General features: G+C 53.8%; 58 protein-coding genes, 1 rRNA gene and 1 riboswitch (1 of these 60 running past the window's edge). Of the genes, 2 read left to right on the top strand and 57 right to left on the bottom strand.

Annotation, left to right across the window (positions count from 1 at the left end; genetic code table 11):
- The 45 genes from folK to AC27KL_RS26965 form a co-directional block, all read right to left on the bottom strand.
- Positions 1–66, bottom strand: the 5' end (the start) of a protein-coding gene (folK, locus tag AC27KL_RS27185) for a 2-amino-4-hydroxy-6-hydroxymethyldihydropteridine diphosphokinase (RefSeq protein WP_036712785.1). Its footprint begins 483 nt before the window's first position; the window shows 66 of its 549 coding nt (coding positions 1–66); the start codon lies at positions 64–66; the stop codon falls past the left edge of the window.
- A 64-nt stretch (positions 67–130) separates the two neighbouring features.
- Positions 131–493, bottom strand: a complete 363-nt coding sequence (gene folB, locus AC27KL_RS27180) for a dihydroneopterin aldolase (RefSeq protein WP_212952169.1) — start codon at positions 491–493, stop codon at positions 131–133.
- Between the two features lie 7 nt (positions 494–500).
- On the bottom strand, positions 501–1,379 hold the full coding sequence (folP, locus tag AC27KL_RS27175) for a dihydropteroate synthase (protein ID WP_212952168.1): 879 nt from the start codon (positions 1,377–1,379) through the stop codon (positions 501–503).
- On the bottom strand, positions 1,360–2,268 hold the full coding sequence (locus AC27KL_RS27170; protein ID WP_487171717.1) for an aminotransferase class IV: 909 nt from the start codon (positions 2,266–2,268) through the stop codon (positions 1,360–1,362). The genes folP and AC27KL_RS27170 overlap by 20 nt, the downstream gene beginning before the upstream one ends.
- Positions 2,265–2,846: an aminodeoxychorismate/anthranilate synthase component II gene (pabA, locus tag AC27KL_RS27165; protein WP_339322877.1), complete on the bottom strand. Its 582-nt coding sequence runs from the start codon at positions 2,844–2,846 to the stop codon at positions 2,265–2,267. Before pabA ends, AC27KL_RS27170 begins: the two co-directional genes overlap by 4 nt.
- A complete protein-coding gene (locus AC27KL_RS27160; protein WP_487171716.1) occupies positions 2,843–4,447 on the bottom strand; it encodes an anthranilate synthase component I family protein in 1,605 nt (534 codons plus the stop codon). Before AC27KL_RS27160 ends, pabA begins: the two co-directional genes overlap by 4 nt.
- A 161-nt stretch (positions 4,448–4,608) precedes the next feature.
- Positions 4,609–5,547 carry a cysteine synthase A gene (gene cysK, locus AC27KL_RS27155; protein ID WP_036712783.1) on the bottom strand — a complete coding sequence of 313 codons (939 nt, stop codon included), beginning with the start codon at positions 5,545–5,547 and terminating at the stop codon, positions 4,609–4,611.
- A 276-nt stretch (positions 5,548–5,823) separates the two neighbouring features.
- Positions 5,824–6,783, bottom strand: a complete 960-nt coding sequence (locus tag AC27KL_RS27150; protein ID WP_487171715.1) for a peptidyl-prolyl cis-trans isomerase — start codon at positions 6,781–6,783, stop codon at positions 5,824–5,826.
- 19 nt (positions 6,784–6,802) lie between these two features.
- The gene (gene hslO / locus AC27KL_RS27145; RefSeq protein ID WP_036712801.1) at positions 6,803–7,684 is read right to left on the bottom strand and encodes an Hsp33 family molecular chaperone HslO; all 882 of its coding nucleotides are present in this window, start codon (positions 7,682–7,684) and stop codon (positions 6,803–6,805) included.
- Positions 7,685–7,837: 153 nt separating this feature from the next.
- Positions 7,838–8,605 carry a type III pantothenate kinase gene (locus AC27KL_RS27140; protein WP_339322874.1) on the bottom strand — a complete coding sequence of 256 codons (768 nt, stop codon included), beginning with the start codon at positions 8,603–8,605 and terminating at the stop codon, positions 7,838–7,840.
- Positions 8,606–8,621: 16 nt separating this feature from the next.
- Positions 8,622–9,482 carry a carboxylating nicotinate-nucleotide diphosphorylase gene (gene nadC / locus AC27KL_RS27135; protein ID WP_487171714.1) on the bottom strand — a complete coding sequence of 287 codons (861 nt, stop codon included), beginning with the start codon at positions 9,480–9,482 and terminating at the stop codon, positions 8,622–8,624.
- Positions 9,472–11,088 carry an L-aspartate oxidase gene (gene nadB, locus AC27KL_RS27130; RefSeq protein WP_487171713.1) on the bottom strand — a complete coding sequence of 539 codons (1,617 nt, stop codon included), beginning with the start codon at positions 11,086–11,088 and terminating at the stop codon, positions 9,472–9,474. Before nadB ends, nadC begins: the two co-directional genes overlap by 11 nt.
- Positions 11,089–11,125: 37 nt before the next feature.
- Positions 11,126–12,064, bottom strand: coding sequence for a quinolinate synthase NadA (nadA, locus tag AC27KL_RS27125; protein ID WP_212952160.1), 939 nt, complete (start codon positions 12,062–12,064; stop codon positions 11,126–11,128).
- 411 nt (positions 12,065–12,475) lie between these two features.
- The gene (gene ftsH / locus AC27KL_RS27120) at positions 12,476–14,548 is read right to left on the bottom strand and encodes an ATP-dependent zinc metalloprotease FtsH (RefSeq protein ID WP_212952159.1); all 2,073 of its coding nucleotides are present in this window, start codon (positions 14,546–14,548) and stop codon (positions 12,476–12,478) included.
- A gap of 116 nt (positions 14,549–14,664) precedes the next feature.
- Positions 14,665–15,204, bottom strand: coding sequence for a hypoxanthine phosphoribosyltransferase (gene hpt / locus AC27KL_RS27115; RefSeq protein WP_339322871.1), 540 nt, complete (start codon positions 15,202–15,204; stop codon positions 14,665–14,667).
- 47 nt (positions 15,205–15,251) lie between these two features.
- Positions 15,252–16,703: a tRNA lysidine(34) synthetase TilS gene (gene tilS, locus AC27KL_RS27110; protein ID WP_487171712.1), complete on the bottom strand. Its 1,452-nt coding sequence runs from the start codon at positions 16,701–16,703 to the stop codon at positions 15,252–15,254.
- A 42-nt stretch (positions 16,704–16,745) separates the two neighbouring features.
- Positions 16,746–17,693 (bottom strand): serine/threonine protein kinase, encoded by a 948-nt coding sequence (locus AC27KL_RS27105; protein ID WP_487171711.1) that lies wholly within the window; start codon positions 17,691–17,693, stop codon positions 16,746–16,748.
- Positions 17,677–18,417: a vWA domain-containing protein gene (locus AC27KL_RS27100; RefSeq protein WP_487171710.1), complete on the bottom strand. Its 741-nt coding sequence runs from the start codon at positions 18,415–18,417 to the stop codon at positions 17,677–17,679. Before AC27KL_RS27100 ends, AC27KL_RS27105 begins: the two co-directional genes overlap by 17 nt.
- A gap of 112 nt (positions 18,418–18,529) precedes the next feature.
- Positions 18,530–20,959, bottom strand: a complete 2,430-nt coding sequence (gene spoIIE, locus AC27KL_RS27095; RefSeq protein ID WP_487171724.1) for a stage II sporulation protein E — start codon at positions 20,957–20,959, stop codon at positions 18,530–18,532.
- 496 nt (positions 20,960–21,455) lie between these two features.
- Positions 21,456–21,941, bottom strand: coding sequence for a S1 domain-containing RNA-binding protein (locus AC27KL_RS27090; RefSeq protein WP_036712758.1), 486 nt, complete (start codon positions 21,939–21,941; stop codon positions 21,456–21,458).
- 126 nt (positions 21,942–22,067) lie between these two features.
- A complete protein-coding gene (locus AC27KL_RS27085) occupies positions 22,068–22,430 on the bottom strand; it encodes an FtsB family cell division protein (protein ID WP_036712756.1) in 363 nt (120 codons plus the stop codon).
- A gap of 57 nt (positions 22,431–22,487) precedes the next feature.
- Positions 22,488–23,069, bottom strand: a complete 582-nt coding sequence (gene yabQ, locus AC27KL_RS27080; RefSeq protein WP_487171709.1) for a spore cortex biosynthesis protein YabQ — start codon at positions 23,067–23,069, stop codon at positions 22,488–22,490.
- A complete protein-coding gene (yabP, locus tag AC27KL_RS27075; RefSeq protein ID WP_036712753.1) occupies positions 23,066–23,347 on the bottom strand; it encodes a sporulation protein YabP in 282 nt (93 codons plus the stop codon). The genes yabQ and yabP overlap by 4 nt, the downstream gene beginning before the upstream one ends.
- A gap of 166 nt (positions 23,348–23,513) precedes the next feature.
- Entirely contained in the window at positions 23,514–23,792 is a 279-nt protein-coding gene (locus tag AC27KL_RS27070; protein ID WP_036712748.1) for an RNA-binding S4 domain-containing protein, read from the bottom strand.
- 1 nt (position 23,793) lies between these two features.
- Positions 23,794–24,066 carry an HU family DNA-binding protein gene (locus AC27KL_RS27065; RefSeq protein WP_036712746.1) on the bottom strand — a complete coding sequence of 91 codons (273 nt, stop codon included), beginning with the start codon at positions 24,064–24,066 and terminating at the stop codon, positions 23,794–23,796.
- Between the two features lie 280 nt (positions 24,067–24,346).
- Positions 24,347–25,837, bottom strand: coding sequence for a bifunctional methyltransferase/pyrophosphohydrolase YabN (gene yabN, locus AC27KL_RS27060; protein ID WP_487171708.1), 1,491 nt, complete (start codon positions 25,835–25,837; stop codon positions 24,347–24,349).
- 105 nt (positions 25,838–25,942) lie between these two features.
- Positions 25,943–27,589, bottom strand: a complete 1,647-nt coding sequence (locus tag AC27KL_RS27055; protein WP_487171723.1) for a putative polysaccharide biosynthesis protein — start codon at positions 27,587–27,589, stop codon at positions 25,943–25,945.
- Between the two features lie 143 nt (positions 27,590–27,732).
- A complete protein-coding gene (gene spoVT, locus AC27KL_RS27050) occupies positions 27,733–28,275 on the bottom strand; it encodes a stage V sporulation protein T (protein ID WP_339322865.1) in 543 nt (180 codons plus the stop codon).
- A 236-nt stretch (positions 28,276–28,511) separates the two neighbouring features.
- Positions 28,512–29,612: a peptidylprolyl isomerase gene (locus tag AC27KL_RS27045; RefSeq protein WP_487171707.1), complete on the bottom strand. Its 1,101-nt coding sequence runs from the start codon at positions 29,610–29,612 to the stop codon at positions 28,512–28,514.
- Positions 29,599–33,123 carry a transcription-repair coupling factor gene (gene mfd, locus AC27KL_RS27040; protein ID WP_487171706.1) on the bottom strand — a complete coding sequence of 1,175 codons (3,525 nt, stop codon included), beginning with the start codon at positions 33,121–33,123 and terminating at the stop codon, positions 29,599–29,601. Before mfd ends, AC27KL_RS27045 begins: the two co-directional genes overlap by 14 nt.
- A gap of 171 nt (positions 33,124–33,294) precedes the next feature.
- Positions 33,295–33,525, bottom strand: a complete 231-nt coding sequence (gene fin / locus AC27KL_RS27035; protein WP_036712738.1) for an anti-sigma-F factor Fin — start codon at positions 33,523–33,525, stop codon at positions 33,295–33,297.
- A gap of 88 nt (positions 33,526–33,613) precedes the next feature.
- Entirely contained in the window at positions 33,614–34,174 is a 561-nt protein-coding gene (gene pth / locus AC27KL_RS27030) for an aminoacyl-tRNA hydrolase (RefSeq protein ID WP_036712735.1), read from the bottom strand.
- An 89-nt stretch (positions 34,175–34,263) separates the two neighbouring features.
- The gene (locus tag AC27KL_RS27025; protein ID WP_036712732.1) at positions 34,264–35,217 is read right to left on the bottom strand and encodes a ribose-phosphate diphosphokinase; all 954 of its coding nucleotides are present in this window, start codon (positions 35,215–35,217) and stop codon (positions 34,264–34,266) included.
- 128 nt (positions 35,218–35,345) lie between these two features.
- On the bottom strand, positions 35,346–36,728 hold the full coding sequence (gene glmU / locus AC27KL_RS27020) for a bifunctional UDP-N-acetylglucosamine diphosphorylase/glucosamine-1-phosphate N-acetyltransferase GlmU (RefSeq protein ID WP_487171722.1): 1,383 nt from the start codon (positions 36,726–36,728) through the stop codon (positions 35,346–35,348).
- 120 nt (positions 36,729–36,848) lie between these two features.
- A complete protein-coding gene (spoVG, locus tag AC27KL_RS27015; RefSeq protein WP_036712730.1) occupies positions 36,849–37,133 on the bottom strand; it encodes a septation regulator SpoVG in 285 nt (94 codons plus the stop codon).
- 192 nt (positions 37,134–37,325) lie between these two features.
- On the bottom strand, positions 37,326–38,156 hold the full coding sequence (gene purR / locus AC27KL_RS27010; RefSeq protein WP_212952149.1) for a pur operon repressor: 831 nt from the start codon (positions 38,154–38,156) through the stop codon (positions 37,326–37,328).
- Positions 38,157–38,362: 206 nt separating this feature from the next.
- Complete coding sequence (gene ispE / locus AC27KL_RS27005; protein ID WP_487171705.1) at positions 38,363–39,217, bottom strand: 4-(cytidine 5'-diphospho)-2-C-methyl-D-erythritol kinase; 855 nt, start codon at positions 39,215–39,217, stop codon at positions 38,363–38,365.
- Positions 39,218–39,371: 154 nt separating this feature from the next.
- Entirely contained in the window at positions 39,372–39,551 is a 180-nt protein-coding gene (locus AC27KL_RS27000; protein ID WP_036712728.1) for a small, acid-soluble spore protein, alpha/beta type, read from the bottom strand.
- Positions 39,552–39,750: 199 nt separating this feature from the next.
- Complete coding sequence (gene veg, locus AC27KL_RS26995; protein WP_036712726.1) at positions 39,751–40,011, bottom strand: biofilm formation stimulator Veg; 261 nt, start codon at positions 40,009–40,011, stop codon at positions 39,751–39,753.
- Between the two features lie 228 nt (positions 40,012–40,239).
- Positions 40,240–41,136, bottom strand: a complete 897-nt coding sequence (gene yabG / locus AC27KL_RS26990; protein ID WP_036712723.1) for a sporulation peptidase YabG — start codon at positions 41,134–41,136, stop codon at positions 40,240–40,242.
- Positions 41,137–41,267: 131 nt separating this feature from the next.
- Positions 41,268–42,152, bottom strand: a complete 885-nt coding sequence (gene rsmA / locus AC27KL_RS26985; RefSeq protein ID WP_487171704.1) for a 16S rRNA (adenine(1518)-N(6)/adenine(1519)-N(6))-dimethyltransferase RsmA — start codon at positions 42,150–42,152, stop codon at positions 41,268–41,270.
- A 1-nt stretch (position 42,153) separates the two neighbouring features.
- A complete protein-coding gene (gene rnmV, locus AC27KL_RS26980) occupies positions 42,154–42,702 on the bottom strand; it encodes a ribonuclease M5 (protein WP_487171703.1) in 549 nt (182 codons plus the stop codon).
- 153 nt (positions 42,703–42,855) lie between these two features.
- Complete coding sequence (locus AC27KL_RS26975) at positions 42,856–44,034, bottom strand: resuscitation-promoting factor (protein ID WP_487171702.1); 1,179 nt, start codon at positions 44,032–44,034, stop codon at positions 42,856–42,858.
- Between the two features lie 270 nt (positions 44,035–44,304).
- A riboswitch (cyclic di-AMP (ydaO/yuaA leader) is annotated at positions 44,305–44,528 on the bottom strand.
- Positions 44,529–44,742: 214 nt separating this feature from the next.
- The gene (locus AC27KL_RS26970; RefSeq protein WP_036712719.1) at positions 44,743–45,513 is read right to left on the bottom strand and encodes a TatD family hydrolase; all 771 of its coding nucleotides are present in this window, start codon (positions 45,511–45,513) and stop codon (positions 44,743–44,745) included.
- Positions 45,514–45,580: 67 nt separating this feature from the next.
- Positions 45,581–46,861, bottom strand: coding sequence for an HD domain-containing protein (locus AC27KL_RS26965; protein ID WP_487171701.1), 1,281 nt, complete (start codon positions 46,859–46,861; stop codon positions 45,581–45,583).
- A gap of 311 nt (positions 46,862–47,172) precedes the next feature.
- Between AC27KL_RS26965 and AC27KL_RS26960 the strand changes: the two genes are divergently transcribed.
- Complete coding sequence (locus tag AC27KL_RS26960; RefSeq protein WP_036712714.1) at positions 47,173–47,427, top strand: AbrB/MazE/SpoVT family DNA-binding domain-containing protein; 255 nt, start codon at positions 47,173–47,175, stop codon at positions 47,425–47,427.
- A gap of 210 nt (positions 47,428–47,637) precedes the next feature.
- Here the strand turns inward: AC27KL_RS26960 and rsmI are convergent, their stop codons facing one another.
- From rsmI to AC27KL_RS26910, 10 genes are all read right to left on the bottom strand, one after another.
- A complete protein-coding gene (gene rsmI, locus AC27KL_RS26955; protein ID WP_487171700.1) occupies positions 47,638–48,522 on the bottom strand; it encodes a 16S rRNA (cytidine(1402)-2'-O)-methyltransferase in 885 nt (294 codons plus the stop codon).
- Positions 48,519–49,280: a tRNA1(Val) (adenine(37)-N6)-methyltransferase gene (locus AC27KL_RS26950; RefSeq protein ID WP_487171699.1), complete on the bottom strand. Its 762-nt coding sequence runs from the start codon at positions 49,278–49,280 to the stop codon at positions 48,519–48,521. Before AC27KL_RS26950 ends, rsmI begins: the two co-directional genes overlap by 4 nt.
- A gap of 117 nt (positions 49,281–49,397) precedes the next feature.
- Entirely contained in the window at positions 49,398–49,760 is a 363-nt protein-coding gene (yabA, locus tag AC27KL_RS26945) for a DNA replication initiation control protein YabA (RefSeq protein WP_487171698.1), read from the bottom strand.
- Positions 49,761–49,788: 28 nt separating this feature from the next.
- Positions 49,789–50,589, bottom strand: a complete 801-nt coding sequence (locus tag AC27KL_RS26940) for a PSP1 domain-containing protein (protein ID WP_036712696.1) — start codon at positions 50,587–50,589, stop codon at positions 49,789–49,791.
- Between the two features lie 47 nt (positions 50,590–50,636).
- A complete protein-coding gene (holB, locus tag AC27KL_RS26935) occupies positions 50,637–51,611 on the bottom strand; it encodes a DNA polymerase III subunit delta' (protein ID WP_339322853.1) in 975 nt (324 codons plus the stop codon).
- A 210-nt stretch (positions 51,612–51,821) separates the two neighbouring features.
- Positions 51,822–52,265: a YaaR family protein gene (locus AC27KL_RS26930; protein ID WP_036712693.1), complete on the bottom strand. Its 444-nt coding sequence runs from the start codon at positions 52,263–52,265 to the stop codon at positions 51,822–51,824.
- A gap of 338 nt (positions 52,266–52,603) precedes the next feature.
- Positions 52,604–52,933, bottom strand: coding sequence for a cyclic-di-AMP receptor (locus tag AC27KL_RS26925; protein WP_036712689.1), 330 nt, complete (start codon positions 52,931–52,933; stop codon positions 52,604–52,606).
- Between the two features lie 66 nt (positions 52,934–52,999).
- A complete protein-coding gene (gene tmk / locus AC27KL_RS26920; protein WP_487171697.1) occupies positions 53,000–53,644 on the bottom strand; it encodes a dTMP kinase in 645 nt (214 codons plus the stop codon).
- 214 nt (positions 53,645–53,858) lie between these two features.
- Positions 53,859–55,460 carry an aminotransferase class I/II-fold pyridoxal phosphate-dependent enzyme gene (locus tag AC27KL_RS26915; protein ID WP_487171696.1) on the bottom strand — a complete coding sequence of 534 codons (1,602 nt, stop codon included), beginning with the start codon at positions 55,458–55,460 and terminating at the stop codon, positions 53,859–53,861.
- Positions 55,461–55,779: 319 nt separating this feature from the next.
- The gene (locus AC27KL_RS26910) at positions 55,780–55,968 is read right to left on the bottom strand and encodes a sigma factor G inhibitor Gin (RefSeq protein WP_036712682.1); all 189 of its coding nucleotides are present in this window, start codon (positions 55,966–55,968) and stop codon (positions 55,780–55,782) included.
- Positions 55,969–56,180: 212 nt separating this feature from the next.
- On the opposite strand from AC27KL_RS26910, the gene AC27KL_RS26905 reads away from it, so the two are divergent.
- Complete coding sequence (locus tag AC27KL_RS26905; RefSeq protein ID WP_487171695.1) at positions 56,181–56,705, top strand: hypothetical protein; 525 nt, start codon at positions 56,181–56,183, stop codon at positions 56,703–56,705.
- Between the two features lie 64 nt (positions 56,706–56,769).
- On the opposite strand, the gene AC27KL_RS26900 is transcribed toward AC27KL_RS26905, so the two are convergent.
- Positions 56,770–57,189: a hypothetical protein gene (locus tag AC27KL_RS26900; RefSeq protein ID WP_212953316.1), complete on the bottom strand. Its 420-nt coding sequence runs from the start codon at positions 57,187–57,189 to the stop codon at positions 56,770–56,772.
- Positions 57,190–57,548: 359 nt separating this feature from the next.
- Positions 57,549–57,665 (bottom strand): 5S ribosomal RNA (rrf, locus tag AC27KL_RS26895).
- Positions 57,666–57,671 lie beyond the last annotated feature (6 nt).

Genomic DNA, 57,671 nt, shown 5'->3' with positions numbered 1-57,671 from the left:
GTCGCCCAAATTGGCCCCTAAAGCAATATAAGCCTCTGATGACTCAGAGGTGGATTGTGCATTCATGGCAGATTCTCGCTTTCTTGTTCTCGGGACTAGCAAAAAGGCTTCGTCAGCCGCTCATTCTTTGCTAACTCCTCGTTCTGTGAAGCTCCACGGTGACCCCCTGAAAATGGATGTCAAAGGGAGGGTGCGGTTTGGTCACTTTGACCGTCAATGCATCGATACTAGTATAAGTGTCCAGTAACAAGGATGCAACACGTTCGCCGAGCGCCTCGATGAGGCGGAAAGACTCGGTTTCAACGACTTTTTTCACGAGCTCGTGCACTTCGGCATAATTTACCGTTTTGCTCAAATCGTCATTTCGGCCGGCTTCCCGCAAATCGAGCTCCAGCTCCAAATCGATATAGAAACGTTGGCCCAGCTTGCGTTCCTCTTCAAACACACCGTGGTACCCGTAATATTCCATCCGATGCAGCTTCATTTTATCCATGGATCCGTCATCCCTCCGTAATATGTTCGCGTACCCTTCTCGTATCCGGCGAGGCATACAGCATCGCGTCGCACATATCCACGGTCCGCTTGATTTGTTTCACGTCATGAACGCGCACGATTTGGCAGCCTTGGGCAATGCCGAACGCGACCGTGGCCGCCGTTCCTTCGACGACGTCCCCAACCGGAAGATCCAGCACGGTACGGATAAACTTTTTGCGGGAGGTCGCGAGCAGCACCGGATAACCGATCCCGACGAGCCGGTCAAGCTGCGTCATGATCTGCAGGTTTTCCGGCAAATTTTTCGCAAAACCGACGCCCGGATCCAAAATGATCCGTTCACCGGCAACGCCGGCCTTCAGCGCCAATTCGACGCTTTCCTGCAGGTCCCGCACGACGTCGGCCGTAAAATCGCCGTAGTTCATATCTTTCCTGTTGTGCATCAAAATAATCGGGCAGCCGAGTTCGGCGGCCGCTTTGAGCATATCCGGGTCCTTTTTGCCTCCCCAAATATCGTTCATGATATGGGCTCCCGCCCGGATCGCTTCCCGCGCTACCTCCGCTTTATACGTATCCACCGAGATCGGGATATGGGGGGCGGCCCGGTGCAGCGCTTCAATGACCGGAATAATCCGGCGCAGCTCCTCTTCCGCGGACACCGGCTCGTAACCCGGCCGCGTCGATTCGCCTCCGATGTCGATCAAGTCCGCCCCGTCCTCCACCATTTGCAAGGCATGCCGAACCGCTTGATCCGGGTCGACGTACCGGCCTCCATCCGAAAATGAGTCGGGGGTTACGTTCAAAATACCCATAATTTTGGTGGATGCACCAAGCTCAAGCACCGCTTCGCCCATCCGGTATGTCCGTTCATAGATTGTCGTTTTCATGATAGCCTCCCGTTTGCCGGCGGTACAACCGCAGCAGTATATCCGTTAACGGTCCGATTCGCCCTTCGCCGATGATCGAAACCGTGCCGTCCGGGTCGATCAACGAGGTGACGGGCACCAATTCCTGAATGGAAGTGGTCAGCCAGATTTCATCCGCTTCCCGCAAGTCTTCCCAAGTGTAAAACCCTTCCTCGCAGCGTATTCCCGCCTCCGAGGCCAGCTCCAAAACCAACCCGCGCGTAATGCCGGGCAGCAGGCCGCAAGCCGTATCCGGCGTACAGACCTTTCCGTTTTTCGCGAAAAAGACGTTGCTCACGATCCCCTCCGACACATGCCCGTCCGCATTCAGCATCAAGCCTTCGGCATGAAGCCGCACCGCTTCGGGATCGGAGGAAAGCTCCCTCTTCGCCAAAATGTTGTTCATGTAATGGAGCGACTTCAAACGGACGGGGCCTTCCGGCGAATTTCGCCGGGTGCCCAGCAGTTTAAGAGGTTTGCCGTGGGTATACAGCGTCGGCGCCGGCTCGGGCAGCGGTTTCGCCATCAGCACCGAAGCGGGACGGCTATACATTCCCGCGGGCAATCCGAGCGTATCCTCCCCCGCGCTGACCGTGTAACGGACATACGCTTCCACCAGCCCGTTAGCCTCCATCAGCTCGGCAATCCATTCCCCCAGCTGCAGGGCATCCGGAAGCGCGGAAACGTCGATGCCCAGCGTTTTGCAGCCCGCCGTCAGTCGAGCCAAGTGCCGCTCCAGCAAAAACGGCTTCCCGCCATAGGTCCGGAGCGTTTCGAACAAACCCATGCCGTATAAAAAGCCGTGATCCATTACGGAGACCACGGCAGCAGAAGCATCCATACATTGACCGTTTATCAGAATCCGATTCATGCGCCCGTCGTCGCCGTCCGCTTCAGGAAATTGCGCAGCATCTGGTGTCCATGGTCGGTAATAATCGACTCCGGATGGAATTGAACGCCCTCGATCGGGTACTCCTTGTGGCGAAGTCCCATAATTTCGCCCTCTTCCGTTTCTGCGGTAACTTCGAGGCAATCGGGCAGCGTGCTGCGCTCCACCAGCAGGGAATGGTACCGCGTCGCCGTAAACGGCGACGGCAATCCCTCGAATACCGACGTTCCTTGATGCAAAATCGGCGACGTTTTGCCGTGCATCAGCCGCTCGGCCCGAACGACCTTGCCGCCGAATGCCTGTCCGATGGCCTGGTGCCCAAGGCATACGCCAAAAATCGGAACCTTGCCTTTAAAATGCTCAATGGTCTCGAGGCTGATTCCAGCTTCATTCGGAGTGCACGGCCCTGGCGAAATCAGAATATGATCGGGAGCCAGCGCTTCGATTCCTTGGATGTCGATTTCGTCATTGCGGAATACTTTGACCTCTTCCCCCAGTTCCCCGAGATATTGAACCAGGTTATACGTAAAAGAGTCGTAATTGTCGATCACCAGAATCATGCTCTCATCTCCTCTTCACGCCGCTGCGACCGGGCAGCCGCTTCCTTTTCGCTCAAAAGGACTGCCTTGACGACGGCTTTGGCTTTATTATGGCATTCGCGGTATTCGCGGTATGGCTCGGAGTCGATCACGACGCCCGCGCCGGTCTGAATCATGCCGATCCCGTCCAAAACGACCAGCGTTCTTATGATAATATTTAATTCCAAATTTCCATTGTAGTCAATCCAGCCCATGGAGCCCGTATACGGGCCGCGTCTGACCGGTTCCAGCTCTTCGATGATCTCCATCGTGCGCACCTTCGGCGCTCCCGTGATCGTGCCCCCCGGGAAGAGGGCGGCAATCACGTCAAACGCGTCTTTGCCCGGTGCGAGCCGTCCCTCCACCTGGGAAACCAGATGCATGACATGGGAGTACTGCTCGACGGTCATCAGCTCCGGTACCCTGACCGTCCCGTAGGCGGCCACTTTGCCGATGTCGTTGCGCTCAAGATCCACCAGCATGACATGTTCCGCGCGTTCCTTTTCGCTGCCCAACAGCTCGGCGGCCATCGCCTCGTCCTCCGCCTTCGTATGCCCGCGGCGCCGCGTGCCGGCGATCGGACGGGCTCCGATCAGGTCCCCTTGCCGCTTGACCAGCAGCTCGGGAGATGCGCTCACAAGGCTGAAGCCCGGAGAACGAAGCATTCCCATATACGGCGACGGATTCAATACTCTCAGCCATTCATAAATCCGTTCCGGTTCGGATTGCAGCTTCCGTTCCTGCCTGAGCGACAAATTGACCTGAAATACGTCTCCCTGCCGGATATAATCCTGGATCGCCGTGACCGCCCGTTCAAAAGCCTCGCGCGTAAAGGCGCTTTCCATGCCGGGCCATTCGCCCGAATCCAGCTCCGTTTGCCCGTCCTCCACGTGTTTTTGCCGATGCAGCCGTTCCTCTTCGATCTCGTCTCGCGCTTGTACCGTAAACCGGGACCATCGGTCACACATCGTTTGGGCCCTTTCCCGGGCGGCATCGTAAGCCCCGCCCAGGTCAGTATCTGCCTTTACGTTCGCATGGACCGCACAAAAGAGTTTTTGCCTAGCATGGTCATAGATCCAAATCTCGTCGAATAACATCCAAAGGTAATCCGGGACATCCGGATGGTCGGCAGCGGTAGCCGGAAGCTCTTCGAGGAACCGGACGACATCGTAACCCAGGAAACCGACGCATCCCCCAAGAAACGGCGGCAGGTCGGCCGCCAAATCGGCCCGGTCCTCCGGCGCAGGCCCAGTGTAAGGCGCCATCCATTGTTTTATAGCCTTAAGCGGAGATGCTGCCGAACATGCCGTGCTGCCTTCCTGAAGGCAGGTTACGCGCGCTTCTTCTCCCTTCCCCCGCAATACCGATGCAGGTTCCAGCCCCAAATAGGTGTAACGTCCATCCTTGCCGCTCTCGAGGACAAAGGAATGCGGAGACGCCTGTTTCCAGGCATGCGACCAAGACGCGGGCAGACCGCTGCTTTTCCCCCGGCAATCCGCCTCGAGTACAAAAGGCAGCATCGTATATCCTTTCTCGGCCCACCTTTTCCAATGCTTCAACGTAATGACGCTTTCCCCGTTCATTTCTTCATTCCTTTCGCTGCAAAAGCTTCTCTATTGGTTGTCAGTATACTTGCCCGCTCCCCTTTTGAAAAGGCCCTTTCCCGGTTTTTTGCCGAAAACGCCCGATTCCCCAAAAAAACCCTGCCGCCGTAAAAACGGAAGCAGGGCTAATAATGTTCGAATTAACCTTCGAAGTTATAGAGCGGCGTGCTGAGATAACGTTCGCCGTTGCTCGGGATGATCGCGACGACGCGTTTTCCTTTTCCGAGTTCCTTGGCCACCTTGAGCGCGGCATATACCGCTGCGCCGGAAGAAATGCCGGCAAGGACGCCTTCTTCTTTCGCTACGCGGCGCGCCGTTTCAAAAGCTTCTTCGTTCTCGACATGAATGATTTCGTCATAGATTTCGCGGTTCAAAATGTCGGGAATGAAGTTCGCGCCAAGACCCTGGATCTTGTGAGGACCCGGCTTGCCGCCGGCCAAAATCGGGGAAGCCGCTGGTTCGACCGCAACGATTTTGATATCAGGGAAACGGTTTTTCAGCACTTCGCCCGCGCCGGAGATCGTGCCGCCCGTACCGATGCCCGCTACGAACGCATCCAGCGTGCCGCCGATGGACTCGATCGCTTCAACGATTTCCGGACCCGTCGTTTCGCGGTGGATTTTTACGTTGGCCGGATTTTTGAACTGCTCAGCCATGAAATAACCCGGGTTCTCCCGTACGATTTCCTCGGCTTTTTTAACGGCTCCGTTCATGCCCTCCGCTCCCGGAGTCAGCACCAGCTCAGCTCCATAGGCGCGAAGCAGGTTGCGGCGCTCCAAGCTCATCGTTTCCGGCATGACGATCACCGCTTTGTATCCTTTCGCCGCAGCGACCATCGCCAGGCCGATCCCCGTGTTGCCGCTTGTTGCTTCCACGATCGTGCCGCCGGGTTTCAGCGTGCCGTCCTTTTCAGCTTCCTCCACGATGCTGATGGCGATCCGGTCTTTAACGCTTGCTCCCGGGTTTTGGTATTCGAGCTTGAGGTAAATTTCCGCGCTGTCTTCCGGAACCAGACGGTTCAAACGAACAAGCGGGGTGCTGCCGATCAATTCAGTAACATTATTCACGACTTTAGCCATAGTAAAAATCCTCCCTTTTGAACGGTAAAATTCGTTTTAAGATGTATGCGGATTCAGTTCGTGCGTCTGGCTGTAAAAACCGATTTTATATCCGAGTAAATAAGTAGGTATTTAGTACCTTTATCTTAACAACCTTCCCTCCGAATGTCAATACGAACCCTGCATGAGCAGCGCTTCATTTCCGCATCCGGCCTAAGGCACCCCGGCCTGACTCCAAAAAAACAACCCTCGCTTCATGGATCCGCAGATCCACTCGGCAAAGGTTTGAAAAAGGCATTATCTCGCCCCCTGCCCGGGCGGGGTTTCGGCTATGATTTTAGCGCCGTATTTATCCCGAAGCTGCGCCTCAAGCTCCGTTAACGGGACGGCTTCGTTCAAAGCGAGCTGTTTGCGGATGCCCTCCCGGATGTCCTCGCTGCTTGGTTTCTCCGTTTCTTGGATATCGATGACCTGCATCACCGCGTATCCGTCGTCCTGAAGCTGGATCGGACCCGCAATGTCCCCCGTCTGCAGCTCCTTGGCCGCGTCGAGCAGCTCCGCCGGAACGAACGGATCGTCTTCTTCAATCCAACCGAGGCGGCCACCTTGCAGGCGGGTATATTCGTCGAGGGACAGCTCTTCGGCCAGCTTGCCGAAATCCTCTCCCCGTTCAAGGCGGTCCAGCGCCTCATTGGCGGCTTTACGGCTTTTGAGCTTGATCCACGCCAGCTCGTATTGCTTTTTCGGCTCGAATTCCTCTCGATGCTCCTCCAGGTACCTGTCCACGTCCGCATCGCTAATATCAATATGGAGGGTAGCGATTTTTTCGAGCGTCAATTGGTAAGCTGCTTCCGCCCGAATATCCGCGGGGGAAAGGCCCAATTGGGCGTACATCGATTGAAAATAAGCTTCCTCCGACTCGTATCCGGCGGCATCGGCTTTGACCTTCTCCGCGATTTCCTCCGGCGTTACCCGGATTTGCAGCGCTTTGGCTTCGGCATCCACCGCCTTCTGGTTCAGCATCTGCAAAAGCATGTTCTTCCCATGCGTCCGCTTCAACTCTTCGACCCACTCGTCCTCCGTGATGATCTGACCGTCGAAAGCAGCGACGGCTTTCAGGCCGCCCTGCTCTTCATCCGGTTCATGCACGGTCCCGGCGGGCTTTAGCCCCCGGATGACGATGAGGCTCCCCATAAACAACACGCCCGCTGCCAAAATGATGACTGCGGCCCATAATGCCTTTTCTTGTCTGGTCATCATCCTGTCATCCCGTGCCTTAACGAATTGCTCTGTCCAGAATCTGCTGCAATTCTTCTTTATTAAAGCTGTAAGCTTCGTTGCAGAAATGGCACACGACTTCGGCATGGCCGTCTTCCTTGATCAGCTGCTCCAGCTCATCCTTCCCGAGGCTGACCAGCGTCTGTTCCACCCGTTCCCGCGAGCATTTGCACTGGAAACGGATATCCATATGCTCAAGGACTTCCACGTCAGGCAAAAGCCACCGCAGCATTTCATCCAGTTCCAGCCCCTGATCGAGCAGCGACGTCACCGGCGGCATGGCTCCGACGGCCCGCTCGATCACGGTGATTTCCTCATCGCTGAGTCCCGGCAGCAGCTGCACGATAAAACCGCCGGCCACGATGACGGAATTGTCGGGTGCTACCAGGACGCCCAACCCTACCGCCGATGGCGTCTGTTCGGAGGCGGCAAAATAGTACGTGAAATCTTCGCCCAGCTCCCCGGAAATGATCGGAACGCTGCCGCGGTACGGCTCCTTCAGGCCCAAGTCCTTGGTCACGTGCAAAAAGCCCTGGCCGACCGCGCCGGCGACGTCCAGCTTACCTTGGCTGTTGCTCGGCAAATGGGTATGCGGTTCGTCCACATAACCTCTAACTTCGCCTTTGGCGTTGGCATCGACGACAATTTGGCCGATCGGGCCGTCGCCTTTTACCTGAATCGTCAATTTCTCCTCGCCTTTGAGCATGGCCCCCATCATGGCGCCTGCCGTCAGCGTCCGCCCCATGGCGGCCGTAGCAGTAGGCCACGTATCATGTCTTCGCCGCAATTCCTCGACGAGCGCCGTCGTCCTTACGGCGAAAGCCCGGACGCGCCCGCCCATGGCGGTGCCTCGAATGAGGCCGTCTTGTTTATTTTCCATGTCCATCTTAGACTCCTTGCTTTGAATTTGAAGATATTGTAGTCCGCTTTCATTTACGATATGTTCGATGACACCCCTTATGAGGGCGCAAAACGGCTTTCCCTTCGCTTATCGTTCCCCAAAAACGAAGGTCAGGTTCAAACCGGACGTTTGCTATTTGTTGCGCTCATATATAATCCGCAGCCCTTCGAGCGTCAGCATCGGGTTGACCTCATCGATCGCTTCCGATTCGCTGGCGATCAGCTCCGCCAGCCCGCCGGTGGCTACGACCTTCAGCGAAGGGGAACGCATTTCCTCCTTCATCCGCTTGACGATGCCGTCCACCTGACCGGCATACCCGTAAATGATCCCGGCCTGCATGGCATGCACCGTGTTGCGGCCAATCACCTTTTTCGGCTTTTCGAGCTCGATGCGCGGAAGCTTGGACGCCCGTTCGACCAAAGCCTCCGTCGAAATGCCGATGCCCGGCACGATGGCGCCTCCGAGATAATCCCCTTTTTCGTCGACGCAGTCAAACGTCGTTGCCGTCCCAAAGTCGACCACGACCAGCGGCCCTTTGTACAGCTCGACCGCGGCCACCGCATTCACGATCCGGTCCGCGCCGACCTCGCGCGGGTTTTCGTTGCGCAAATTCAAGCCTGTTTTAATGCCCGGTCCGACCATAAGCGGGTGTTTGCGAATATATTTACGGCATGTCTGGTCGATCACATGAACCATCGGCGGAACGACGGAGGACATGATGACGCCCTCAATGTCCGAAACGTTAATCCCTGACATATGGAACAAATTGTGAAACCATACGCCGTATTCATCCGATGTCGATTGACGGATGGTGCTTAGACGAAAGTGGTGAAGAAGCTCTCGCCCTCTATAGATGCCCAGTACAATGTTGGTATTCCCGATGTCGATGACAAGGATCATGGGGACGATCCCTCCTTTATTTTACAGCATTGAGATCCAGACTGATGTCAAGACTCTCAAAAGAATAGGTTAACCGCCCCACGGATATGACGTCAACCCCGCACTCGGCAATTTCTTTGACCGTTTGCAGCGAAACGTTGCCGGAAGCCTCGACGCGGACATGCGGCGCCTTCGTTTTGATCCGTCTGACCGCCTCTCTCATCATCGCTTTGTCCATGTTGTCCAGCATGATGATGTCCGCCCCGGCCTCCAAAGCCTCCTCTACCTGCTCCAGCGACTCCGTTTCCACCTCAATGGTCATTGTGTGGGGAATATGGGCGCGAGCCCGTTCAACCGCCAGGCGAATTCCGCCCGCTCCTTTAATATGGTTGTCCTTAATCATGACGGCGTCATACAGCCCAAAACGGTGATTGGCACCGCCCCCGACCCGCACGGCATATTTCTCCAGCATGCGGTGACCCGGCGTCGTTTTGCGCGTGTCGACGAGCCGGGCAGGCAAACCTTCAAGCTTATCCACGAACATGCGGGTCCGGGTGGCAATGCCGGAGAGGCGCTGCAAAAGATTCAGCGCAAGCCGTTCCCCCGTCAAAATATGGTGCGTGCTCCCTTCGACGACAGCCAGCACGGTCCCCTTCGTAACGCGGTCTCCGTCCTTTACGCAAGGCGTAAACGACAGTCCGGGATCCACCACTTGAAACACCAGCTCCGCAACCGGAATGCCGGCCACGACGCCGTCCTCCTTGGCATGAATGATGCCCTTGGACTCGTGGCCCGGGGGAATGGTGGCCATCGTCGTCACATCGCCGGATCCGACGTCCTCCTTCAACCATAAACGGATGGATTCCACCAAACCTTCGTTATATCCGTTAAACATCATCGCTGAATTCCTCCATCATTTCATCTTCGCGCCGCTGCAGCAGATGTTTGCGCCACACGGCGTCGTCTCTTTGAGGGTAATCTTCCCTGTAATGGGCGCCCCGGCTTTCCGTTCGTTCGAGCGCGGCCCGGGTTACCAGCATGCTGCTGGTCAGCATGTTGGCGAATTCGAACTCCTCTTTCTTCGTGAGCTCCGACTGGAAAATCGGCAGCTGCCGCTGCAGCTCCTCCATCCCTTTGCGGAGCATCGTTCCGGTGCGCCGCAGTCCGGCATACCGCACCATCACCTTCTGCAGCTTGAGCCGCCGTTCGATGACCGCCTGCTTGGGAGCGCCGGTCCGGCCCTCCAGCTGATGGGACAAGTCGATTGAACCGACCACGGGGGCCAAAGCGCGAATCCGGTTTACGATCCGTCTGCCGAACACGATCGCTTCGGAGAGCGAGTTGCTCGCCAATCGATTGGCCCCATGCACGCCGGTCGAAGAGACTTCCCCGCAGGCGAACAACCTGGCTACGCTGCTTTCCCCGTTCAGGTCCGTTTTAACGCCGCCCATCATATAATGCGCAGCCGGAGCGACGGGAATCCAATCCGTTGCCATATCCAGGCCATAGTTCATGCAGGTTTCGTAAATGGTCGGAAAACGGCGCTTGATAACGTCCTGCGGTTCGTGCGTAATATCCAAATACACGAAGGTCGCCTTCGTTTCCTCCATCTCGCTGAGGATGGCCCGGGCCACGATGTCCCGCGGCGCCAGCTCAAGCAGCTCGTGGTATTTTTCCATGAAGCGTTCGCCCTTAATGTTGCGCAGCACGGCCCCTTCCCCCCGCACCGCCTCGGAAATAAGGAAACGCGGGGCACCGGGGTAACAAAGCGCGGTCGGATGAAACTGGAGAAATTCCATGTCGCGGATTTGCGCGCCCGCCCGGTAAGCGATGGCAATTCCGTCCGCGGTAGCCACCTCCGGATTCGTCGTATAGCGATAAAGCTGTCCGGCCCCACCCGTGCACAGAATGGTAGCCGCCGCCTTGACATACACTCTCTGGCCGTCGGGACGCTGTACGAGCGCCCCGACGCATTCGTTTCCGGTCGTTATGACGTCGATCACAAAATGATGCTCCCATACTTGGACGCGTTCATGGCCCCGTACCTGCGCCGCCAGCGCCCTAACGATCTCAAAACCCGTCGCGTCGCCGTTGGCATGCAAAATCCGGCGGCGGCTGTGGGCGCCCTCCTGCGTCAACGCAAGCTCCCCGTCGATCTCGTCGAAGGCCGTGCCCAGCCGGATTAGCTCTTTGACGCCTTCAGGCCCCTCATTCACGAGAATATCGACCGCAGCCGACGAGCATAACCCCGCGCCTGCCATCAGCGTATCCTCACGATGGTATGCCGGAGAGTCGTCTTCCGAAGTCACGGCGGCGATTCCGCCTTGCGCATAGCGGGTATTGCTCTCCAGAAGGGCGTTTTTCGTAATCATAAGCACGTTCAGGTCTTTCCCCGCCTCAATGGCCGTATACAAGCCCGCAATGCCGGAGCCGACCACGATGACATCGGTTTCCACGCAAGGCAAGGACTGCAGGTCAAAATCAACCAAATACTGAGGAATCATGCATCATTCACCTGTCTTAGAGAAAGAGTAGCGCATGCTACTGTACTTGTAACATGCGCTCTAAAGAAATCCGGGCCTTGTCTGCGACGGCCGGCGGTACGTAAATTTGCGGCTTCATCGTTTCAAGGCACTTCACCAATTTTTTAAGATTGTTTACCTTCATGTTCGGACATACCAAATATTTGGTCGCAAAGTGGAAGGTCTTGTGCGGACTGTCCATGCGAAGCTGGTAGCCCGTGCCGTCTTCGGTTCCGACGATAAACTCCTGGCAATCCGACTTTTTGCAGTAATCGATGATCGCCGTCGTGCTGCCTACGAAATCTCCCATCGCAACCACTTCAGGACGGCATTCCGGATGCACGACGAACTGGGCGTTCGGATGTTTGGCTTTCATTTCCACAACGTCTTTTACGGTCAGCATGTCATGCGTATTGCAGTAACCTTCCCAAATGATCATTTTTTTGTCGGTATGCTGCTGTACGTAATGGCCGAGGTTTTTGTCCGGCACCCAAATGATCTCGTCGCAATCCAGCGATTGGATCACCTTCACCGCATTGGAAGAGGTGCAGCAAATGTCCGTTTCCGCTTTCACGTCGGCGGAGGAGTTGATATATGTAACGACTTTGGCGTTCGGATGTTGGGCTTTCAGCTTGCGGAGCCCATCCACGTTCACCATGTCGGCCATCGGGCAGCCTGCGCGTTCGTCCGGAATCAAAACCGTCTTGTTCGGAGCCAAAATTTTGGCGCTTTCCCCCATGAAATGCACGCCGCAAAAAACGATCGTCTCCGCATCCGTTTGCGCGGCTTTCTGCGCAAGCAAAAAGGAATCACCGCGGAAATCGGCAACCTCCTGAATTTCGTCCCGTTGATAATAGTGAGCCAAAATAATTGCGTTTCTTTCTTTTTTGAGCTGCATCAGCTTCTCGGTCAATTCCCGTTTTTGCTCCTCTTTATGCTGCAGCGCCAGAGCTTCCACCAGAAACCCACTCCTTTAATAAGGTCATCACATGATCCATGATATTGTGAAAATTCTCTCAAAGTTAGGTGTCTAAGCCTCGAGGTTTTTCAGTTATCAACTAATGTACACAAGGTTTCACGGGCTGTCAATTGGGCGGGAAGTTCGGCATAAACAGGTCCATCCTGCCAAAAAATCCTTATAGGGCGCATGTTTCGTGCATCCCTTCAGAGCAAAAAAGCTTGATTGAAAAAATAAAAATTTTTCATGATGCTTGGCTCAGGCTCCTTCATGCAAAATGAAAACAATCACATGCTCAGGACATACGCTGTGATCGACGGTTCCGTACTCATTGGGGTAAAGCTGCTAAAAAACAAAAAAACCCGGAAGACGATTGCCGTCGTCTTCCGGGTTTTGTATGTCCTGCTGGGTTTACGCTTTCGTACCTGGAGGCGTGCCTCCGTTATTCGGATCGTCTGCCGGCGGGTTCGTCGGATCGTTCGGAATGTCCGAAGAGCTCTTCGGAGCATCGTTCGGAATCTCATTCGTCGGCAAGTCGGCATTGTCCTCTTTGCCTTGAATGCGAACGCGAACGTCGCCGATCTCGTCGATTACGGGCGCGCCGCTTTCGGAGGAACCTCCGTTTTCACCGTCGCGCGGTCCGTCTTCCGACAGGTATCCTTGTTCGATCAGCTCTTTGATTTGCTCCAGCTCCAGAGTTTCTTTCTCAAGCAGCGTATTCGCGATGAGATGAACCTCTTTGGCGTGTTTGGTCAACAAATCTTTACAACGCTGATAACATTCGTTGGTCATGCGCTGCATTTCCTGATCGATTTCATAAGCGATGGAATCACTGTAATTTTGCTCGTGTCCAAGATCGCGGCCAAGGAATACTTGGCCTTGGGACGAACCGAATTGCAGCGGTCCAAGCTTCTCGCTCATGCCGTATTCCATGATCATGCTGCGGACGATGTTGGTCGCCTGCTGGAAGTCGCTGTAAGCGCCCGTTCCGATTTCCCCGATAAAGAGTTCCTCGGATACGCGGCCGCCGAGAAGGCCTGTCACTTTATCCAGCAATTCCTGCTTCGTGACGAGCATGCGGTCTTCCTTCGGCATCATGATGACGTATCCGCCGGCACGGCCGCGAGGAATGATCGTTACTTTATGCACCATATCGGCGTTTTCCAGGAAGTAGCCGACAATGGTATGGCCCGCTTCGTGATAAGCGACGATCCGCTTCTCGCGTTCGCTGATCACGCGGCTGCGTTTTTCCGTACCGACAATGACGCGGTCGATCGCTTCGTCGACCTCGCGCATGGAAATATCCTTCCGGTTGCGGCGTGCCGCAAGCAGGGCAGCCTCGTTCATCAGGTTTTCCAGCTCGGCGCCGGTAAAGCCGGTCGTGCGTTTCGCTACCACGTCAAGCTTAACGTCTTTCGTGAGCGGCTTATTGCGTGCATGGACTTTCAGCACCGCTTCGCGGCCCTTCACGTCCGGACGGTCGACCGTGATTTGACGGTCAAAACGTCCCGGACGCAAGAGCGCAGGGTCGAGAATATCCGCACGGTTCGTCGCCGCAACGATGATGATGCCTTCGTTGCCGCCGAAACCGTCCATCTCTACGAGCAATTGGTTCAGCGTTTGTTCGCGCTCGTCATGGCCGCCGCCAAGACCGGCGCCGCGCTGACGGCCAACCGCATCGATTTCGTCGATAAATATAATACATGGCGCATTTTTCTTGGCGTTCTCGAACAAATCGCGAACGCGGGAAGCACCGACACCTACGAACATTTCCACGAAGTCGGAACCGGAAATGCTGAAGAACGGAACGCCGGCTTCCCCGGCTACCGCGCGGGCAAGGAGCGTTTTACCCGTACCCGGAGGGCCTACGAGCAGCACCCCTTTCGGAATGCGGGCGCCGACTGCGGCGAATTTCCGCGGATCCTTAAGGAATTCCACGACTTCGACAAGTTCCTGTTTCTCTTCATCGGCCCCGGCCACATCTTCGAATGTGACCCTCTTCTTCTCTTCATTATATAAGCGCGCACGGCTTTTGCCGAAGTTCATCACTTTGCCGCCGCCGCCCTGTGCCTGATTGAACAGGAAGAAGAAAAGAATGAACATGATAACCAAAGGAATCATGGAGGAGAGCAGCGTCAGCCAAATGCTTTCGCCTTCCATTTTCTTCTGGGTATAGCTCATGCCGGTCTTGTCGCTGGCGTCAACCAGCTCTTGGATCGCGGCATCCGTAGCCGGAATGTAGGTTGAGAAGCTGTCGGATTTAGCCCCTTCCGGTTTTTGATTATATTTACCGGTTACGAGATAGGCGTAACCGTCAAATTGAACCGTGATATCCTTCACATTGCCAGCCTTAATCTCTTGCCGAAATTCATCATATCTAGGATTGTGAGCAGATTCACCGCTGCTGCTTACGAACTGGACAATGCCCACCACAACTAAAAAAAGAATCAAATAAAAACCAGAATTCCGGATGAACCGATTCATCCCCTACCTCCTCTCAAAACACTTTAATTATTTTACCATAGCCTGTCTGACCATCTCAACAGAGGTGGTATTAGCATGAACCGTCAGCAAAACGTCCATGGGCTGGAGTATCACCATTAGTGGGAATAAACTTCCGGTTTCAAGATCCCGATGTAGGGCAGGTTCCGGTAACGTTCGGCGTAATCCAAACCGTATCCGACAACAAAGGCGTCTGGCAAGGAGAAGCCTGTATAATCTGCTTCCAGATCAACGGTACGGCGAGCCGGTTTGTCAAACAACGTGACGACGCACGTCGACTTGGCGTTGCGGCTCTTCAGAAGCTCGATCAGATGGCTGAGCGTGAGACCGCTGTCGATAATATCTTCGACGATCAGGACGTCGCGTCCTTCCACCGACGCATCCAAATCTTTGATGATTTTGACGACGCCGGATGATTTGGTCTGTGCGCCGTAGCTGGATACAGCCATGAAGTCGAGCTCGAGAGGTACTGTCATATTTTTAACCAAATCGGCCATGAAAATAAACGCGCCTTTGAGTACGCAAATGACCAAAGGATTGCGCCCTTCATAAACCTTGCTGAGCTGTGCTCCAAGTTCCTTGATTTTTTTCTGGATTTCCTCTTCGGTGATCAGGATTTCTTGAATATCGTTTTGCAACTGAGCGAACCTCCTACGTTTATACTATGAAAGTCTTACTATGACCATTACAGTTGCTCCACTGCCTCTGCATCCTCCAGACACATATGAAGAACGGATAACGTTCGTGCCCCGACCGCCGCATGCGCGGACCGCCGGACTCCCGGTATCCAGATGATGTTGCCTGAACCATCGACTAACACAGGAATGCGGGAGCGAGCGGATGGAGGTATCTTCGCGTCAATGAAAATATCTTTTACCTTTTTGCTTCCGTTTAATCCCATGACCTTCATGGTATCTCCAGGCAGTCTTGAGCGGAGTGTTAATGGAAACTTCAATTGGTCGGCATCGAACACTGCTTCGGCGCAAGCCTCGCCCTTGGCCTGAAAAAAAGGGTCATCCGGCGACTGCGCCTTCATCGTCATCCTCTTGCCGATTTCAGGAATAAAAAGTTCCGGAACAGCAGCTTGAAGCTCGTATGTATAGCTCTTGGACTGCTCTTGCGGCTTGTGCATAAACCATATCTTATCGTATTCGCGTATGCAGGCCAAGCCTCCTCCAATGTCAAGGCTCCAGGTCGTGCTTTTATTCTGAATCAAGGTTTGGCGAATCCATTCGATTTTGTGGAAATCAGTGATTTCGGAGCCTGCCGACAGATAATTTAATATTAGTTTAATCAACCTTCGTTGTAAAGCGACATGTAAGGCCAAAAAGGAAGGCGCTTCAAAATAGAGCCTTCCATTCTTATGCTGCACCGTTTCGCGATATGCAAAATCGGCAGCCCGCTCCATGAAATCGTCTTCCCCGCCCGCGATCTCGGCAAGCTGAACCAGCGATTGCCTGATCTGACCATTATATTGCCCCAAAAACGGCAGCACATCCAGCCGGATCGCATTTCGCCGGTACTTGGTGGAGAAGTTGGAGCTGTCGACCGCGTACTCGTAACCTTGCTGCTTACATACGCTGACGAGGTCCGTTTTGTATATACGTAAAAAAGGACGGATGAGTTCCACATTTTTTTCGCTTCTTTTTATTTTCATTCCTTTGAGCCCCGCAAGCCCGCTCCCCCGTAGCAGATGCAGCAGCACCGTCTCGGCCTGGTCGTCGGCGTGATGCGCCAGCGCGATGGTTGCCGCGCCCCGGCGGACGGCGGTTTCATGCAAAAAGGCATACCTTTTTTCGCGCGCCGCCTCTTCGAATCCCTTCCCGCTTTCTTCCATATAAGAAGGAACATCGATTCTCGCCAGCTCGAACGGGATGCCCAAGCCTTCGGCCAATCGGCGGACGAGCTTCTCCTCGTCGTCGGATTCGGCCCGGAGCCCGTGATGGACATGCGCGCAGATCAGGTTAAGCGGGACATGCAGCTTCGAAATTCGGTGCAGGACATGCAAAAGAGCCACAGAGTCCGGCCCGCCGGATACTGCGACTATGATCGTGTCATGGGGCTGCCATAATCCATGCTCGCCGGCCGTACGGAGAACATGTTCCGTCAACGTATTCAAATCGGTCCTGCTTTCCATTCAGAATCCCCTTTTCTACAGCAAGCCTTATGTAAAAAAGCCTCAGGACAAAAATGCCCATAAACAGGCCAAGCACGCCACCATAAAGGATAGAGCGAATGCATTGATCAGCCAGCGCGGGGTCTTACCCGGCAGCTTGCCGGCAAAGGCGGGCGCATAGATCGTCTCCTTCCACAGCTTCAGCGCTTCGCGCGAACCGGAGAATTCCCCCCGGATCGCCCGTCCCAGCCATTCGGCGTACACTTTCAGCTTCGGGCTCCGCTGCACGATCGACAACAGTTGACCCGCGCTTCGGGTTTGCGGCAAATGCCGGGTGGCGGCGGCTTTGAGCTCCTCTTCGTTCAACATCTGAATCACCAACACGGCAAAGGCAAACAAGTCGTAACCCTCGTCGCTCGTCCGCGAACCGGCATTCCAGTATCCCCGGTCGTACCACTCCGTGAACTGCTTGACGCTCCTTCCGATGGAGCTTACCCCGCCGTAATCGATCAGTTCCACGCGGCCGACATCGGACACCATGACGTTCTCCGGCTTTAAATCCCCGAAAATGAAGCCGAAGCGGTGCAGCCCGTTGAGCTTTTCGAGCAGGCGGAGCCCCGTTAGGCCGATCCAATCGTGACCGCGTTTGCGGATGAAATGATGCAAAGAGGTCCCCCGGATATAACGCATGACGTAAAACGGAATATCCCCGTCCGGGCCCTTAAAATCGTCCACTTCGAGCAAATAGGGCATGCGCGGGCCGCCTTTCGGCGATTCCGACGCTTTGCGTTTCGACTGCAGGGACATCAGCACGTTGATCTCGGATTGCAGGTCCAGCGTGTCGAAGCCCATTTTGAGGGCATACGGATCGCGGGAGCCTTCCTTTTGCACCAGGTAAACGACTCCGTTGGCCCCTTTTCCCAGCACGCGGCGGACGATAAAGCGGCTTTTGCGCCATTTCCCCGTTATGACCGTTCCGGCCGGATACGCCGGATTAGACGACGTAGTCACCGAGCATCCCTTCTCCTTCATCGGCATGTTCTCGCCATGTTTCGTGTCCATTTAGTGTACCATAACGGAAGAAATCAATCACCTTCATGATCGCGGGCCCCGTCGGCGTCGCCCCCCTCATCTGAATGCGCTGGAAAAGGGATCTCAACGCCCCCGCATCTTTCGTCCAGCCGCTGTCCATCACCGCATCCTCGCCGCTCCGCCGTCCCGGGAAGTGGAATACCGCAAGTTCGCTCATTCCTTCGCGCGCTTGAAGGCTGAGCATCAGATCGCGGATGGCATCCTCGACCGCCCCGAGCTTGGGTTTCATGCTGGCGCTGGCATCAATCAATAATGCCACTTGGAGCGGCGTCGTTTCCGTCATCTCGTCGACCACCTGAACGACCTGCGAGCGCTGCGACGGCGGCAGATCCTCAAGCGTCGCATCCCCCAGAATGTGCTTGAGCTCTTTGTTCACCGCTTGCTGAATAGTCTGAACCACCGTTTTGCGCGTCATCATCTGCATCGTCTGAGCAAGCTGCCTCGTGCCTACGATCCGGCTGACACCTCCTCCCGCTTTGGCAATTTCGGCAATCTCCAAGCTTCCAAGCTCGCCAATCGTACCGTAATCCACCACCCCCGCAACGTTCACCGTAATTCCTTCCTGGAAAGCATGGGCTGCCGCCAGCACCGGGCTTGTTCCTACATTCGAGCATCCGTCCGTTATCAAAAGAATCTGTTTCACGATCGATCTTCCTCCCAAAAATGGATTCTATTTGCCTCTAGCATTTCCATTTTTGAGAGATTTCAAACGCTAAAAACTCCCCCTTTCCCATTTCCCGGGCAATGCGGACGCTTTAGCTCACCGTGCGCGGCCGCTCCATCCGCGCAAGCCCCGGCACATGCAGCGTCGCCCACTCCGGCTGGTAATGCTCCACTTTGCCCACGACGACCGTCATGTCGTCATGGATGACGTTTTGCTGGTACCGGATCACTTTTTCGAGCAAAATGTCCGCGATTTGCTGCGGATCCTCGCTGTCGATCTCCTGGATCATCCGTTTCATCCACAGCTCCTTGTTCACCGCATGCCCCGGCGCATCGTAAATGCCGTCCGTCATCATGATGACGATGTCCCCCGCCTGCAATTTCAAAGTGACCAGGTCTACCTCGATGTCCTGTATGATGCCGATCGGCAGGTTGCTGGCGGATACCGGTATGACTTCGAGCCCGCGCTTGATAAAGCTTGGCGTCGATGCAATTTTCATGAAGGTCGTCTCGGCGGAATATTGGTCGATGAGGGCCATGTCGACGGTCGCGTACACTTCATCCGGCGAACGAAGCATCAAAATCGAGTTGACGGATTTGATCGCCAGCTTCTCGTCCATCCCGCTCTGCAGCAGCTGCTGCAGAATCGACAGGGCGGTGCTGCTTTCCTGCTTGGCCCGTTCGCCGTTGCCCATCCCGTCGCTGAGCGCGACCGCAAACGTGCCGTTGCCGAGCTCCATCATGCTGAAGCTGTCTCCCGACAGCAAATCCCCGCCTTTGGCCGCCCCGGCCACACCCGTCGTAATCTCGAACGTTTTGGCCGAACCGAACAGCACCGTGGCGAGCCCGTCTTTGGGCGACACCGACGATTCGTGCAGCACCGCGATGTGCTCGTCCAAAATGTCCGACAGCAGCGGCGCGATAATTTTGCGGCATTCATCGTAACCGCGCGTAAACGCATGCACGATTTCGATCTCCACATGCCCGGAGTCCAGGCTGATGATTTCGATGCCCTGAATGGAAAGCCCCAGCTGCTCGAGCGCCTCGCGAATTTGCTCCTCCTGCCGGTACATGGCTTGTCCTTCCCGCTGAATTTCGCGCGCGAGGTCCTCCATCACCTGGGACACGCCGGACAATTGCTCGGCAACGAGTTGACGGCTGTCGTATATTTGCCGTTTCCACTGCATATCATGCTGGTAAAGGCCGTACTGCTGCTTCATCTCCTGAAGCACGTCGCCCGTTTTGCCGCACATGCGCATCCATTCCTTCGGAATATGCTGTTCGGTCATTTCCGGGTTCTCTTCCACGGCGGACATCACGTCCGTCATATATTTATAGGTTTGATAAAATTTCGCGTCCCAGCAGTGGCTTCGCTTGATGCAGGAGGAGCAGACCCCTTCCGCGACCGCGTTCATGAAATGGTCCACCTCGCCCGAACGCTTGCTGATCTCCTCCGTGCCGGCCACCTGCCCGAAGCTTTGGGAGAGCTGCCGGAATACGCGGGAAAATTGGGTGACCCTCTCGGCCGTCAGATCGCGCACCCTTTTCGCATATTCATGCTGGGACTTGCTGTGATCGTTCGTGCCGGGCACATATTTCGATATCAACGAAATCACCGACCTCGGCGTCAGCAAAAACAGCGCAATCGCCGCGCAGGATTCCCAGGTGGAGGTCATGACGTCGCCCGGACCGCTGAAATAAATCGATAAAATGGACGAGCCGAGCAGCATGCCGAGCATGACCGCGCCTTTTTTGCCTTCCCGCAGCATGCCGGCAAGCATGCCCGAAAAAGCGAGCAGGCTCATCTGATAAATGGCGGAGATGTCGGCCAGGCTCAGGATCAAGCCGGTGACGACGCCGACCGAAGCCCCCAGCGGCGCTCCGCCGACCAAAGCGAACACCAGGATCAAATAGCGGGACAGCACATGCTCGACCGACAAGGAATAAATCGTCCACCCGACCGCCCCGGTCATGACGGAGGCCAGCAGGATGATGAGGCACAATATTTCCTCCGACCGCAGCTGATAATTCTTTTTTCGGTATGTGAATATCGGAATTGCCTGAATGAATACGAGGGTGAGCACGAAGCTGAGGACCGCATCCAGCGAGCTCATCATAAAAGCGTACCAAGTGAAGGACGAGCCCATGACGATCGCAAACAATTTGACGACGAACGAAGACACGAACACCATGAGAGGCGCGTAGGACACTTCGGCATGGTCGAAGGCGTTCAGGCCCCGATGGATCAAATAAAAGATAAGCAGTTCAGCGGCAATCATTAGCGATGCCGGGAAAGGAGCAAAGAGGCTGCCTGCAACAAGCGCCACGCTAACCGGAAGCAAATAATCTCGGCGCAAGAACAAAATGACGGCGAAATAAGCGATTGCAAATGGCGATAGCTCGTCCAGAATCATGGCTTTCCCCAGCAAAAACGCCATCAGCGTCAGCAAGATCATCCACTTTTTGGCTGCCAGCAGCTGAAGCGGACGCTGCACCGCAGGCATATTCCGCATGCGGCCCATCAAGCCGTTGCCTTCCAAGGAAGCCTCTTTCCGCAGCGTTTTAAAACCGGGTATGTTCACGTTCAACTTTTCCATGTACTTAAGCACCACCATTTCCTAGATTTGATGGTACCCATTATAAAAGCCCTCGAACAGGAAAGTTTGTCATAACAGCGGACAAGCCGAAAAGAAATTTCCGACAAAAAGGAACGCCGTGCGAAACGTCGGGAATGGCCCGCGGTTTCCCTCGCGCCAACCGTTTGCGGCCGTTCGGAACCCGCCCGGATGACGACGGCCCGCGGAAGCGTCGCCAATAATCCGCTATCGATTGCTATAGACAGAGCCGGAAATCAGTTGGATGCTGTCGTTAACTTTTTTTGGAAGCGACAAAAAAACCGCGGCAGGCTCGAACCTGCTGCGGTTTATTGTTTTTCCCGGTATTTCGCAAAGGAAATGAAAGCCGCGTCATTCGCGGTTTCTCATGTATAAAATTTCGCCAAAACAGGCGTTTCGTTCGTTACATGCGTTTTGCGCCGCGTCCTCCGCGCTTGGATTCCGTATGTTTCTTGATCGAAGAAATGCGTTCTTCGCTATCCTTCAGGAAACGTGACATTTTATCCTCAAACGAAGTTTTGCTGGCCGCAGGCTTAAATGGGCGCCCGCCACGTTCACGATTAAAGCCTCCACCGCCGCCAAAACGATCTCCATTTCCGCCGCCGGTGCGCTCCGGTCTTGGTCCTCTTGGAGGACGAGCTTCCGAGGCTGGCTTATCAACAGCTTGTTTGATGGAAAGCCCGATTTTGCCGTCCTTGTCGACATTGATCACCTTAACGGTAACAACATCGTTGATTTTCAGGTGATCGTTGACATCCTTGACGTAATTATCGGCGATTTCCGAGATGTGAACGAGACCCGTGACACCTCCTGACAGATCCACAAATGCTCCAAAATGCGTTATGCCTGTCACCTTGCCTTCTAACTTGGTGCCCACTTCGATTGCCATAGAATAAAATGATCCTCCCTTAAAAATATACAACAAGATTTGAGTCAAACCTTCGCTGTGGTGATTTGATTATACATAAAGCGCAAACTGAGGTCAACTGAGTAATAACCCAGTTCAGCGCCTATATTACGGGCCTGTTTCCTCGGCATGGATGGGTGTTTCTCCGGGTTTGTACATTCCGAAGTTCTTGCGGGCGAGCTGCCCAATGTACTCCGGATCGTTCAGCCTTTTGACATCGGTCATCAGCTGCTCCTTGGTCTTCTCCACGCTTAATTGTTCCTGCTTTTTCTTCGCAAGATCGGCACTCTTGTCCGCAATTTGCGATTGCTGGGAAATCATGGTGAAGCATGCCCATCCCAAAAACACGACCATAAAAGAAGCCCAGATCAATATCCGCCTCCGCGCGCCGGCGTTCTGGACGGTCCCTGCTTCCTGTTTCGATTTGGCCGTTTGCGTGCGAGCTTGTTCCCTGGCAGCATATTTTCCCATGGGCTCCTCCTTTGCATGCGTATTAGCATATATTTCTATATACGTTCGTCATTACCTCTATTCCTTCTTCGGAAACCATTTTTTCCATAGAAGAATGAGCCGGTTCAGGAGCTTGTCAAGCCAAACGGGCATCCGCAGGCGCGACGTGATCGGCCTGAGCATCCATTTCGCCAGCTTCCAGAACGGCAGCAGCAGCTTCAGCACGACGCGCAAAACGAACATCGCAAGCGCGCCCAGCATGACGGCCAGTCCCTTCAGCAGCTTCAGCAGCATCCGGATCGGCGCCCATACCAGCAGCCTGAAAAGCCGTTTCAGCACATCGATGATGTAACGCGCTGTCTTTATTAACATTACCACAAAACGCTGAGTTGTAACACTTAAGAATAAAAAATATAGCCATACCCCCAAAAAGAGTCCGACAAACACATAGAACCTGAGCTGCCCGTAGTTGCTTATATAAAGCATTCTGAACACGAATAAAGCGGCGCCGCACCAATAGAGGAGGTCCAGAACATGAAGGGTCCATCTCGGAAAATGCAGCTGGCCCGACAGCACCCGGTAGCTGTCGTAGGCCAGTCCCATCGCTGCTCCCGAAAACAGCATCCAGAGCAGGGTGATCCATTGAATATGCGGACTCATTTAAACAGCTTGCCGAGCATTCCCTTATTTTTGCCGTGGGAACCGGGATCCAGGTAAATGAGGGAATGGACCATGCCTTCAATGGAGAGCAGGCCTTCCTCGAGGCTCAAATTTTTGATATGTAAATTCTGCCCTTTAATGGTCAGGTGCCCAAGTTCGGTGTGCAGCAGAAATTCTTCGCTGTCGAAGCTCTCCACGTTATGGACTCCCGTCAAATTCAACTGCTTGCGGTTCAGCATATGCAGCTCATGCTGTTTGTTTTTGGCTGGCTCGATCATGGCATGTACCCCTCCTTCTTACCAATAGCTTATGGGAGGGGAATGCGGTTTAGAACCAAGTGTGCGTTCATACGCTTTCGTTTCGTTGGTTTGGCAAAAAGCAAAGCACCCCCCGGATCGAAAACCGGAGGGTGCATTTTATAAACGACTATGAAAGTGCTTCGGATTACCAATTCAAACCGTTGTCTTTTGCGATCGGTTCTTCCTTGACCAAGGAGTACAGGCTTGCGGCCTCATCCTTGCGGGTGCTCTCGGCGAGGCGTTCCACCTTCACGGTGACCAGTTTCTGTCCGAACTGCACGGTGATTTCGTCGCCGATCTTCACTGTGCTGCTGGGCTTGGCTTCCCTGCCGTTGATAAGCACCCGACCTTGATCCGAGACATCCTTGGCCACGGTACGCCGTTTGATCAGCCTGGACACCTTCAGGAATTTGTCGACGCGCATCTTATTTTACGGCTTCTTTAAGCTTGTTGCCCGCTTTGAATGCAGGAACGTTAGCTTCAGGAATTTCGATGGTTTTGCCGGTTTGAGGGTTGCGGCCGGTACGTCCGGAACGCTTGCGGGTTTCGAATGTGCCGAAACCGATCAGCTGCACTTTGTCGCCGCTTGCCAAAGCTTCGGTAATTTCGCCCAAGAAGCCGTTCAGAACGGACTCAACGTCTTTTTTGGTCAAGCCGCTTTTAGTCGAAATGTTGTTGATCAGATCAGTCTTGTTCATAAATTATTATCCTCCCAATATACAAAAAAATAAGTATAGGTGCGTCCAAGCTGCATATGCATGCAACCCTGGGGACGCCGTCTTCATGTTAGGATTTTCGCGAAAATCCTTCATGCGTATGATTATTCTTGGTGCCCTGCCAAAATTCCTGCCTGGTTCCGCCAAAAATTTAGATGAATGAGGAAATCCCTGTAAAAAAACGTCGATCGGCGTACCTTCCTCAGGTTCATGTCCGCTTTTTCGGAACCCTTGCAGACCTTTTAAGCTGATCGAATCCTTATCATACCTGATTTTTCGCCTGTTGCCAAATGGCGTCCATTTCTTCGAGGGAGCTTTCCTGAATCGATTTCCCTTGGGCTCTCAGCTGCTCCTCGATAAAACGGAACCGGCGGACGAATTTGCGGTTCGTTCTCGACAACGCCTCTTCCGGGTCCGCGTCCAGGAAACGGGCGGCGTTGGCCGCGGCAAAAAGCAGGTCTCCCAGCTCGCCGATTTGCTCCTCGGGCGCGTATCCCTTTTCGACGGCTTCGCGCAGCTCGGCCAGCTCCTCCTCGATCTTGAGGAACACGTCGCCGATCCGTTCCCAATCGAAACCGACCTTGGACGCTTTCTTCTGAAGCTTGTACGCCTTCATAAGCGCGGGCAGGTCCTTCGGAATGCCGTCCAGGACGGACGACTCCTCCGGATTTTGGCCTTTGCGCCGCTTTTCTTCGGCTTTCATCTGCTCCCAATTTTGGAGCGCTTCCTCGGCATCCTCCGCCCGCGTTTTGCCGAACACATGCGGATGGCGGAAAATCAGCTTGTCATTGAGGCTCTGGATGACGTCGAACACGCTGAAGGTGCCGAGTTCTTCCTCCATTTGCGAATGCAGCATCACCTGCAGCAGCAAATCGCCCAGCTCTTCCTGCATATGCTCGGGATCATCCTCGTCGATCGTTTCCAAAACCTCGTATGTTTCCTCAATGAGGTTCTTCCGGATCGACTCATGCGTCTGTTCCCGGTCCCAAGGACAGCCTTCGGGACTGCGAAGTATGCTGACGATTTCGTGCAGCCGCGCGAACGTGCGCTGGCGCAGCATGTCGTCATCGCTCCGCGGCACGTAAACCAGCGACAAATTGCCGTATCCCTCCACGCGGTCCAGCTCGTACAGAGGAACGCGCAAAACCTTCTCCTGACCCTCCACGCCAAGCGCATGGCCGACGATGACGGTGTAGTCGTCGGGATACAGCTCCATCAGCGCCAGCTTCACGTCCGACGCCGTAAATGCGTCGTACACTTGCCCGATGACGGTGTGCAGCTGCGGCTGCAGAAAGCTTGCATTCAGCCCGCTGGCATCAAGCAATTGAAAGCCTTCGATCGGGTCGAAGCCCAGGCGGATGAACGCTTCATCCAGAAAAGACTCCCCGCCGAGGATGGCCAGTTCGATGCCTTCGCTTCCGCAGCGTTCGCGGAGCATCTGCACGGTGGACTCCGCCACCATCGGATGTCCCGGCACGGCATAGACGATCACCGCGCCGTCCGCGCCTGCCGCCGCCTTTTCGATCAATGCGTCGGCGATCGAAGCATAAACCTCGGGAAACGAATCCTTCGCTTCATAGATGTAATCGAACGACCGCACTGTAACCTGCAAATCGTCCAAAACCGACATCATCGGATGTTCCTTCGTCCGAACGTAGACCTCGGACGCCTGCTGCAATTGTTTCACGATGCCGACCGTCAGGCGGTCCGGATTGCCCGAACCCAGGCCGACGATGGTTATGGATGCACCCATCCTTTATCCCCCCGCTCTATTTACCATTCTTCCGGTATTTGGTAGCAGCTATACTATATCATGGCTTTCTCATAGAAAAAAATCATCGGCCCCGCGGCATTCGGGTTACGCCAACAGCCGAAGCCCCCGCAGCAGGTCGGCGAGCGGAGCGCCGACCTTGGGCACCATGCGCAGCTCCTGCTCGCTGAGCAGGCGGGTTCGGACGGCGCCGAGCAGAAACACGGCGCCCCCGGCCGCGGCCCCGGCAAGGCTGGCCGCGGCGGCCGCCAGGCGGGCGTGCAGCCCGAGCGCGGACAGCAAAGCGTCCGCGGCGAGCATGGCGGCGCCCGCCGCAAGCGCCATGCCGGCGAGCACGGCTGCCGGCATGGCGAGGGCCCGGCCTGCGCCGATCCGCAGGCCGGCCGTGCGGGCAAGCAGCGCGATGTTCAGCGCTGCGGCCAGGAAATGCGCGGCGACGCTGGCGATGGCCGCGCCGGTAATCCCCAGCTGCGGAACCAGCAGCAGGTTCAGCAGCGCCTTCGCCGCCGCCGCGGCCAGCAGATGCAGCGCCGGCGCTTTGACGATGCCGAGCCCCTGAAGCAGGGCGGCGGAGATGATGCTCAGCGCGCTGCCCGCCGCGGTAAAGGCGATCCAGCGGATGACGCCCGTGCCCGTCCCGTCCTCGTACAGCGCGATATTGATCGGCTCGGCCAGTACGGCGATCCCGATCGACGCCGCCATGCCGATCAGCCAAAACCAGCGCAGCGACAGGCGGCACCGCTCGGCGATCAGCTTCTTGTCCCCCGTCGCCTTCGCTTCGGCTAGCGCGGGGATAAACAACACCGACAGCGAGGTGGCCAGCATCGTGACGAGCTGCACCACCGGCATGCCGCGGTTGTAAATGCCGAACTGCACCATCGCCCCCGCTTCGCCCACTCCGCCGCTTTTCAGCAGCCTTGGCATGGTAAAGGTGTCCGCCAGATTAACCAGCGAAATCGCCAGCGCGCCGAGGCAGATTGGAATGGCATATTTCAGCATATCCCGAAATAAATGGCCTCCGGACTGCCGGGGCTGCTCCTTGCCGGCTTCATCCCGGTCCCTGGTCCCTGACGAAGGTTTCCCTCGGCGCGCATACCCTCTCCAGTATCCGCCCATGACAACAAGACCGGCAAGCCCGCCGGCCGCCGAACCCAGAAGCGCCCCGGCGGCGATCGTCTCCGCCGACGCTCCCGCCGATGTCAGGTATACGAGCAAAATGATCATGACGGCGACACGTACGATCTGTTCCGCAATTTGCGACACCGCGGTCGGCATCATGTTCTGATAGCCTTGAAAAAAACCGCGCAGCCCCGTCATCAGCGGAACGAACAGCAACGCGAAGGATGAGGCCCGAAGAGCCGGGACGACGCTTGCGTTGCCGATCATCCAGCCCATAAGCGGCGCCCCGAAATAAACGGCCGCCCCGAACAATAGGCCCGACACGATCAACGCTCCGGAGGCGATGCGGATCACCCGCAAGCTCCGGGACCGTCCGCCCAGCGCCGCATCCTCCGCGACGAATTTGGCGACCGCCGACGGAAACCCGGCCAATGCCACCGTGATGATCAACGTATATAACGGATAAACGGTATTGTATATGCCAAAAACCGCGTCCCCGCCCATGTTTTGCAGCGGAATTTTTTGCAGCGTTCCGATCAGCTTCGACAGCACCATGGCGATGCCGAGCACGAATGCTCCCTGCAATATTTTGGAGGATGTCCCCGGTTCCTTCATGCCTCTCGTCCCTACTTCTCCCAAGTTTTATACCCTTAAACGGATTACATCTCTCCATTATACCTGGGAAAACGGAAACATAAAAACTCCCGCCTTTCCAGGTAGCGCCGCCAGCGCCGCCCTGAAGCGGGAGTTTGCTTGTTTTACTGCTCCATTTGTTTGCCGAGAAACGCAGCCGCGGTTTCGGCCATTTTGATTTCCAGCTGTGACATTTTCACGGAGTCGTCCTTGCTGAGTAGAATGACCGTTCCGATCGGGTCGCCGCCCGAAATGATCGGCGCCGCCACGAAAGAAGACAGCGTTTCCTGGTGATCCTTGGTGATTTCGTAGCTGCCGCCGCCGGTCTCCAGCAGCGTTTTGCGATTATCCATGCAGTTTTCGATCGGAGTGCCGATCGGCTTCTCCAGATACTCCTTCTTGGAGCCGCCCGCTACCGCAATATAGGTATCCCGGTCAGAAATGATGGTTATATGTCCCGTGCCTTCGTAAAGGGATTCGGCATATTCCTTGGCAAAGTCGCCAAGCTCTCCGATCGGGGAATATTTCTTCAAAATCACTTCACCATCGCGGTCTACAAAAATTTCAAGCGGATCTCCTTCGCGGATTCGCAGTGTGCGTCTGATTTCTTTAGGGATGACCACTCTGCCCAGGTCATCAATACGGCGGACTATTCCAGTAGCTTTCATTAACATGTTGCCCCGCTTTCTCGAGAAGATTTTTCAACTACTGTTCGGATGGGAAGATGTGTGTCCCAGTAATATAAGTGTGATATCTGACCATAGTATTCATCCTTTCCCAAATCCTTATACATGATGTTGGAATGAATAGTTGCGGTCCGATACAGATTGTACCCTTCACGGATGCCTGTTTTTGCCCACGCAAAAACGCGGATTTCTCCGCGTTTTGCCAAGTCAAGCTAGTATCATTTCGCGCCATCACCCTTAGGCTTTTCGGCATTTGGCTCCGCCTGGCTGCCGGTCTTGCCGTCCGACCCGGCCTGCCCGCTTTGCGTGCCGCCCTGCGGCTGCTGGTCTTCCGTTTTCGGTAGGTCGATTTTCTGAATGATGTCCTTGAGCTGGTTTTGGATGAAGTTGTCGATCTTCGCCGCGCCCAGGTTGTATTTGATGATTTCCTTCTGTTCCTTGGTCAGCTGATCGAACGTCGTCTCCTTCCGGGAGTCTACCTTAACGATATGATAACCAAGCGTCGTTTCGAACGGATCGCTGATTTTGCCCAGCGGCAGCGTCAGCACCTGCTCCTTGAATCCGTTAATGTTATATTGGCCGACGGTAAAGTTCTCGTACAAACCGCCGCTGTCCTTGGTCGCCGAATCATCGGAGTATTTTTTGGCGATGTCCGCGAAGTCTGCTCCCTGATCCAGCTGGGACTTGACGTCCTTGGCGATTTTGAGGGCCTCTTCCCTGGTGCGCTCTTTCTTGTCGCCGTACTGCAGCCCGATCAGGATGTGATGCAGGGTGGCTACCGTGTACTCCTGCTTGTTCGCCTCGAATTTATTTTTGACCTCGTCTTCCGTCACTTTGCTGTTCATGTCGGTCATGGCCGTCATCGTTTTGACGAGATAATTCCGGAGGTCCTCCTCCTTCAACTGCCGGCTCTCCAGTTCCTTTTTGAACTGTTCTTCGCCCATCTTCTCTTTATTTTGCCCGATCAGCTGGTCGGCTTGCTTTTCCCCTTCTTTTTTCGAGGATTCCGCCGCCTTGCTGCTCAAATAATCGAAAGCGATCATCTGCTTGACCAAAAAGTTTTGAAAATAACTGAGATTGACCAGCTGCGCATCATCCGGGGACGTAAAAGAGATGATTTTTTTCTGGGTCTCAAGCTCTTTTTCCGTGATGCTTCCCCCTTTATAGGTTGCCACCACTTTGCTCGTGTCTTTCGGTTCGGCAGCATCCTGCTGCTCATCCGCCCCGCTTTTTTCGCAGGCAGCCAGTACGGAAAGCATCATGGCCGAGACCACCGTCAAGATGATTCCCTTCCATGCCTTCCTTCTATTGAACGACATCCTGAAGTTCCTCCTTCGATTTGAACAGCTCCCGAATGGCCGCCAAAAAATCCTCCAGCAAACCAAGCAGCTGTTTGTCGTCGAGTCCCTTGCCCTTGATGCGGATCAATAAATGAGACTCCTGCTCAAATTGTACACGTCTTTCGAACTTATTGCCAATCTGGGCAAGTTTGGAGGTGCTGATTTTTTTCTCCTGGCCTTCGTAAAACTTCAGCAGCAAATCGTCGCCGCGGCGGTTGATCGAGTCGATGCCGTACATTTTGCCGTAAATCTTCAGGCGGGCCACCGCAAGCAGGTTGACCACCGCTTCAGGCAGCTCTCCGAACCGGTCGAGCAATTCGTCCTCCAGCTCTTTTTCGTCGTTGAACGTGCCGACGGCCGCAACCTTTTTGTAGATTTCGATTTTTTGGATGCTGTCATAGATGTAGTCGGCAGGCAAATAAGCATCGATGCCGATGTCGATGACGGTATTCCACGATTTGGACGGCTCTTCTTTTTCGCCGAGCATGGTGACTTTCCGCTTCTTGATCTCTTCGGCCAGCATTTGTGAATACAGGTCGAAGCCGACGGAAGCGATAAAGCCGTGCTGCTCCGCCCCGAGCAGGTTCCCTGCGCCGCGGATGGACAAATCGCGCATGGCGATTTTGAAGCCGGAACCAAGCTCCGTGAACTCCTTGATCGATTGCAGCCGTTTCTCCGCAACCTCCGTCAGCACCTTGTCCCGCTGATACGTAAAATAAGCATAGGCGATCCGGTTGGACCGGCCTACGCGGCCGCGCAGCTGGTACAGCTGGGACAAGCCCATTTTGTCCGCGTCGTGCACGATCAGCGTGTTGACGTTCGGAATGTCGACCCCGGTTTCGATGATGCTCGTGCTGACCAGCACGTCGTATTCGCCGTCAAGAAAATCGAGGATCGTCTTTTCGAGCTCAGATTCGGACATTTGGCCGTGGCCGACGCCGACTCTCGCTTCAGGCACCAGCGCGCTGATCTGGCTCGCCATTTCCTGAATGCCCTGTACCCGGTTGTAGAGATAATAGACCTGGCCCCCGCGGCCAAGCTCCCGTTCGATCGCCTCGCGCACCAGCGTCTGGCTGTGCTCCACCACGTAGGTTTGCACCGGGAAACGGTTCTCCGGCGGCGTCTCGATGACCGACAGATCGCGAACGCCCAGCATCGACATATGCAGCGTGCGCGGAATCGGCGTTGCCGTTAACGTCAGCACGTCCACGTTCGTTTTCAGCTTTTTGAGCTTCTCCTTGTGGGTCACGCCAAAACGCTGCTCCTCGTCGACGATCAACAGACCGAGGTCCTTAAATACAAGATCCTGGGACAACAGGCGATGCGTGCCGATGACAACGTCGACCGTCCCTTGGCGGACGCCCTTGATCGTCTCGTTCTGCTCCTTCCGGGAACGGAAGCGGCTGAGCACCTGGATGTTGATCGGATATCCCGAAAAACGCTCGCGGAACGTTTCGTAATGCTGCTGCGCCAAAATCGTCGTCGGAACGAGCACCGCTACCTGCTTGCCCTCCATCGCCGCCTTGAAGGCCGCACGGATCGCCACCTCGGTTTTGCCGTAGCCGACGTCGCCGCAAAGCAGCCGGTCCATCGGACGGTTTTTCTCCATATCCTTTTTGATTTCCTCGATGGCCCGCAGCTGATCGCGCGTTTCGTCGTACGGGAACATTTCCTCGAATTCGCGCTGCTCGGGCGTATCCTTTTCGAACGCGTAACCCGGCGTCGCTTGCCGTTCGGCGTAAAGCTTGATCAGATCATCCGCAATATCCTGCACGGACGAATGGACCTTGCTTTTGACCTTGTTCCACTCGTTGCCGCCCAGCTTGTAGATTTTAGGCTCCTTGTCCTCCGAGCCGACGTACTTTTGAATCAGGTCGATCTGCTCGATCGGCACGGACAGCTTGTCGCCGCCGGCATACAGAATATGCATGTAATCCTTGTGGATGCCGTTGATTTCGAGCGTGCCGATGCCCATGTATTTGCCGATCCCGTGGTTTTGGTGGACGACGTAGTCGCCGACCTTCAGCTCGGTATAGCTTTTGATGCGTTCGGCATTGTCCATGTTTTTGCCGAGCTTGCGGATTTTGCGCTGCTTTTGCGAGAACATTTCGCCTTCGGTAATGACCGCGAGATGGATCGAAGGCATCTCGAAACCCGTCTGCAGGTTGCCCTGCATCATGACGGGCTCTTCGATGTTGTAGTCCTGCAGGACGCGGCGCATCCGCTCGAGCCGTTCTTCGCCGCTGGCCAGCATGATGACCTTGACGCCGGATTTATGCCAGCGCTCCATCTCCGATTTGAGGACGTTCATTTGACCATGGAAATCCTGCATGCCGCGGCTGATGAAGTTCAAAATGTTTTGCGGCTGCGTATGCGGCACCTGGCGCAGGAAGATGGACATGAAAATGGTCTGGAAAGGACGATGATAGAGCACGGCCTCGTTTTCGACCGAAAGAAGCAGCTGCGGCAACGTTTTACCGTTTTGAAGCAAATGCAGGTTCCATTCGGCCTCGTCGCGCTCCAGTTGTCTTGCCGTTTCCAGGAGGCGGGCCGGCTCGTCGAGTATCAATACCGTGTCTTTGGGCATGTAGTCGTACAGCGTCTTGCGCTCCGGATAAAGGAGCGAAATATATTTATAGATTTCGGGAAAATAGACATGCTCGCGCAAAAGCTCCATTTCCCGGTTCATCTCTTCGGTCAGGCGCAGCTTGGCCTGGCGGTCCGTCATTTTGCCGAGCTGCTCCTCCAGCAAATGTCCAGCGGCTTCGGCTGCTTGGACCAACCGCTGATGATCGGCGATAATCTCTTTGCAAGGGGTAATGGTAACTTCCTTGACTTTGTCGATGGAACGCTGATCTGCCGGGTCGAAGGTGCGGATGGAATCGATATCCTCATCAAACAGCTCGACGCGGTAAGCAAGCTCGGAGGTCATGGGATAAAAATCGATAATGCCGCCGCGCAGGCTCATCTCGCCCTTGCTTTCCACGCGCTCCACGCGTTCGTACCCCATCTCGATCATGCGCAGCATGAATTCGTCGACGTTCAGCGTGCCGCCGTCCTCGATCCGGATTTGGGACTTCCCCATCACTTCGGGAGCAGGCAAAAACCGCCGTACCCCGGAAAAAGGCGCGACGACGACCCCCGTGAATCCCTGCGCGCATTTCATCAACACGTCGATCCGCTGGGCAAGCGTTTCCGGACTGGATACGGCCGATTCGGCGGCAACCAGCTCATTGGCCGGGTACAGCAGAACGTTTTCCGGAGAAAGCGCTTCCTGCAAATCCTCCGCGATTTTTTGCGCCGAAAACATGTTATGGGTCACGATCAGCATCGGGCGCTTCACTTCTTCGTACAATGCCGCCAGCATGATTTGCCGCGCGGAGCCGGACAGACCCGATACCAGCTGTTCTTTCATGCCTGCTTTTACGCCGGCGGTGACGGATTGCAAATCCGGATCTTTGGAAAACGCTTCTATAAGTGCTTGTAACAAAAGGGGCACCTCTCTCATGCTAACTTTTCTGGATTTTGAAAAATCCTCTTGTTATTTAAAAACTTCAATATTCCGAAAAAATCTACCAATAGGTCATCCCGGGGAATACCGAAAAGAAGCCTCAGCAAAACTGCCGAGGCCCCGAAAACGTCGGGTATCCCCACCGGATCTTTATTGGAGCGGGCTTGTGATCAGGCTCAGCTCCGGATTGTTCTCCAGCGCTTCCCTGCAATAATCGCAAATCACCTTGACGGTGACGTCTCCGCTTAAATCATACGCTATTATATCTCTCCGTTCCGCGGGGGTCAAGGAATGAAACCCGAGCTGGGCATCGGTTACCTGGGTCGAATCGAGAGTCCCGAGCGGGGTTCGGCAGTGCCGGCAGATATAATTTATAGCCATCTATATGCCTCCTGAAGGTGGTTTATACCCTCATTATGCCCGCTCTGCGCTTGATTTAGCCCTGTTTACCGAAGCTTGCCGCGCCCTTTTACCCGTTAAACTTCGCCATCGTCTGCTCGTAGGTATGATCGAGGCTGTATTCGGCGGCATCGCACGCACGTTCGATCATGTTTTCCAGCAGCTCTTTCTCCTTTTTCGGAAATGCCGATAGGACATAATCTACCACGGCAAAACCCGGCTCCGGACGGGAAATGCCCATGCGGATGCGGTTAAAGGTTTGCGTTCCGGTATGCTGGATGATCGATTTGATGCCGTTATGCCCGCCTGCGCTTCCCTGGTACCGCAGCCGTATTTTGCCGATCTCGGTATCCAAATCGTCGTATACGACGATCATGTCTTCGACGTTCGCTTTGTAATAATCCATGTAAGCCCGAACGGCTTCGCCCGATAAATTCATGTAAGTCATCGGCTTGATAAGCACCACTTTGTCGCTGCCGATCAAACCTTCGCCGATCAATGCCTTGCATTTGCTGGGGCCGAATTTGATCCCGTGGCGCTTCGCCAAAGCGTCAAGCATCATAAATCCGACGTTATGACGCGTTTTTTCGTAGTTAGAACCGGGGTTGCCCAGTCCGACGATCCATTTCATTTCGTTTTGATTCCTCCAAACGGCGGTATATGGCGAGAAGGGTTATATTTTCCTCCCGGAAAACATAACCCTCTTTCGTCGCCATCCATTTATTCGATTTCAAACAGCTTGCTGATCGACAGTTCCTCATGAACCCGGATAATCGCTTCGCCCATAAGCGGAGCTACCGAAAGCACTTTGATTTTGTTGCTTGGGTCTGGATGCGTAATCGGAATGGTATCCGTTACAATGACTTCACTCAGCGGAGAGTTTTCAAGACGTTCCATGGCAGGACCGGAGAATACCGGATGCGTACAGCAAGCGTAAACTTCCTTGACCCCGCCTTCCATAAGCGCGTTGGCGCCAAGGACAATGGTGCCGGCCGTATCGATGATGTCGTCGATCAAAATGGCCGTTTTGCCCTCGATGTGGCCGATGATGTTCATCACTTCGCTCACGTTCGGTTCCGGACGCCGCTTATCGATGATGGCCAGAGGGGCGTTCAGGAAGTCGGCCAGTTTTCTGGCACGCACGACGCCGCCGTGGTCCGGGGAGACGACGACCGGATTTTCGATCTGCTTCGAACGGAAATATTGCGCCAAAATCGGCACGCCAAGCAGATGGTCCACCGGAATGTCGAAAAATCCCTGAATCTGCATCGCGTGCAAATCCATCGTGATGACGCGGTGCGCTCCCGCTTTTTCAATCAGGTTAGCGACCAGCTTCGCAGTGATCGGATCGCGGGAACGGGCTTTGCGGTCCTGACGCGCGTAGCCGTAATAAGGAATCACGACATTGATGCTCTTCGCGGAGGCGCGCTTCAGCGCGTCGACCATGATCAGCAGCTCCATCAGGTTGTCGTTGACCGGGCCGCAGGTGGACTGGACGACATACACGTGGCACCCGCGGACGCTTTCATTCAGCTTCACTTGGATTTCGCCGTCGCTGAAGCTGGTCGTATGGGAATCGCCCATCGGAATCCCGATATAATCTGCTATTTGCTGCGCGAGCTTCGGATTGGAGTTGCAAGTAAAAATCTTTAATTTCGAATCACAATAAGTCATAAAATAAAAACCCTCCGTGCTGGTTCATTGAAATTCATGCCTGTCTCCATTGCCGTTTGAACAATGATGCTTCTAGGAAATTGTGATTAATCCTCTATTACTATTTAATCATCCTTTGGACGCAAATGCTACTGCTTGTCTTTTTTTGCCTTTGCGCGGGCACGGATTTTTTCGGCGTATCCCGGCTTGTTCTCCTGACGCTTTCTGGCAATGGCCAGATCGTTTTCAGGCACCGAATGCGTAATGGTCGATCCTGCAACCACGTACGCGCCTTTCCCAACCTTCACAGGGGCGATTAGATTCACGTTGCTGCCGATAAAGGCATCGTCTTCGATTTCCGTTATGGATTTATTATACCCATCGTAGTTGACCGTTATCGCACCGCAGCCGACATTGACGTTTTTCCCGACGACCGCGTCGCCGATGTAGCTTAAATGCGACACTTTGGAACCGTCCGCGATCTTGGCGTTTTTGACCTCCACGAAATCGCCGATTTTCACGTCTTCCCCCAATTGGGCTTTCGGGCGCAAATAGGCATAAGGGCCGACGGTCGTGCGGTTTCCGACTTCCGCCTGGTCGAGCACGGAATGTTTGATGACCGCCCCGTCGCCGATGACGGAATCTTTGATCTCGCTTTGCGGCCCGATTTGGCAGTCTTCGCCGATGACGGTGCTACCCGTAAGGACCGTGCCCGGAAGAAGCACCGTGTCGGAGCCGATTTTGACGTCCGCGCCGATATAGGTCGAGGCCGGATCAATGATGGTTACGCCGCCGAGCATATGCCGTTTGTTGATGCGCTCGCGCATCAAACGCTCCGCTTCGGAAAGGGCCAGACGGTCGTTGACGCCGATCGATTCCGCATAATCTTCGGTCATGTACCCAAGCACCGTTTCGCCTGCGCCGACAAGGATGCCGATGACGTCGGTCAAATAATATTCCTGCTGCGCATTGTTGTTCGTTACTTTATCGAGAGCCGCAAACAGCTTGGCATTGTCAAAGCAATAGGTTCCCGTATTGAATTCGCGCACGGCATCTTCTTCCGGCGAGCAGTCCTTCTGTTCCACGATCCGCAGAACGCTGCCGTCTTCGCTCCGGATGACGCGCCCGTATCCCTTAGGATTTTCCGTATAAGCCGTCAGCACGGTTGCCGCCGCGTTATTGCTCTCATGAAGCTCCGTCAGAGCCTTCAACGTTTCCGCAGTAACAAGAGGTGTATCCCCGCAAATGACGATGGTAGAGCCTTGTTCCGATCCGAGGAGATCCTTTGCCATTTTCACGGCATGGCCCGTTCCGAGCTGCTGCTCCTGCAGCACGTATTCCGCGGCCTCACCCAGATAAGATTGGACGGCTTCCGCACCATGGCCCACGATAACGACGCTGCGCTCGCAGTCGACTTCTTTGACGGTATCCAGCACATGCCCTACCATAGGTTTTCCACAGACGGGGTGCAGCACTTTGTATAGTTTCGATTTCATTCGTTTACCCTGCCCTGCGGCAAGAACAATCGCCATTCTTTTCAAGGATCTTGACCTCCCACTCTTAAACTCATTAAAGAATATATCGTATTCTCCGTAAAAAGAAAAGAGAGCCATAAGTCTGGCTCTCTTTTCCTTGAACCCCAATTGTGAACCTTAAGCGCCTTCTTCAATCACTTCTTCTTCATTGGCAGCGCGTTCATATTCCGCCAGGACTGCCGTTTGGATCTTCTCCCGCGTACCGGAAGAGATCGGATGGGCGATGTCGCGGAATTCCCCGTCTGGAGTGCGCTTGCTCGGCATAGCAACGAACATTCCATTGTTGCCATCGATGACCCGAATATCATGAACCACAAATTCGTTATCAATGGTAATGGATGCGATTGCTTTCATTCTCCCCTCAGAGTTGACTCGGCGGAGTCTGACATCCGTAATTTGCATGTGTGTTCACCACCTTTTTCCATCAGAGACTTGGTGTATAATTCCACACAGCAGTTCAAAATCCTCTTTTTTGGAGCAACAAAATGTCCTAATTTCAGGAATTTTTTTATAGAAATGAGATTGTCGACAGACTTCGGAACTATTCGTCCCGAAAAGTTTCCAGTCGACATATTTCGTCATGACGGAGCCGGGTCATTTTTTAGTAAAATAGTTGCCCGGTTTCACGCCGATTTCCTTCGTTTTGGCGTCTACGCCGGTCAAGGTCGCCAACGATACGTAGTCATGCAGGAGACGCTCCTCCGTATCCACCTCGCCGGATTCCACCAATACGCCCACGCCTGCGACTTCGGCATCAAATTCGGCCAGCAAATCGACCATCCCTTGAATGGTTCCGCCGGCTTTCATGAAATCGTCCACGATCAGGACTTTGGACTTCTCTTTGAGGGCGCGCCGCGACAGCGACATGGTGTGGATGCTTTTATGCGAGCCTGAGACGTAGTTGATGCTCACCGCCGAGCCTTCCGTTACTTGGTGGTCCCTCCGGACCAGGACTACGGGCAAATTCAGCTGGGCTCCGGTCGCATAAGCCAGCGGGATCCCTTTGGTTTCCACCGTCATCACAACGTCGATCTCCTGGTCGGCAAAGGCGGTGGCAAATATTTTCCCCGCTTCGTTCATCAAGGACGGCTCTCCGAGCAAATCGGACATGTACAGGTATCCGCCGGGGAGGATGCGGTCTTTTTGCTGCAGCTGGCTGCAAAGCTCCTCCGCAAAGGCCAACGCCTGACTCTTCGGCATCTTCGGAATGAACTTCACGCCTCCGGCCGCTCCGGCCAGCGTCAGCAGTTCTCCCATGCCCTCGTCCTCGAACACCTCCTTGATGATCACCAGGTCTTCGCTGATCGAGGATTTGGCCGCCCCGTACCGTTCAGCGAACGTGGTGAGCGGGATCAAAGTATGAGGTCTGGACAGCAAATATTGGGTCATCTCGACCAGACGCGCGCTTCGCTTTAATTTTTTCACGAAAACTCCTCGCTATCACTTTATTCATCAACGATGGCCGGCCAACAAAGCTGCTTTCGGTCAAGCCATCTTCAAATTCGATTTCATATGTGTAAAATCCGAATAATACAGTATAAATATAGCATTTTTGTACGTGTTTGTACAAGAAGATCCTGCCTCGCAAACATTTCCGGCCCGGCTTGCTTTTTATGCGCCCGGCAGGATCATCAGGTCAATAGCCGCACCGCGTACACTTCCCGGCAAAACCCGCGAAGTCCGTTATAAATCCGCGCGACCTTCGATTCTTTGTAAACAAGCCCGAATACGGTCGGGCCGCTTCCCGACATGAGCGCTCCGTCGGCCCCGAGTCTCAGCATGGCTTCCTTCAGCTGGGCCACCTGCGGGTGCAGCTTCAGCGTCACATCCTCAAGCACGTTGCCGAGACGTTCGCATACGGCTCCGAAATCGCCGGCTTCGATCGCTTTGACCATCTGCTCGGCGGACGGATGCCGCTTTACCTCTGCCGCCCTGAATTTGCCGTAGACCTCGGCTGTCGACACATTGATGGGAGGCTTGGCCAAAATAACCCAGCAGCTTAGCGGATTGTCCACCTTGGAGAGCTTCTCCCCCCGCCCGGTCGCAAGCGCCGTGCCCCCCGTCACGCAAAAGGGAACATCCGACCCCAGCTCGGCCCCCAGCTCCTGCAGCTCTTGCATGGGTATGTTCAAATTCCACAGCCGGTTCAATCCCCTCAGCGCCGCGGCCGCGTCGCTGCTGCCCCCCGCCAAACCCGCGGCTACCGGGATTTTTTTGTCCAAGTGGATATGGACGCCGCTGCGGACGTCGTACCGGTCCTTGATCAGTCTTGCGGCCTGGAAGGCCAAGTTTTTCTCGTCAAGCGGGATATACCCCGCCTGGCTCGTAATAATGATGGTGTCGCGCGGCAGCTCCGACATTTCCAGCCTGTCCGCCAAATCGACCATCGTCATGACCATTTCGACCTCGTGGAAGCCGTCCGGCCTTTTATGTAATACATCCAGCATCAAATTGATTTTGGCCGGTGCTTTTTCGTAAATTTTCAAGGCGTTCACCCACCCTTAAGTTTCCCTCGCTATCAGCTTCAAATCATTATAACAAACTGTACCAAGCAAGTCATTTCGAACCTTTCGCGTCCTATAGAAAAACGGAGATTCCCATGCGATGCCATGGAGATCTCCGTCTGACATGTTTTGAACCTTACGATTTGCGGGCTGCAGCCTCTTCGGCGAGCTGGATGGCGCGTTTCACCATGTTGCCGGCGTCCTTGGCTTTGATGCCGCCCCAACCCTCCTGCTGAACCGTTTCGTAAAACCCCAAATCTTTGGCAAGCTCCGTCTTCAGTTCCTCCGACATCACGCTGCGGCGTCTGCGGCTCATTTGCAGTCCTCCTTGTCAGTCCCGGAACCGGCCCCGCTTAATCCATCTTCGGGACGGTCCTTCGTTATGCGGTAAAAGGAATTCCTTTTGTATTATTTCTCGCCCGACCCGGCCCCATTCGAAAAATTCGCTGACAACAAAAAACAGCCTTCCGCATGGGAAAGCTGCTTCCAAATAAAAAAGTTACGCCTGATCCTGCTTAGTCCGCGTCCTTCGCCTGCTCTTCGCAAATGGTGACTTCCACGGATTCAGTAAGAATATCTGCATAGCTGTATGAAACACGTTTAAAGGTTTGCTGTTCTTGATCCAGCTTGACGATAAAAACAGAAGGGTACGTTTCCTCGAGCACGCCCGTACGTTCGATCGTCTTACGACGTCCACCGTTAGCCCGGAGCGATATTTTCTGACCTACATGAGCCTCGAGATTTCGTTTGATTTCCAACAGCGCATTTTTAGCCATTGTCGACGACCACCTCTTTCCTTGTCCATTATAACGCAGGAAGAAGTTTTTGTCAAATAAAATTTAAATTATAGCAGCATCAAATTTAATTTGTCAATCGGTTTTTTTGCGGGATTTTGCAGGATTTCCGCATACACGCCGTTAACGACAAAAAAACCTTAATCCATGTATCGCGATTAAGGTTTATCGGCTGCTCATCCCATGATGCTCTTGTTTAGAAAAACGGGTTTACATCACCGAAGGCGTTACCTTCAGCTGGGAAAGGTCATTCAGGCGCGGCAATCCGATGCGGTAGCTTCCGCGCGTTTCGATGCCCCCGACGCCCTGCGCCCCGCTGATCGTATTATGAAGCACATCCATCATGTTGATGGTTTCCCTCACCGACGTAAAGGAGGCCTTGGCGGCCACGTAAACGGGATCCAGCGCATGGATGAGTATGCGCCCCGGCGAGCTGGCGAAATTCGCTCCCGCTTGCAGCAGCGCCTCAAAATGCGACTGGCAGGCACCGGCAATGATCGTCAGCGTATCGTAATGCCTTTCGTATTGACGGGCAACCTGAATGGCCGAAACGAAATTTTGGGAATTTTTGTAGCTGTTCAGGTTATAGAGGTCATTGTTCGGCCGGTGCTTCAAGACTCCGTCATGCCCCGTAATAACCACGATATCCGGCCGCACCCGCGGCAGCAGGCGATAGAGCGCATCCGCCATGCCCGCCTCGTTAACGTAATGTCCCTCGACGGGCACGCGAAGCTGCTGGTAAAGATTCAAGCTCTTTTTTAAGTAATTGATATCTCCATCGAGATGGAGGACTTTACCCGGAACTTCAAAATAAGAAGGCTGTTCCGCCATCGGCCATTCCCCGCCGAGATTCGCTTGCGTGCGTTCGGTCAGCTCCTCCCGGTGGCGCTGCAGCCTGCTTAACGACTCGTTGGCACGGATATGGGCCTTCTGCGTTTTTTCATTGAACGGCGCATATGGCACCCGAACAAGGTCATCGAGGGGCGAATCAGCCAACAGCCGAAACTCGGTCCCCTTGATCACAGCCAAATTGCTCCGCAGATCTTCCACGCGGAAAGCGACATCACCGCCATAAGATTTGCGGACGACCAGGTCTCCTACATTCATCACAACATCACCCCTACCCCATGGTATGGGCGAATCTCCCCAATGGTTCTTCCCTTTTGCCAAAATAAGCGTAGGACGAGACCTTACGCCCTGCCCGCCCCAAACTTGATGCGGTGAGCGAAACGTCTTCATCACCGTACTCCGGCCCGGAGCAATACGTTGCAAAGCGTCGCATATTCCTGCAGGCTGAGGGTTTCGCCGCGGCGGGAAGGTTCGATCCCTGCAGCGTGAAGCAGCTCCTCGAGGCGCTCCCGGCCCTCTTTAGGAAAAAATCTCGTCTTGAGATTGTTGGCGATCGTTTTGCGGCGTTGGGCAAACGAAGCGTGTACCACCTGAAAAAAGAAATTTTCGTCGTCCACCTCGACCGGAGGCTGCTCGCGCACCTTGAGGCGAATGACGGCCGACTCGACGTTCGGCTGCGGAATGAATACCGTTTTCGGCACGATGCAGACCAGTTCAGGCTCGCTGTAATACTGCACGGCGATGCTCAGACTGCCGTAGTCCTTCGTGCCGGGCGAAGCAGCCATGCGTTCGGCCACCTCTTTTTGGATCATGACCACGATATTCTCCAGCGGCAGCCGCTCTTCCAGCAGTTTCATCAAAATCGGGGTCGTCACGTAATAAGGCAAGTTGGCAACGACGCTGACTTTGGATACATTCGCGAAATCCTCCCGAAAGAGGGCGCCAAGATCCGTCTTCAGCACGTCGCCATGATGAATGCGCACATGCGGATACGGTTCTAATACCTCCTGGAGTATCGGAATAAGCCGCTGGTCGATTTCGACGGCCGTGACGGCGCCCGCTTCCTGGGCCAGCTTTTCGGTAAGGGCTCCGATCCCCGGCCCGATCTCCAAAGCTCCCTTGGAGGCATCCAGCCCCGCCGCCTCCACGATTTTGCCTAAAATATTTTGATCGATCAGAAAATTTTGCCCCAGGCTTTTTTTAAACGAAAAACCGTGACGCTGGATGATTTCCTTCGTCCGCCTTGGCGAGGCGATATCGTCCATTCGCTGCATGTCAACCTTCCCCTTCCTGTTCCAATTGGGCTAACGCCTCCGCAAATTCCTCGCGCGTAATCTGAAAAACGGCCAGCCGCTTATGGAACTGCTTGCCGTTGCAATACCCTATGCCTAGCAGGTTACCCATCACCATGCGTCTGCGGGCCGCGTCCGGGTGCACCAGAAGCCCAGCAGCCATCAGATCCTCCATATCGATCAGGCTTTCCGCGCCTTCGTAGGACGTATGCACGCGGGAGAGGGCCTTACGGATCGCTTCCTGCGAAGCGTTCTCCACGCCGATGTCCCCTTTCCGCGTCGCTTCCGACTCCGGAATAAAGGCATGCTTGCATCCGGGAACCTTGCTCGCGATAATTTTTCGAATCCGCTCCCCGGCATGGTCCGGGTCCGTCAATACAATGACTCCCCTGCGTTCCTGGGCCAAGGCAATCCGCTTCAGTACGCGGCCGTTGATCGCCGAACCGCCGGTTTCGATCGTGTCGGCTTCCACCGCCCGCTTCACGGCCACGGTATCGTCCCGTCCTTCCACGACTATGACTTCCTTGATCATGACCTGCTTCTCCCTTTCCTAAAGCTCGTCCGTTCATGCGTCGTAAGTTTTCGGACATCCAAACAACAAAAAGAAGAGGAATGCTCCTCTTCTTTAGCATGACATTTTCATGATCATAATACTATAACATTAGAATGACATTGTAAAACGAAATTAATTCAATTGCGGCTTCACGGGGCCGATGACGTATACTTTCATCCCGGATTTGCGGCCGAAGTTGTTGGCGCGCTTCACGGAGTCATAGTAGAGGTCGATCTTATTGCCCTTAATGGCGCCGCCCGTGTCTTCGGCACGGCGGAAGCCGATGCCTTCGATGTACACCCACCAGCCGAGCGGAATCACGTTCGGATCCACGGCGATGGTGCGGCCTTCCGTGACCCGCGTTCCCGTCGCGGTACGAGTACCGATTCCGGGTTCGCCGGCAGAATAAGCCGTCATCGAGACATGAATCATTTTTTTATATGAGAAATCAACACCGGCTTTGCTTACGCGGTTATTGCTGCTTACGGTTTTTTTCGTTTTGGCGGCTGATGAAGATTTGGCGGTGGAAGAAGATTTAACGGCCGCTGTTTGAACGACGACAGGCGGAGCCGGTTTTTTCTTCGTGCCCACGGCGATGATTTTATCCAGCGTTTTTGCCTGCACTTCCTTGCCCACCATGCGCATGGATACCATTTGGCCGTCATGATATACCTTTTCGATGTGCTGCACCATCACGCCGGGCTTTCCCTGCTGAATGACGCGGTTATCTCCGACCGTCAGGCTGGGATCCGCCGTCTTAATGACGCGGAAAGGCAAATTTTCATGGCGGTCCACGACTTGTTTGTTGACGCGCACGATACGGATATCCGTTTGGCCCGTCACCCGCTCGGTCAGAGCCGGAGTGACTTTATCGTGTTCTTTGAGCGATACGCCGAACTCCTTCAATACGTCGCCAACCGTGTCTTTGGTGGTATACAACTTTTTCGTTGTCCCGTCCACCGTCAATTGAACGGGAGCAGCGCGGTCGATCACCACTTTGTCACCATTCTGGAGCGAACCGCTCAGCGGCATGGAGACTTGATCTTCCGGTTTGAGGCTGATTGCCTGCTCATCCAGCATTTCTTGTAAAACGGATTTGTGAGTCTGAATCTTTTTGACCTGACCGTCTACCACCAGGTACACCTGTTTGCGCGTGGATGAGTTGACCAGCAGCAAAATCATGATGGTGACCGCGATCGTAACGATAGCTGCAGTAGAGATTTGGCGCAAATTCTCATGCTTCCATCGCAATGCGTAAGACATGCTGGAGATTTTTGAATCATGGGTCTCTTCTTGATGGAAAATGCCCACCTTCTCGATCCTCCTTCATAGCCTCGCCATTAGAGTTACGCATGAATGATTTGACGCGGGCTATACTCGATTTTTTACAAGAACACATAAGGAGCATGCGTTCTTGCACCATGAACCTATCTTTTTTTCATGATTTGTCGCCTCCCGTTTTACAACAGTATGACGACGCCTTCTCCATTATTCAAAAACAAAAGAAGCCAGCTAAGAGCTTATGAGGTCTCCTTCGTGGCTTCCCTGGATGTCAGAATGACGGAAAAGTAAATGCACGAAACCCTCTCTTTATGTCGCTTACGGGGTTAGCTGTCGGGTTTGGGCGAAAGAGAGCCGCCCGATCAACGCCAGCCCGCTCATGGCGGACCGCGCCGAATTCACCCCTGAGACCCTGAAAAGAAATCAAATACATCCCGAGCCCGGACCGGTTTAAAAGGACCGTCGCGCTCTATGTATTGGTTCCCCCGCTCTTTCGAGACCGAAAGACTCAGCGAGATTGGTTCACGGAGGCTGCCGCGATGCCGAAAAAGGAAGCGGCTTACAGCAGCCCAAGTTCACTGAAAAGATGATATCCTGTTTTGATGCATGTTGTAAAGCGGGAATCAACAACGTTTATTTGAATATATGGTTAAAAATTTGTAATATTCATGGTTTTTTTGGTTAAAATTCTTTAATGCTTCGTTCATGCTCGTTTTTTCAGCTGTTTTTCTCCCGTTTTCACTTAATTCCAAATCGTTCCAGTGCATTTTGGGTGGTGATTCGGGCAATTTCCTCCACCTCGACCCCCTTAATCTGGGCAGCGGCCTCGGCTACCAAACGAACGTTGGCAGACTCATTTCGCTTGCCCCGGAATGGGTGCGGCGTCAGGTACGGAGAGTCGGTTTCGATCAGCAAACGGTCCATCGGAACCTGCGCAAGCACTTCCTTGGGCTGTCTGGCGTTTTTGAACGTAATCGGCCCTCCGAAGGATAGATGGAACCCCATGTTCAGGCATAACTTGGCCGTTTCCCAGCTGCCGGAGTAGGAGTGCATGACGCCTCCGACCTCGCTGGCCTTTTCCTCCCGCAGGATTTTCACGATATCCTCGTGCGCATCCCGGTTATGGATCACGATCGGCATGCCGAGCTCCCGGGCCAACCCGATTTGCTGGCGCAAAACCCGGTGCTGCACGTCTTTCGGGGAGGTATCCCAATAATAATCGAGCCCGATTTCGCCGATGGCCACGACTTTTTCATGGCTGCATAAAGATGCAATCCATTCGAGATCCCCTTCCTTCATCGTGATCGCATCCTGAGGATGCCAGCCGACGGCGGCGTATATAAAATCATGCGTTTCCGCAAGCTTCATCGTGGACGGAATCGTTTCGCGGTTAAAACCGACGTTGATCATCCGGCTGACGCCGTTTTCCACGGCGCGGCGAATGGTTTCTTCGCGGTCCTCGTCGAACTGCGGCGCGTCCAAATGCGTATGCGTGTCGAATAAATTCATGTCTGGAACTCCCTTCGTGTCATAAAGCATAGATTAATATGGGGCAAATCCGTGAATCACGCTGTCGTTATCGCTTGAAAATGCGGGAAACCGGGTCGGATAGGGAAGAAATAACGTCTTTCATTTTCGCCCCCGGATAATATAAGTGATATTTCCCGCGGTGAATGCCGCTGATGGAGCGGACAATATCCGACACCTCCGATATTTCCCGCAGGCGTTCGTCCCGGTCGAGCAGCAGAATCTGCTTTTGGCTGGATTCGTCTCCCGGCCGAAATACATCGTACGGAAGATCGGTCGGAAAATCAATCTCAAGATCGTATTCGGGATTCAGGCCGACCCGCTCAAAATCGCGGCGGATCTCTTCGATCATTTCCAGATCCACCGATTCCACTTCCACATATTTATACAGCCTGCGATGCATAAAACGGCTGCAAAGCTCGCTCAGCACGGCGTCTTTTTCGTTCGTCCATAGCGAAAACACGGTTTGGATGAGCGCTTCGTCGAGTTTCAAATAATCCTGGACGGTCAGCCGGTCTTCGAAAAGCCCTGGAAGCGGCTCAATCATGAAGCCAAAAACGTAGTTATCCCGGTATAGCTCCTTCGCGCGCCGGAAGATCTGCCGCAAAATGATTTCCGAACTGCGCGTCACCGGATGGAAATAAACCTGCCAATACATCTGGTACCGGGACATCAAGTAATCTTCCACCGCATGCATCCCCGATTCCTTCACGACGATTCTTCCCTGGTACGGACGAAGCATGCGCAGGATCCGGTCGATGTCGATCGTTCCGTAATTGACGCCCGTGTAATAAGCATCCCGCAGCAAATAGTCCATCCGGTCGGCGTCCAGCGGACTCGACACCAGATTGACCACGATCGGGTGCTCGTAATCCTTGGCGATAACCGATGCGACCTTGGCGGGAAAGTCTTCGGCCACCTCGGTCAAAATCGCGTTTACTTCGGTATCCCCGAGAATAATGCGGCGGGTCCAATCCTCATGGTCCATCCGGAACGCCTCTTCGATCGAGTGGGAAAAGGGTCCGTGTCCCAGGTCATGCAGCAAGGCGGCGCAGAGGGTTAACAGTTTTTCGCTGTTCGGCCAATCCGCGTAGCCGCTTCGCTCGAATTGGGATATGATGCGGCGCGTAATTTCATACACGCCAAGCGAGTGGGAGAACCGGCTGTGCTCCGCCCCATGGAACGTCAAATACGAGGTGCCTAATTGGCGGATCCGCCGCAGCCTCTGGAACTCCGCCGTGTTAATCAGCCGCCAGATGGTGGAGTGTTGGACATGAATGTAATTATGTACGGGGTCCTTGAACACTTTTTCTTCATTTAAGGTATGCATGCGACTCATCTCCTTTTTAAAAGCTTAAAATTAAACTATTTTTGAACTTTTTTCGACAATGTGTGTCGAATAGTGTCGTTTTAGGTAGAAAAATTGATTTCCAAATCGACATTATCCTACCAAGGATATATAATGGGAAAAGAATCCTGATATGAGTGATATCCCAGGTGCCATGCAATCTGTTCTCATTTTGGCGACGAATTTGCAGGTTGACTGTTTTGGGAATCGTTGGTATTATTGATATCATAAAAGAGAGAACGTTGTCGAATTATGGCACTATAAAACTATGGCGAGAGGAGCAATGATCAGTTATGATGAAATCAACTGGTATTGTAAGAAAAGTAGATGAACTGGGCCGGGTCGTTATTCCGATTGAATTGCGCCGCACACTGGGCATCGGGGAAAAAGACGCATTGGAAATTTACGTGGACGGAGAACGCATTATGCTCAAGAAATATGAGCCTGCTTGCATCTTTTGCGGCAATGCCGAGAACGTGACTTACTTCAAAGGAAAAATTGTTTGCCACGATTGCATCTCGGAAATCCCAACACCTGTGACAAATTAAGTTTTTTAGTATATAATAGTATTATTCTATTTGTTAATTCTAACCTTTTTCATATCTCCTTGGTGTCTCCTAGGCTAAGAACCCGGCCTTTGGAGACATTTTTTTGTCCCGCCGGCTGCGTTGCCCGCCGCAGGTTATGGGCCTTAAGGCACGTTTCCCGAAAGGCGGGCTTGGTTTCGGCAGCCAAGTCATTGGGCATCTGCAGCACCCTCAAATCAATGCGTTATAAATATCGCGCTTGGAGACGCCGCGGTCGACCGCGGTTTTTTTCATGGCCTCTTTGCGCGGAATTCCTTGTTCCTCGTAGTGCGCCACATGCTCCTCGATCGTCAGGTTCTGCCACCATGCGGCCAGCCGCTCCTGCTCCTCCTCCGGGCTCGTCCCTTCCACGACCACGCAATATTCGCCCTGCGGCGGATGCTCCTGAAGATAGTCGAGACATTCCTGGACGTCCCCGCGCACAAATTCCTCGTAACGTTTCGTCAGTTCCCGCGCCAATACGACTTTTCGGTTTCCAAGCACGCTTTGGATCGCGGTCAACGTTTTGATGACCCGGTGCGGCGATTCGTAAAACAGCAGCGTCCCTTGGGCCGACTGAAAAGATTGAAGCGTCTCCTCCACATCTTTACGTTCCCGGGGGAGAAACCCGATAAAGGTAAAACGGTCGGTCGGAAGGCCGGATGCGATCAAAGACGATAGCGCCGCATTGGCTCCCGGGATCGGTATGACGCTGATCCCTTCCTCGACCGCCAGCTTGACGAGATCAGCCCCGGGGTCGGAAATCGCCGGCAGACCGGCGTCGCTGACAAGCGCCAAATTTTTTCCTTCTATTATATAGCGTATTAATTCCGGTCCGCTTGCCCCCTTGTTATGCTCATGGTAGCTAAACAGCATTTGCGGGCTAATCTCAAAATGCGTCAGCAGTTTTCGCGTCTGGCGCGTATCCTCTGCCGCGATGATGTCGCATTCCTTTAACGTCCGTATGGCCCGAAACGTCATATCCTCCAAATTCCCGATCGGCGTAGCGACGAGATACAGAGCCCCTTTGCCGTCTCCGGTTCGGTTTTGAAAACTGCTTTGTCGTGTCAGACTCATGCTTCTCCCTCTTTGGAACCGTAGTAAATTTCCATGATTTCCGGACAATATCGGTTTTGCTCGTCATAAACGATCAGCGGCGGAAGCAGCCTTACCTCGGGTTTCCCCTCCCGTATGCATTCGATCAACACCATGTTGGCTTCCAGATGGGCACGGGGATGAACGAAACGCATCCGTTTCGGCTCCAGCCTATGTTTTCGCATCAAAGCGATGATATCGCCGAGACGCGACGGTTTATGAACCATGCTTACCTTTCCTCCCGGCTTGACCAATCTGAAGCAGGCTTGGATGACCTCCTCCAGCGTGCAGCTGATTTCATGGCGGGCAATCGCCTGATGCGGATTGAGTTTGATGTCGCTTCCGTTCAGCGGCATGTAGGGCGGATTGACGGTAATGGCATCATAAGCCTGATGTCCCGTCTCCTTATAAAGCTCCCTTAAATCTCCCTCCCGAATGACGATCCGGCCCTCCATTCCGTTCATCGCCACGCTGCGTTTGGCCATACCGGCAAGCCTAGGCTGAATCTCGATGCCTTCGATGTGCGCTTTGGTGCGCGTGCTCAGCAGCAGCGGTATGACCCCGTTCCCCGTGCAGAGGTCCAAAATTTTTCCTCTTGGCGGTATGCCGGCAAACCGGGCCAGCAAAACGGCATCCATCGAAAAGCTGAATACCTCGTCGCTTTGAATGATGTGCAGATCATGCGTCAACAGATCGTCGATGCGTTCCGACGGCTCCAAAAGACTTTTGTCCATATTCATCGGTTCCATTTTCCTTTATCTATTGTTCTCTATCCGTCAAAGTTTACACTTACGGACCAGTTTCATTATAAATGCTTTATTTCTTGAAAAAAAACCGTAGGAATCGCTCCTACGGCTTCATTTATTCAAAAAAGACAGACAGAAAAGGCAGTCGCCTTCCGTGCGCAAATGTCCATAATACACGTTGCAAATGTGAAAGCCTTCATGATAAAGCCGTGCCAAATTGTCATACCCTTCGCCCACGACATCGCTGGGATGCTCGGGTTTGATCGGGACATGAGGCTGTGGCAAAGGAGCTCCCTTTTCTGCGGGCACAGCTTCCTTCAATATTTTGCGGAGGTGTTCGTTTTCCAACGTCAGTCGGTGGTTCTCCTCCAGCAGCTCTTTCATAATCAGCTTCATTTCACCCAGATCACTGTGGATCTGTCCCATTTGTGTTTCCATTTCTTGAATGTGTGCAAAAATACTTTTCTTTTCCAAGTCTCCACCCCGAAAGTAACCCTATGGTCTACTTAATGACAACGTCATCCATTTGCAGTTCCTTCACCTTGCCGATGTCAAACAGCTGGACATGAACGGAACGGTTTTCGGCGTTGATGCCGACCACTTTGCCTTCGCCCAAAGACGTGATGACGATTTTGCCTACCGATGGCAGTTCTTCCTTCACACTTTCATAATTATCATGCTCATATTTCAAACAGCACATAAGTCTTCCGCATAGACCGGAAATTTTGGTCGGATTCAGCGATAAGCTTTGGTCCTTGGCCATTTTGATGGATACCGGCTCAAAGTCGCCGAGCCACGAGGAGCAGCAAAGGATGCGACCGCATGGGCCGATTCCGCCCAGCATCTTCGCTTCGTCCCGGACCCCGATTTGCCTGAGCTCGATCCGCGTCCGGAAAATCCCGGCCAAATCTTTGACCAGCTCCCGGAAATCCACTCTTCCCTCAGCCGTAAAATAAAAAATGATTTTGTTACGGTCAAACGTAAATTCCACGTCCACCAGCTTCATTTTGAGCCCATGATCGCGGATTTTATTTAAACAGGTCGTAAAAGCTTCTTTCGCGGCCTGCTTGTTCTCTTCCACAACGCGTGCGTCGGCTTCGCCGGCGATGCGTATCACCTTTTTGAGCGGCAGGACCACATCGGCTTCCTGCACCTCTTTTTTGCCGACCACAACTTTACCATACTCGATGCCGCGCGCCGTCTCAACGATAACGCTATGATCCTTTTCAATCGGAAAATCAAGCGGATCGAAGTAATAAATTTTGCCCGCTTTCTTAAAACGGACGCCCACTACACTGTACAAAAACTAACCCCCTTGTATGCCAGAGAAAAAATTGGCTGGCCATGAAGCTATCCTTCCAAACCGATCAAAAATTGTTCAATACAAAGTTGGCCATTCACATTGTAGCGCAATTTTTTCCGGCACTCTGCGGCCAAATCCATATAGGAGACCCATTGTGCTGTGCTGCGGGATGATGCATGCGTGGACAAGAACTCCAGCTGATCTATAAAAACGATACTTTCGTGCCTTCCGTACTGGACGTGAAGCATATCTTTGAACCACAAATGAAACAAGCTTAACAGTAAATCCAGATGATCGGAGAGCCCGGCCTTAAACACCTTCTGCCCTGCGGTCACCAGAGCGGAGCTGCCTCGTCCGAGGGCTTCCTTCCCTAATTGTAACACTACGTTTCTAATTTCTGCAAACCAATTCTGCTCGATCATTTCGCGGCATCCGTCCAGTCCGGAGGATAAATGCACCGCACAGCGCGCAAGCGCCGCCGGGTATCCTTCGTCGACCAGCTGCTGCAGCATCATTCCGGGATTCAGCGGAAAAAAGGGAATCGTCTGGGCCCGCGATTGAATCGTTGGCAGCAGGGCTTGTCCATTTTCGGTAATCAGGACGGCCACGGCCGGAACCGGGGGCTCCTCCAAAAATTTAAGCAGGCTGTTGGCGGCCTGCACCGTCATCGCATCCGCATGGTCTATGATATACACCTTCGGATTCTCCGATTCCGAACGATAGGAAAAGACCCGCTGCAATTCGCGGATCTGGTCTATTTTGATGGACGAACCTTCGGGAGCGAGAAGATGCAGATCGGGATGGTTGCCGTGCTGGACCTTGCGGCATTCCAAGCATTGCCCGCAGGCGTCATCCACGCGTTCGGTACAAAACAGCGCCTGCGCAAACGCGGTTGCCGTCTTCATCTGCCCGCAGCCGGCCGGCCCGCTGAAAATGTAAGCATGGCTGACGGAATCGCTGCGAAGCGCATTTTGCAGCAGCTTCTTCGCCGCATCCTGTCCCATAATATCCTGAAAAGACATAGTTCCTCTCTTCCTTAAAGATTTTGCAAAACCGCAGAAACATTTCGGCAAGCCGTCGGCTGTGCCTATCGTTTCAGGCTTCTCCATAATCGGCAGCAGCTCTGAAACCGTCCGGGATTTTGCAGAATCTCCCCTTTAAATCTGTCTTCATGATGATTGGTACTATCTCTAGTTTATCATGACAGGGCTGAGTTGTTCATTCCTATTTCTTCAAAAAACGAGATTGATCAGCATCCCGCGGATTTCGCCGATCCGCTGCAGCAGCTCGATTTTTCCTTGCTCGCTTTCCAGCATTTCATCGGCCATTTCGAGTAATGCCGCATCAATCTCATCGATTAATTTATAACGTTTTCCCCGTCCGCGACGGTCCCAGCCCCGCGCTTCCTTCATGGTAACGCCGCGTCTTACCGTGTCCTCCAAAAATCGTTTCACCAGCAGACGGTATGCTTTAAGCTCACGGATGGTCATGGAACGGGCAAGGCGTTCTCCTTGCATCTGGATCTCCTTGAACCGGCGGCCGAGTTCCTCCTGTGAGGCCGTTTCCTTCTGCTGCTGCATGACGTCCAGGAAGGATTTTTGCTGAACGGGTTTGGTTAAGCCGTCCGTTACCGGAAGTTCGCTTTTAATGGGCCTAAACCCCGGGTTGATTTTCACGTATATCTCCTGCCTTTGGCTGCCAAAAATAATAACCGGGCCAAACAATATGCCTTATATTGAAGCGATTTGCGTTCGCATCCATGAGATGGTTCGGCATGCTGCAACATGGATGGCCGCTTGAGGGACTGACTCGATGAATATATCGGCGCTATACTAAGCGCGAATCATCAGCAGCCCCATATCGTGGCTCGATTTGCAGCATCGCCTTTGAGGTTTCACAGGCTTTGCAAATGGCAATGCCTATGCCCCGGGTACAATATAGAAAGCAACATGCCTCTCGTCCAACTATTGTCGTTTACGAGGCTGCTCTTTCGATTTTCGGGAACTTCCTCATTTTAGAAATGTTCAAACCGGTCTACCGGGAGCACGAATACGGTGGCGCCGCCCACTTGAACTTCAACGGGGAGAGGCAAATAAGAATCTGTCGTGCCGCTCATCGGCGTAACCGGAGTTACAAGCTGTTCCCTGACTTTACAACTGCTGCGGATGACGTTCATGACGGCCTCGACCTGACTGTCGTCCACCCCGATCATAAATGTGGTGTTTCCCGCCCGAAGAAATCCGCCGGTGCTTGCCAGTTTTGTCGCCCGAAAATTCGCCTTCACCAGCCCCGCTGACAAACGGTTGCTGTCTTTATCCTGTACAATCGCAACGATCAGTTTCATCCTGCATTCCCTCCTCTTTGAATTTTGGCCTGCAATGAGCCATACTTACTTATTTGACAAAGCTCCTCAAAAATCCTTTAAAATCCGCTCTTCCAAGCTACGGATTATCTCTTGTTCGACATTTTCCACGGTTTGCGAAGCATCGATCACGACGATTCTATCCTGAAAACGTTCGGCAAGCTGCAAGTATCCTTCCCGTACTTTATGATGGAACGATAAGTCCTCCAAATCGAGGCGATTCACTTCCCGGTCCCGGCTGGCGGCAATCCGCGCTAATCCGGCTTCCGGTTCGATGTCCAAGTAGAACGTAAGCTGCGGCATCCGGTCATGGATGGCAAATTGATTAATGGCCCATACTTCATCCACCCCGATCCCGCGGGCATATCCCTGATAGACCAGGCTGCTGTCCACGAAGCGGTCGCAAAGCACCAGCTTGCCTTCCGCCAAGGCCGGCTCGACCTTCTCCGCCAAATGCTGGCTTCGTGCTGCCGCATACAGCAAAGCCTCCGTGCGGGAGTCCATTGCCGTATGGCTCGGGTTCAAAATGATTTCGCGTATTTTCTCCGCAATTTCGATGCCGCCCGGCTCGCGCGTCACGATATAAGGTACGGAACGTTTTTCCAGATAATCCTTCAGCTTGGCGATCACCGTCGTTTTTCCGGAACCTTCTCCCCCTTCCAGCGTAACGAATATTCCCTTGCTTTTGCTCATTCAACATTCTCCTGCTCTTTTGCTATTTTTAGGTTGCGTCAATTGCTACGGTTCGATGCGCCAACGCCCCGTTGATTTCATGCTCTAGATGCATTCTTTTATCCGTCGGTCGGTTCATGCGCTGCATCTGGAAACATCGCCTGGGACGGACAGTCCCCATATGCCGGAAAACTGCCCTCGTTTGGCCTTTGGTTCCTTTGCAAGGATACGGCATTCATTTTCCGCTTCCCGCATGACTTCCACGCTTGCGGACAAGGATCGTTCCCAACTTCGGATCCCGCACGCCCTGGCATTTAGCGCCGGAATGGGCAAGCCTTTTTAATTTGAATGCCGCCGGTTCGGTGATCCGTTCACCCGGATACAGAATCGGAATCCCCGGCGGGTACGGGATCACCATCTCCGCCGCCACTCTGCCTGCACACGCATCGAGCGGAACGGCTTCCGTCTCATCAGGTTCCACCGGGATCAGGCTGAAAGCGACCGGCTCGGAAAAGGCCGCTTGGTCAAAAATGTTCCACGTGGAAAATTCGACATGAACGCTCTCTTCCCGGCTGTCGTCCGGCAGCGAAGCATGCTGCACCGGGTCGCCTAACGAAAAATGCAGCGGCTGGGCGTCCGCCTTCTCTACAGATATATGCGAAAGGGCCTTCAAAAGGTGACGGGTGTCCTCCTCCGTCGACCCCAAACTATAGAGCAGGACCACGTACCGGTCATCGCTCATTTCGGGAATGCAGCCCCAGGCTTCAAGCCGGTGCTGCAGCTCGTAGCCGCTCAGGACCCCGGTGCGGTCATACATGACCACCTTGAACGGGTCCTGCGTGGCATAGGCCGCCGATGCTGCGCCGGCGGCGTCGTGTTGCTGCTGCGCCCGCGGCTGCAGCAGCCCGAAGCGCGGCAGCTCCTGGAGGCCGCGCTTCAGGCTTTCCACGGCGGCAAGCCCCGCCGTGAAAGCCGCGGCGCCCTGCACGTGCAGCTGGCGCCGCGCCAGGTCGAGAGAGCCCATCACCGGGTAGGATGGGCTCGAGCTTTGCACCATGGCGAGCCGCTGGCGGAGCAGTCCGCGGTTCACCCGCGGACCTTGGACGTGCAGCATGGCTCCCATGGTGAGCGCGGCCAGCATCTTGTGCGTCGATTGGACGACGACGTCCGCGCCGCTGGCCAGTGCGCTTCGGGGCAGCCGGGGATGCTGCCCGTAATGGGCGCCGTGCGCCTCGTCCACGAGCAGCGGCACGTCGTGCCGGTGGCAGGCCTCGGCGAGCGGCGCCAAATCTGTTCCCATGCCGTAATAGTTGGGCATGGTGACAAGCACGCCTTTGGCCTCCGGATAGGCGGCTAACGCGGCGGCGACCGTCTCGGCTGACGGCGCCGTAGCCAGACCGCTGGACTCGTCCACCTGCGGCTCGAGAAACACCGCTTTGGCTCCGGCCAGCATCAGGCCGTTTAATACCGACTTATGTACATTGCGTTGAACCAGCAACATATCACCCGGATGCGAGCAAACGGTCAGAATCATAGCCAAGTTGCCAGACGTGCTGCCGCCGACAAGAAAAAAACTTTCCTCCGCCCCGAAACAATCCGCCGCAAGCAGCTGCGCATCCCGGATAACGCCTTCCGGATGATGAAGGTCATCCGTCCCTGTAATTTCCGTGACATCGGCCTCCATGACCTGATCCAGAAAGCCTGCCCCTCCAAAGGAGGCATAGGCTCGGCCTTTTTTGTGGCCCGGTACATGGAAGGAGGCCTGCCTTCCGTTTTTATATTGTTGCAACGCCTCGAATAAAGGCGCTTTTCCCTTTTCCAGCTTTTCTGTGCCCATTTCAATTCGGTCCTTCCGGTTTCAATCTATACCCTATTTTACCGCATATTGAACCATCCAGCGAATTGAAACATAAGACGCCGCTAGCGTGCAGAAGCTGTTTGAAGGCCCTCACAGTAAAAACACCTGCCACCCTGAGCGGCTGATGCTGCTAGGAGCTGCCCTGCGCCCTTCCTTTTCCGGTGTCATTCCCCGGTTAATTTCCGGATCTTAAAAAAAGGGCAGGCTTCACGCCTACCCTTCCTTCGTCCGCAATTTTGCGATGCACGATATATCCAACGGTATCGAGGCTATTTTCGAATATGTTGCCAAGGTTGCCTTACGCTTGAGTCTGCATGCTGATCTGTCTCATCTGATGAATGAAAAAATGATATTTTGCATCGCCAGCATCGGTGTGCACCATTTCGCTTTCGCAATCCTCGCAAATGAACTGGGACACAATGGTGATCCCTTCCTCTTTTGCTTGGCCGCAAATAATACAGACGTGTTCGGTATGATTATCTTCCATCATCCATCCCACCTTGTTCCTTTGATTACTATGAAGTATGGCTCATTTTCTATTATTTTAAACCCTTTCATAGTTGTTTCATATCCCCAATGACCTACACCATTCTTATGCAACTGCGACTAAACGCGTGTTTGTACAAGAAAACTTAACGAATTGCTTTCCATCAGCCGATATATGAAATAAAGACATGAGGGGAGGAACGCTATTTTCCTATGATTGAGGAGAACCATAGTAACGCTACCTTTTATCATTATAAGTTAGTCAAAAGGATTCCGGTAAAGCGGATGTTCGTCCGCTGTTATCTCCTTCTTCCTTATATCGCGCTCATTGCCGAGACCGTCATGATTTCCTGGAAAAGCCCGTTTTATTTTGCCCTGGCAGCTCCGCTCGTTTTCTGGATCCATTATGTCATCTCGCGCTCGGTACTGCTCCTTGCCGGACCTGCTTACCATAAACGGTGGAGGTTCTCCATGCGGCTGCCTTGGATTGGATACGTTACGGACCAGCATATCAGCTTCCGGTTGTTTCGCAAGGTCTATACGTATATTACAGGCATAGGGCTCGTTCTCTTTCTCATATTTCTGTTCCTGTCGCCTCTTTCATTTGTCGTCTCTTTGTTGTTCTGGCACTTCTGGCTGTTGCTGCCGCGTTTCTATGCCTATGCCCGCCTGTCCCGCCTCAGCAAAGACGGCATGATCAAATTTAACGCCCAGGATATTTCTTACTACAAACAGTGATTCGATTATGCAGATGATTCCCGCTGAATAAAAAAAGACCGGCATCCCTAAAGATGCTGGTCTTTTATGGTTTGGTGGAGTCGGTGCTTTTTACAGCCGCTTTGCCTTTAGCAAGAACAGTCACCGTAAAATAATCATCGTGAATGGTCAAATGAACCACCCGGTTTTGCTTTTCAAACACCTTGGAGGTTCCCTCCGATTCGTCCGTGTTTTCGCGCCAACCCCACTCTTTTATTTTCTCCAAATACGCTTCAGGAAAGCTGTCCTTTTCCTTCAAACCGTTCATTGAATAACGGACATAATCTATTTTAGTATTCCCTATATTTCGGTCGGTTCGATTCGCTTCCTTAGGTACGGGAAAGGTTTTCTCATTGGCGGCACCTTCGAAAGATGACCACGTCGGTTCAGACTTTCCGCACCCGGCAAGCAGCAGCATGACGATACCCAACAAAAGAAGAGCATGCAGCCGAAAAGATCTGCGCATGTATGTCCTCCTTCTTCCAAGATCGTTCCTCTTAAAAACCTTCAATACACCTCCTGACATGTACACTCCATATTATACTTACAACTTTTGGCGTGTCGGTAACAAAAATGTTACTAAAGTTTAACAACAAATAAAGGTCTGAGGCCTAAACCACTGCCCTTATTGCGCATACGCATTTGAAGGACGTCTATACAAAAGCCTTATAGCGTATTTTGATCAAAACAAGCTTGCCCCAAAGGCTTACATGCATAGGCGCTCTTCTAATCCCATGCCCCGTGGCAGAAGTTTAGATCGCAAATAGGACCTTTCACTATAAAATAAAAAAACCACCGTCGATTGTTCATCAACAGTGGTCCTTCGCTTGGCAGCGTCCTACTCTCCCAGGACCCTTCGGTCCAAGTACCATCGGCGCTGGAGGGCTTAACGGTCGTGTTCGGGATGGGTACGCGTGGAACCCCTCCGCTATCGCCACCAAACGATTC

The organism is Paenibacillus sp. YAE3, from assembly GCF_057546105.1.
The sequence above is the reverse complement of the archived record's forward strand: the minus strand, read 5'-3'. Positions and strand labels throughout refer to the sequence as shown.

Bases quoted from the DNA above. Each gene is read 5' to 3' on its own strand.
- folB (WP_212952169.1), bottom strand. From the start codon at position 493: ATGGATAAAATGAAGCTGCATCGGATGGAATATTACGGGTACCACGGT.
- folP (WP_212952168.1), bottom strand. From the start codon at position 1,379: ATGAAAACGACAATCTATGAACGGACATACCGGATGGGCGAAGCGGTG.
- AC27KL_RS27170 (WP_487171717.1), bottom strand. From the start codon at position 2,268: ATGAATCGGATTCTGATAAACGGTCAATGTATGGATGCTTCTGCTGCC.
- pabA (WP_339322877.1), bottom strand. From the start codon at position 2,846: ATGATTCTGGTGATCGACAATTACGACTCTTTTACGTATAACCTGGTT.
- AC27KL_RS27160 (WP_487171716.1), bottom strand. From the start codon at position 4,447: ATGAACGGGGAAAGCGTCATTACGTTGAAGCATTGGAAAAGGTGGGCC.
- cysK (WP_036712783.1), bottom strand. From the start codon at position 5,547: ATGGCTAAAGTCGTGAATAATGTTACTGAATTGATCGGCAGCACCCCG.
- AC27KL_RS27150 (WP_487171715.1), bottom strand. From the start codon at position 6,783: ATGACCAGACAAGAAAAGGCATTATGGGCCGCAGTCATCATTTTGGCA.
- hslO (WP_036712801.1), bottom strand. From the start codon at position 7,684: ATGGAAAATAAACAAGACGGCCTCATTCGAGGCACCGCCATGGGCGGG.
- AC27KL_RS27140 (WP_339322874.1), bottom strand. From the start codon at position 8,605: ATGATCCTTGTCATCGACATCGGGAATACCAACATTGTACTGGGCATC.
- nadC (WP_487171714.1), bottom strand. From the start codon at position 9,482: ATGATGTTTAACGGATATAACGAAGGTTTGGTGGAATCCATCCGTTTA.
- nadB (WP_487171713.1), bottom strand. From the start codon at position 11,088: ATGATTCCTCAGTATTTGGTTGATTTTGACCTGCAGTCCTTGCCTTGC.
- ftsH (WP_212952159.1), bottom strand. From the start codon at position 14,548: ATGAATCGGTTCATCCGGAATTCTGGTTTTTATTTGATTCTTTTTTTA.
- tilS (WP_487171712.1), bottom strand. From the start codon at position 16,703: ATGGAAAGCAGGACCGATTTGAATACGTTGACGGAACATGTTCTCCGT.
- spoIIE (WP_487171724.1), bottom strand. From the start codon at position 20,959: ATGGGCCGCATGCGGAATATGCCTGCGGTGCAGCGTCCGCTTCAGCTG.
- AC27KL_RS27090 (WP_036712758.1), bottom strand. From the start codon at position 21,941: ATGGCAATCGAAGTGGGCACCAAGTTAGAAGGCAAGGTGACAGGCATA.
- AC27KL_RS27085 (WP_036712756.1), bottom strand. From the start codon at position 22,430: ATGGGAAAATATGCTGCCAGGGAACAAGCTCGCACGCAAACGGCCAAA.
- yabQ (WP_487171709.1), bottom strand. From the start codon at position 23,069: ATGAGTCCGCATATTCAATGGATCACCCTGCTCTGGATGCTGTTTTCG.
- yabP (WP_036712753.1), bottom strand. From the start codon at position 23,347: ATGATCGAGCCAGCCAAAAACAAACAGCATGAGCTGCATATGCTGAAC.
- AC27KL_RS27070 (WP_036712748.1), bottom strand. From the start codon at position 23,792: ATGCGCGTCGACAAATTCCTGAAGGTGTCCAGGCTGATCAAACGGCGT.
- AC27KL_RS27065 (WP_036712746.1), bottom strand. From the start codon at position 24,066: ATGAACAAGACTGATCTGATCAACAACATTTCGACTAAAAGCGGCTTG.
- yabN (WP_487171708.1), bottom strand. From the start codon at position 25,837: ATGGGTGCATCCATAACCATCGTCGGCCTGGGTTCGGGCAATCCGGAC.
- AC27KL_RS27055 (WP_487171723.1), bottom strand. From the start codon at position 27,589: ATGAAGGAACCGGGGACATCCTCCAAAATATTGCAGGGAGCATTCGTG.
- spoVT (WP_339322865.1), bottom strand. From the start codon at position 28,275: ATGAAAGCTACTGGAATAGTCCGCCGTATTGATGACCTGGGCAGAGTG.
- AC27KL_RS27045 (WP_487171707.1), bottom strand. From the start codon at position 29,612: ATGTCGTTCAATAGAAGGAAGGCATGGAAGGGAATCATCTTGACGGTG.
- fin (WP_036712738.1), bottom strand. From the start codon at position 33,525: ATGGCTATAAATTATATCTGCCGGCACTGCCGAACCCCGCTCGGGACT.
- pth (WP_036712735.1), bottom strand. From the start codon at position 34,174: ATGAAATGGATCGTCGGACTGGGCAACCCCGGTTCTAACTACGAAAAA.
- AC27KL_RS27025 (WP_036712732.1), bottom strand. From the start codon at position 35,217: ATGACTTATTGTGATTCGAAATTAAAGATTTTTACTTGCAACTCCAAT.
- glmU (WP_487171722.1), bottom strand. From the start codon at position 36,728: ATGGCGATTGTTCTTGCCGCAGGGCAGGGTAAACGAATGAAATCGAAA.
- spoVG (WP_036712730.1), bottom strand. From the start codon at position 37,133: ATGCAAATTACGGATGTCAGACTCCGCCGAGTCAACTCTGAGGGGAGA.
- AC27KL_RS27000 (WP_036712728.1), bottom strand. From the start codon at position 39,551: ATGAGCCGCAGACGCCGCAGCGTGATGTCGGAGGAACTGAAGACGGAG.
- veg (WP_036712726.1), bottom strand. From the start codon at position 40,011: ATGGCTAAAAATGCGCTGTTGGAAATCAAACGAAATCTCGAGGCTCAT.
- yabG (WP_036712723.1), bottom strand. From the start codon at position 41,136: ATGAATGTAGGAGACCTGGTCGTCCGCAAATCTTATGGCGGTGATGTC.
- rsmA (WP_487171704.1), bottom strand. From the start codon at position 42,152: ATGCAGCGAATGGACGATATCGCCTCGCCAAGGCGGACGAAGGAAATC.
- rnmV (WP_487171703.1), bottom strand. From the start codon at position 42,702: ATGATCAAGGAAGTCATAGTCGTGGAAGGACGGGACGATACCGTGGCC.
- AC27KL_RS26970 (WP_036712719.1), bottom strand. From the start codon at position 45,513: ATGAATTTATTCGACACGCATACGCATTTGGACGCGCCGCAGTTCGAC.
- AC27KL_RS26965 (WP_487171701.1), bottom strand. From the start codon at position 46,861: ATGCATACCTTAAATGAAGAAAAAGTGTTCAAGGACCCCGTACATAAT.
- AC27KL_RS26960 (WP_036712714.1), top strand. From the start codon at position 47,173: ATGATGAAATCAACTGGTATTGTAAGAAAAGTAGATGAACTGGGCCGG.
- rsmI (WP_487171700.1), bottom strand. From the start codon at position 48,522: ATGAGTCTGACACGACAAAGCAGTTTTCAAAACCGAACCGGAGACGGC.
- AC27KL_RS26950 (WP_487171699.1), bottom strand. From the start codon at position 49,280: ATGAATATGGACAAAAGTCTTTTGGAGCCGTCGGAACGCATCGACGAT.
- holB (WP_339322853.1), bottom strand. From the start codon at position 51,611: ATGTCTTTTCAGGATATTATGGGACAGGATGCGGCGAAGAAGCTGCTG.
- AC27KL_RS26925 (WP_036712689.1), bottom strand. From the start codon at position 52,933: ATGAAACTGATCGTTGCGATTGTACAGGATAAAGACAGCAACCGTTTG.
- tmk (WP_487171697.1), bottom strand. From the start codon at position 53,644: ATGAGCAAAAGCAAGGGAATATTCGTTACGCTGGAAGGGGGAGAAGGT.
- AC27KL_RS26915 (WP_487171696.1), bottom strand. From the start codon at position 55,460: ATGGGCACAGAAAAGCTGGAAAAGGGAAAAGCGCCTTTATTCGAGGCG.
- AC27KL_RS26910 (WP_036712682.1), bottom strand. From the start codon at position 55,968: ATGGAAGATAATCATACCGAACACGTCTGTATTATTTGCGGCCAAGCA.
- AC27KL_RS26905 (WP_487171695.1), top strand. From the start codon at position 56,181: ATGATTGAGGAGAACCATAGTAACGCTACCTTTTATCATTATAAGTTA.
- AC27KL_RS26900 (WP_212953316.1), bottom strand. From the start codon at position 57,189: ATGCGCAGATCTTTTCGGCTGCATGCTCTTCTTTTGTTGGGTATCGTC.